We start from the raw sequence: 57,671 nt of genomic DNA on the forward strand, positions 1-57,671 counted from the left end.
TTTTTCACCGCTTTCGACCGAGAAGATCGAACCGTCAAAAGAGCCAAACATCACCGCTCTTTCAACTCCCTCCAGGCCTCGATGAACTGAAGCAAGCCGCTGCCGAAAACTGCGTAACTCATTGAATCTCAAGGAGTTTTCCGTTTCGACTACGCCGGAAGTGGGGCGAATTATAGACCTCCAGAATCTGCCGTCAACCGTTAATTTCAGTTTTCTGTCGAGACACCGAAAAAGCCAGCTATATATAGACGCAATGCCTCCGAATGCGCAGTATATTGCCCAACACCTAAAACAATACTCTGCTCTTACCTTTGGACGATGCCTCGCAATGACTGACCAACCTCGCTCTCTGGCCTCAACGCTGTTCCCGGTTGGCCTCTTATTAATAGCCATGGCATCCATCCAGTCTGGCGCCTCTTTAGCCAAAAGCATGTTCCCGGTAGTCGGCGCTCAAGGGACGACCACTCTGCGCCTGATCTTCGCCAGCGTAATCATGCTGTTATTGCTGCGCCCATGGCGCGCAAGGCTGACAGCTCAGTCGCTGCGGACAGTGATCGTTTACGGAATGGCGCTGGGCGGGATGAACTTCCTCTTCTATATGTCATTGCGCACCGTACCGCTTGGCATTGCAGTCGCGCTTGAGTTCACGGGTCCGCTGGCCGTCGCCATTTACGCCTCTCGCCGCGCTATCGATTTTCTCTGGATTGCCTTGGCGGCCGTCGGCCTGCTGTTGTTGATCCCGACGGGAGCAACAACAGCGGGAATTGATCTGGTCGGCGCCGGTTATGCCTTGGGCGCCGGCGTGTGCTGGGCGTTGTATATTCTGTTCGGCCAAAAAGCCGGTGCAGACAACGGCGTGACGACTGCGGCTCTGGGCGTGATGATCGCCGCACTGTTTGTCGCGCCGATCGGCATCGTGCATGCCGGCACCGCGTTGCTGACCCCGTCGCTTATCCCGATCGCCATCGGCGTCGCCATCCTCTCGACGGCTTTGCCCTATACCCTTGAGATGGTCGCCCTCACCCGCATGCCTGCCCGCACCTTTGGTACCTTGATGAGCATCGAACCGGCCTTCGGCGCATTGTCGGGCCTCCTGTTTCTGCAGGAGTACCTCACGCTGTCACAATGGATGGCGATCCTCTGCATTATTCTGGCCTCCGTCGGGGCAACCATGACCATGGGCAGCACCGCCAAGCCCGCCGTTGCGGCGGATTGAGACAGGATTTGACGAAGGTCTGGCAATTGGCGTTCATTTAGGCCATGTTTAGCCCCCTTGACTCAGTGCCAGACATGGATTTTTCGGACAGGGATATCAAACCGCTTAAAGCGCAGGCGAATACAGGCAGACCCGAGCGCCAGACTCGTGGCTACCATAAGGACGGTAATGAAACGAATTTTGATACTGATCGCTGTATTGGCAGTAGCGGGGTGCGCAGCGACCTCCAAGACCCAGGTGAAGCACGGTAAAAAAGGGCTGCACATCAACTGTTCCGGGCTGTCGTCCTCTTGGGACAAGTGCTACACCAGCGCTGCCAATTCCTGCGCCCCCAAAGGCTACAAGGTCATCGCCAAATCCGGGGACGCCGTGGAAGAGCCAGGCGATTACCCGTTCGGTCTCAATCCGGCTGGCTATACCAGCCGCAGCATGATCGTCATCTGCAAGTGAATCATTCAGGCTGCCCGCCTTTCCGAGCAGCCAGTTGACGCCCGATTTCCTCATGACTGGACTGCAATACCGTCTGTTGAATCTCCGGCGTCACCAGCATCCGCGCCACCACCAGCGCTCCGACGCATTGCGACAGAATCGCCCAGGCCAGGCTGTCGCTTTCCAGAATCTGCGCCCAACTGGCTTGTAGCCGACAAATCCACAACTCTGCCTGCTCGCGAACCTGATCATCTGAACGGGCAATTTCCGCGCCCAGCGTCGGCAAGGCACAGCCCGATTCAGGCTGCTCCACGTGAGCCATGCTGAGGTACTGCTTGAGACAGCGTTCCAGCCGCTCACGGTCCTGCGCCCCCTTCCCCCCCAGCCGCTCCAGGCTCTGACACAGTTCGCGCTCGACGATAGCGGTGAACAGCTCGTTTTTCGACGAGAAGTGGCTATAAAACGCCGCGCCACTCAGGCCGATCGCCTTCATCAAACCATCGACACCGACTGTGGAAAAGCCCGAACGCTTGGCTGACAGTGCACTGCTGTTCAGCAGTTTTTCTCGGGTTTCCAGCTTGTGACCGGCGGAATACCGCATGTGCTTACCCTCTTGATCGACCGCCTTGACGTTGTCCGGATCCTAGCATAACGTTCGTTCACTTAACGATCGTTTACTAAAGGGGTTCACCCATGAATAACAACAAGAAGGTCGTATTAGTCGTTGGTGCCGGCGATGCCACCGGCGGAGCGATTGCCAAGCGCTTTGCCAGGGAAGGATTTGTCGCTTGCGTCACCCGGCGCAGTGCCGACAAATTGCAGCCGCTGGTCGACGCGATTTCGGCCGAGGGCGGAGAAGCCCATGGTTTTGCCTGCGATGCGCGCAAGGAAGAAGACGTCATCGCGTTGATTGAAGAGATCGAAACCTGCCTGGGTCCGATCGAGGCGTTTGTCTTCAACATCGGCGCCAACGTGCCTTGCAGCATTCTCGAAGAAACTGCGCGCAAGTATTTCAAGATCTGGGAAATGGCCTGTTTCTCGGGTTTTCTCAATGCCCGCGAAGTGGCCAAGCGCATGGTCACGCGCCAGCGCGGCACCATTCTGTTCACTGGCGCTACCGCTGGACTGCGTGGTGCTTCCGGATTTGCCGCGTTTGCCGGCGCCAAACACGGTATCCGTGCACTGGCGCAAAGCATGGCGCGTGAGCTGGGGCCGATGAACATCCATGTCGCGCACGTGGTGGTAGATGGCGCCATCGACACCGATTTCATTCGCAACAGTTTCCCGGAGAAGTACGCGACCAAGGATCAGGACGGTATTCTCAATCCCGAACACATCGCCGAAAACTATTGGTATCTGCACAGTCAGCCACGGGACGCCTGGACCTTCGAACTGGATCTGCGCCCGTGGAACGAACGCTGGTAAACCCCACCTCCTCCATAACAATAAATAGAGAGCAGCGAAGATGACGAAAACCGTGGAGTTCTATTTCGATCTCGGCAGCCCTGCCACTTACCTGGCCTATACCCAGTTGCCGAAGATCTGTGCCGAGACCGCGAGCCAGCTGATTTACATCCCGATGCTGCTGGGCGGCGTGTTCAAGGCGACCGGCAACGCATCGCCGGCGATGATTCCGGCAAAGGGCCGCTATATGTTTCAGGATCTGGATCGCTACGCCAAGCGTTACGGCGTGCCGCTGAAATTCAATCCGCATTTTCCGATCAACACACTGATGCTGATGCGTGCCGTCACCGGCATCCAACTGCGCCAACCGGAACGCTTTCAGGCGTTTATCGATTGTCTGTTCAAGGCATTGTGGGTGGAGGGACGCCCGCTTGATGAGCCGGCAACTGTCGCTGCGGTATTGAGCGAGCACGGCTTCGACCCCGATGAAGTTCTGGCCCTGACCAACGATGAGACGGTAAAGGCAGCCCTGAAGGACAACACCGAAACAGCCATTAAACGCGGAGTGTTTGGCGCGCCGAGCATGTTTATCGGCAACCAGATGTTCTTTGGACAGGACCGCCTCGACTTCGTCGAAGAAGCCCTGCGTCAAGATTAGAAACAACACCCGGGCATTGCCGCCAGCGCCCGGGTTTCAGCCATTCAGATCGCCGCGGTGCGCGTGTTCAGCCACTCCAGCGCAGCGCCCTCCAGCAACGGACTCAGACGCTCACGCACTTCAGCGTGGTAGGCGTTGAACCACTGCTTCTCTTCCTGCGTCAGCAAGGACGGTTCCAGGCAGCGCGTGTCGATCGGACACAGGGTCAAGGTTTCAAACTTGAGGAACTCACCGAACTCGCTGCTCCCCGCCTCGCGATTCATCGCCAGGTTCTCGATGCGCACGCCCCAACGGCCCGGACGATAAGTGCCCGGTTCGATCGAGGTGATCATCCCCGCTTGCATCGCCGTTTGCGGTGCCGGTGCTGCCTGATAGGCGATCACCTGCGGGCCTTCGTGAACGTTGAGGAAATAGCCGACCCCATGACCGGTGCCGTGACCGTAATCCACGCTTTCCGCCCAGATCGGTGCGCGGGCGATGGCGTCGAGCAACGGCGACAGAATGCCTTTCGGGAACTGCGCCCGCGAAAGAGCAATCACGCCTTTGAGTACGCGCGTGCAGTCACGCTTCTGCTCAGCCGTTGGCGTCCCCACTGGCACCATTCGGGTGATGTCGGTAGTGCCGCCCAGGTACTGGCCGCCCGAGTCGATCAGCAGCAAGCCGTCACCCTCGATCACTGCGTGTTCTTCTTCGGTGGCGTGGTAGTGCGGCATTGCGCCGTTGGCGTTAAACGCGGCAATCGTATTGAAGCTCAGCGACACGTAATCCGGACGACGCTCACGGGCAGCAGTGAGTTTCTCGTCGATGGTCAGTTCGGTGATGCGTTCACGACCCAAGGCCGATTCCAGCCAGGCGAAAAATTCGCACAACGCCGCGCCGTCCTGCTCCATGGCCTTGCGGATGTGCTGCGCATCAGCCTCACTCTTTTGCGATTTGGCGAGCGTGGTCGGGTTCAGGCCTTCGACCAGTTTCACGCCTTTGTCCAGATTATCCAGCAAACCGCTGGTCACCCGCGCCGGATCCACCAGCAGGCTCGCGCCGCCTGGGACAGCGCGCAAGGCGTCGGCGACTTCGCGGTAATCGCGCAAAGTCACGCCATCCTGCTCCAGCACTGCACGCAACTCGGCATCGACTTTGCTCAAGGCCACAAACAGGGTCGCTTGCTGTTGATTGATCAACGCGAACGACACAAACACCGGATTGAACGAGACATCGCCGCCGCGCAGGTTGAACAGCCAGGCAATGTCGTCGAGGGTGGCGATGAAGTGCCAGTCGGCGCCACGTTCCCGCAAGGTCTCACGCAGTTTGGCGAGTTTTTCGCCACGGCTGACCGTCGCTTGCGGTGGCAGATGTTGATAGATCGGCGCGTTCGGCAGGCTCGGGCGGTCCGCCCAGACTTCATTCAGCAAATCGATGTCGGTACGCAGACGCGCGCCGCGGGCTTCAAGCTTGCTGCTCAACGTGCGGGCCGAGGCAACGGCCATCACCGCACCGTCGACCGCGACCACGCCACCTTCGGGTGTCTGCTCGGCGAGCCAGTCCAGCGGACTCGGCTGACCCGGTTGCAGCTTGACCAGTTCGATGCCGCTGCCCTTGAGTTCCTTGGTCGCCTGCTCCCAATAGCGACTGTCAGCCCAGACCCCGGCGAAATCGGCAGTCACGATCAACGTGCCGACCGAGCCATGAAAGCCCGACAGCCATTGGCGCCCTTGCCAGTAACCCGGCAGGTATTCCGAGAGGTGCGGGTCCGCCGATGGCACCAGCAACGCATGAATGCCTTCGCGGCGCATCAATTCACGGGTGTGCGCCAGGCGCTGGGGAACCGTTCCTTCGGTCAAAGTCTGGGTACTCATCATGTCTCCTGCCAATCACTTCATCGTTATTGTTCGTAGCCGTGAAAACCGGCTGGTTAAAGCCCTGTCGCCCAGAATGCCGGGGCACTGGCGCAGGCGCTTTTGATCAGTTCTGCCGCCTGATCGATATCGTCGGCAGTGGTGAAACGGCCGAGGCTCAGGCGAATGGTGCGACCGGCCAGCCGGGCATCGTGTCCCAGGGCCAACAGCACGTGAGAGGGCGTGTTGCTCGCCGAGTTACAGGCCGAGGTCGCGGAAAAGGCGATCGACTGGCTCAAGGCTGCACCGTTGAACTCACCTTCGCTGAACGTCAGGCTCAGGGTATGCGGGATGCGCTGGCTAGCGCTGCCGTTGAGACGCACGCCAGGCAGGCTCGACAACTGTTCGAGCAAGCGCTCACGCAGCGCCACGATGGATGTTTTCTCCTCATCGAACGCCACAGCGGCCAAGGCGAATGCCGCGCCCATGCCGGCGATCTGATGCGTCGCCAGCGTCCCGGAACGCAGCCCGCCTTCGTGGCCGCCGCCATGAATCTGCGCCTGCAAACGCTGCTGCGCGCGCGGGCCGACATACAACGCGCCGATCCCCTTGGGGCCGTAGAGTTTGTGCGCCGAAAACGACATCAAGTCCACCGGCCACTGCTGCAGATCGATCGCCACTTTGCCCGCACCCTGCGCGGCATCGACGTGGAACAGCGCGCCACGGCCGCGCACGACTTCACCAATGGCCGGGATATCGTTGAGGGTACCGAGTTCGTTGTTGACCAGCATCAGCGACACCAGAAAGGTATCGTCGCGCATGGCTTCGCTGACCGCTTGCGGGGTGATCAGGCCTTCGGCATCCGGCACCAGATAGCTCACCGCAACACCGGCGTCCTGCAATTGCCGGGCGGTATCAAGAATGGCTTTGTGTTCGATCTGGCTGGTAATGATGTGGCCACCGGCAACGCCGCGCGCCTGGGCTACGCCCTTGAGGGCGAGGTTGTTGGATTCGGTGGCGCCGGAGGTCCAGACGATCTGCGCGGCTTCGGCGCCCACCAGTTCGGCGACTTGTCGACGGGCCTGCTCGACCGTTTGCCGGGCCTGCTGGCCAAAGGCATGGGAACTGGACGCCGGGTTGCCGAAGTTACCGTGAAAACCCAGACAGTCGATCATCACCTGGATGACTCGCTCGTCCACCGGGGTGGTGGCGGCGTAATCGAAATACAGCGGACGTTTATTCATAAAAGACTCGCAGAGCGTGTTCCGGGATCAGGAGGCTCGTGTCTGCAAACGGCACAACGCAGCCTTGTGAGCTGCGCGTCGGTTCGAGAGCGTCATCAATACCTGATCGGATGCCGTTAAAGAAGAACAACTTCATTTAAAAGTGCGTAGGAACGCTCCTGAAGCCGAGCTTAACAGGCATCGGGCCGGCGGTTGAAGCAATGCGTCAGTGAAAGCTTTCGAGAAGTAACGGGTACAGCGAAATCACCAACAGCGCCGCCATGCCCCAGTTGAACACGCGCAACCAGCGCGGGTCCTTCAGCACGTTGCGCAACAGCGTGCCACACGCCGCCCAGACGCCGACACTGGGCAGGTTGATGATGGCAAACACGGCGGCAATCACCACCACGTTGGTGAAATAACCCTGCATCGGCGTGTAGGTGCTGATGGCGCCGATGGCCATGATCCAGGCCTTGGGATTGACCCACTGGAACGCCGCCGCGCCGAGATAGCTGATCGGCCGGGCCTCGCCTTCGACGCCCTCGCCCACCGGCCCCGAGTGGGCGATTTTCCACGCCAGGTACAACAGATACGCGGCGCCGACATAGCGCAGCACCGTGTACAGAATCGGGTATGTCTGGAATACCGCGCCCAGGCCAAAGCCCACCGCGACCACCAATACGAAGAAACCGCAGGTGATGCCGAGCATGTGAGGAATGGTGCGGTTGAAGCCGAAGTTCACCCCCGACGCCAGCAACATGGTGTTGTTCGGCCCCGGTGTAATCGAGGTGACAAGGGCAAACAGGGCAAAGCCCAACAGCAGATCAAGCGAAAGGGTCATGGAGGGCAATCCGTCGGGGGTCATTCAGGTGTTGACCCTATCGCACGGCAGCCCGCAAACCCACGGACAGTTACGCGAAAATTCGAGCAGTACAGTTTTCGATTAACTTGGACGACCATGCAGCTGTATGGCTCGCCCGGCGCTCATTTCAGCTTTCTTGTCGAATTGCGATTCGCCCAGCAGTGCGGCTTTCTTCGCGTGATATTCGTCGAAGGACAAGCCGCTGCGATTCAGCGCTTCCATCGCCAGTTCGCGGGTTTCTTCGGCGGTGTAAGGCCGTTGTTCGGGGGAAACGTGGGTCGCGCAACCGGCGAGTACGGAGACAGCGAGCAACAGCGAAACAGTCAGTAAATGATTCATGGGGAGCGTCCTGGCGGGGCGGTGGTAGTCGATGGACAAAGGCTACGCCCGCGCCCGTCCGGGCAAAAATCAACGCGTTCAATAGTGGCTATCAGGATTTCAGCTGTATCGTCGCTATATCTCCAAATGATCTATAAATATCGATTAACGTTCTTTTACGGAATAAACAGCAGTCGCTATAAATCCCTGCACACGGCGAACAACTGTTGCTCCAGCAACTGTTGCCCAGGCAACAGCAGATCAACAAACCCGCCTGATATCCGCACAACCGACTTACGCCAGAGCGCTCAGGCCCAATAAAACCGGGCCTCTCAGGAATTGGTACAGCGCTTGCTCAAGCCTTGGCACTGACTCACTGCTCGCTGAGCAACTGTTGAAAAAAAGGAACTGATCATGTCGCGTCCCCTGAAAGTCGTCGCCCTCTCCGGCGGCACCTGGCGTCCATCGCGCACGCTGGTACTGACCCAAGCGCTGTTGGCCGAACTGGCCGGACACTTGCCGGTCGAGAGTCATCTGATCGAACTCGGTGACATCGCCCGGCCGTTGGGTAGTGCCCTGTCGCGTCAGGAGCTGAACACCGAGGTCGAGGCCGAACTGCAAGCCATCGAACAGGCGGAGCTGCTGATCGTCGCCGCGCCGGTGTATCGCGGTTCCTACCCGGGCCTGCTCAAGCATCTGTTTGACCTGATCGACCTCAACGCGCTGATCGACACCCCGGTACTGCTCGCTGCCACCGGGGGCAGTGAGCGCCATGCGCTGGTGCTGGATCACCAGTTGCGGCCGCTGTTCAGTTTCTTCCAGGCCGTGACCCTGCCCATCGGGGTCTATGCCACCGAGGCCGATTTCGCCGACTACCAGATCAACAGCGAACCGCTGAAAGCGCGCATTCGCCTGGCCGCCGAACGCGCCGCGCCGCTGTTCGGCACGCAAATCAAACCGTTGCTGAAAATCGCTTAAGGAGCTGTTCATGGATGTTTTCTGGTTCCTGCCGACCCACGGCGACGGGCATTACCTGGGCACCACCCAAGGCGCGCGCCCGGTCACCCTGAATTACCTGAAACAAGTGGCGCAAGCCGCCGACAGCCTCGGCTACCACGGCGTGCTGATTCCCACCGGGCGCTCCTGCGAAGACTCGTGGGTGATCGCTTCGGCGCTGGTGCCTTTGACCGAGCGCCTGCGTTATCTGGTAGCGATCCGTCCGGGGATCATTTCGCCCACCGTTTCGGCGCGCATGGCGGCGACGCTCGATCGACTGTCCAACGGCCGCCTGCTGATCAACGTGGTGACCGGCGGCGACCCCGACGAAAACCGTGGCGACGGCAGCTTCCTCAGCCACAGCGAACGCTACGAAGTCACCGACGAATTCCTCAAGATCTGGCGCCGGGTGTTGCAAGGCGAATCGGTGGATTTCGAAGGCAAACACCTGAAAGTACAGAACGCCAAGGCCCTTTATCCGCCAGTGCAGAAGCCCTATCCGCCGCTGTATTTCGGTGGCTCGTCCGACGCGGCACATGACCTCGCTGCCGAGCAAGTCGACGTGTATCTGACCTGGGGCGAACCGCCCGCCGCCGTTGCCGAAAAACTCGCCGATGTGCGTGAACGCGCCGCGCGGCATGGGCGCAAGGTGAAGTTCGGGATTCGTCTGCACGTCATCGTTCGCGAGACTGCCGAAGAAGCGTGGAAGGCTGCGGACAAACTGATCGAGTACATCAGCGACGAGACCATCGAGGCCGCGCAGAAATCCTTCTCGCGCTTCGACTCCGAAGGCCAGCGACGCATGGCAGCGTTGCACGACGGGCGTCGCGACAACCTGGAAATCGCCCCCAACCTGTGGGCCGGCGTCGGTCTGGTACGCGGCGGTGCCGGTACCGCGCTGGTGGGCGATCCGCAGCAAGTGGCCGCGCGGATCAAGGAGTACGCCGACCTCGGTATCGAGAGCTTCATCTTCTCCGGTTATCCACATCTGGAAGAGGCTTACCGCTTTGCTGAACTGGTGTTCCCGTTGCTGCCCGAGCCGTACGCAAGCCTGGCCGGACGCGGCGTGACCAACCTCACCGGGCCGTTTGGCGAAATGATTGCCAACGATGTGTTGCCCACCCAGGCAAAGGCCTAAAACGTCCACTGTAGGAGCTGCCGAAGGCTGCGATCTGTTGATCTTGCTTGTAAAAATCAAATCAACAGATCGCAGCCTTCGGCAGCTCCTACACGGAAGTTGTAGAACATAGGAGTTTTGGTGTGACCGCCAAACCACAAAGCACCCTGCTCTCCCCGCTGCAGACCGCGCGTCAACTGGCCGCCGAATTCGCCCTGACCGCCGTCGAGCGTGACGAGCGCGGCGGTACGCCGAAGGCCGAACGCGATGCCCTGCGCGACAGCGGCCTGCTGGCGCTGAGCATTCCCACCCGTTACGGCGGCCTCGGCGCGACATGGAGCGAAACCCTGCAAGTCGTGCGCGAGTTCGCCAAGGTCGACAGTTCCGTCGCCCACGTCTTCGGCTTTCATCACCTGATGCTTGCCACCGTGCGCCTGTTCTCGCGGCCCGAACAATGGCAGCCATGGTTCGAACAGACCGCGCGGCAGAACTGGTTCTGGGGTAACGCCCTCAACCCGCTCGACACCCGCACTGTGGTCAAGGACTTCGGCGGCTGGCGCGAGTTTTCCGGGAAGAAAAGCTTCTGCTCCGGCGCCAGCGATTCGCAGATGTTGATCGCTTCCGCCGTCGACGAAAGTGCAGGCGGCAAGTTGCTGATTGCGGCGATCCCCAGCGGTCGCAGCGGCATCACTCTGCACGACGACTGGAACAACATCGGCCAGCGCCAGACCGACAGCGGCAGCGCCACGTTCGAACGGGTGCGGGTCGAAGAATCCGAGCTGCTGCTTGATCCCGGCCCGTTGAGCACGCCGTTCGCCTGCCTGCGTCCGCTGATCGCGCAACTGACCTTCACCCACCTGTTTCTCGGCATCGCCGAAGGTGCCTTTGCAGAAGCCCGGCAATACACCCTGAGCGAAACCCGGCTCTGGCACAAATCCGCCGCCCGCGACGTGCGCGAAGACCCATACGTGCTCGCGCATTACGGCGAGTTCTGGGTCGCACTGGAAGGCATTCGTCTGCTGGTCGAGCGGGCCGCCGCGCTGCTCGACGAGGCCTGGGCCAAAGGCCCGAACCTGACCGCAGAAGAACGTGGACATCTGGCCACGGCGATTGCCACCGCCAAGGTCGCCGCCAGTCGTCAGGGACTGGACATCTGCAGCCGTTTGTTCGAAGTCACCGGCGCGCGTTCAACCCACGCCTCGCTGCGTCTCGACCGACACTGGCGCAACCTGCGCACGCAGACTCTGCACGACCCGCTCGATTACAAACTCCACGAGCTGGGCGACTGGGCGCTGAACCAGGCGCTGCCGGTGCCGACGTTCTATTCCTGATCTTGCCTTTAATGGAGCGAGTCCCATGCAACTGCTGACCCTTCCGCCCTCACCCGCTCTGGCGACGTCGATCCGCGCCACCGCGCAGGTCTTCGAAGACCCGAAATCCCAGGCCTTGCTGGCGCATCTGCAACAGGTCGCGCCGAGCGAAGCCAGCGTGCTGATCATCGGCGAGACCGGCACCGGCAAGGAGCTGGTGGCGCGGCATATTCACAACCTGAGCCACCGCCGGCATCGGCCGTTTGTCGCAGTCAACTGCGGCGCCTTCTCCGAATCACTGGTGGAAGCCGAGCTGTTCGGCCATGAAAAAGGCGCTTTCACCGGCGCGCTCAGCGCCAAGGCCGGCTGGTTCGAAGAGGCGGACGGCGGCACTTTGTTCCTCGACGAAATCGGCGATTTGCCGATGGCGATTCAGGTCAAGTTGCTGCGGGTGTTGCAGGAACGCGAAGTGGTGCGCCTCGGTTCGCGCAAAAGCATTCCGATCGATGTGCGGGTGCTGGCCGCGACCAACGTGCAACTGGAGAAAGCGATCAATGCCGGCAACTTCCGCGAAGACCTGTTCTACCGGTTGAACGTGGTCAATCTGGAACTCAGTCCGCTGCGCGAACGGCCCGGCGACATCCTGCCGCTGACCCGGCATTTCATCGAGGCCTACAGCCAGCGCCTGGGTTACGGACGGGTCAGTATCAGCCCCGGTGCCGAACAGAAACTGCGCAGCTACAGTTGGCCGGGGAACATCCGCGAACTGGAAAACGTCATCCATCACACCCTGTTGATCTGCCGCAACGGTGTGATCGAGCGCGACGATCTGCGCCTGTCGAACCTGCGCATCGAGCGCGCGGACGATCAGCAGTCGAGCGCCGACGATTCACCGGAAGCGTTGCTGGAGCGAGCCTTCCAGAAGCTCTTCGAGCAACAGGCCGGCGCCCTCCACGAAAAGGTCGAAGACGCCTTGCTGCGCGCCGCCTATCGCTTCTGCCATTACAACCAGGTGCACACCGCCGCGCTGCTCGGTCTGAGCCGCAACGTCACGCGCACACGGCTGATAAAGATCGGCGAACTGGCGGTGAACAAGCGGCGGCTCACGGAGAACCTGCGCGGTGAACGCCTGATCCAGTTGTCGATCTAGCCGACCAGGTTGCAGTGCAGCGCATCGTCATGGCTGCGGGCGATGCTGCTCAACACCTGAAACGAATTGAAGGTCACGGTTTTCGCCTGATGGGCGCGGATCAGCTGCCAGAAATCCTGCTCGCCGCTTTCATAGCGACAGAACGCCGCCTCCCCGGCTTCGCGGCTTTGCCATTGCAGCAAGCTCAGCACCCGCCGACCGTCGTCGCTGACCTGGACACTGGCGCTGACAAAGCCTGCGTAGCGCTGCGCCAGATGTTCGCTCTGCTGCGACAGCGCCGAAACCAATGCCGGCTGCTGACGCGGCTCGATCTCGAATTCGATCAATTGGGTAAAACTGCGATTTTTCGCTGAGGTTTGCATGAGAAGTCCCCACTGATTAAGCCGAGTCTTGCGACTCGAAGACCTGCAGGGTAAAACCTCTAGTTAAGTCAAGGTCAAGAGTGCTTTGCAAAATGATCACCCCGGAAAACCTGCACAAACAACTCACGGTCGGCGAAGTCGCCGCGCGCAGCGGTGTCGCGGTCACTGCCCTGCACTTTTATGAAGCCAAAGGCCTGATCAAGAGCCAGCGCAATGCCGGCAATCAGCGCCGTTATCCACGGGCGGTCTTGCGCCGAGTAGCGTTGATCAAGGTCGCGCAACGCCTGGGTATTCCGCTGGCGGAGATTGGCGAGGCGCTGAAGAGACTCCCCGACGACCGCGCACCAACCGCAGCGGACTGGAAAATCCTCTCCGAGCAATGGCGCCGCGAGCTGGATGAACGGATTAATCAGCTGACCCTGTTGCGTGACCGGCTTACCGGCTGCATCGGCTGCGGCTGTCTGTCGATGGAAGCTTGCCCGTTGCGCAACCAGGGCGATGTGCTCGGTGAGAAAGGGCCGGGGGCGCACTTTCTCGGCTGACGGCTCGTCGGGGAAAAATTCTGCCCGCGCAGACAGTTCTATAGTGAATTTTCCACAAATCCGGTGGAGCCCTACCTCGCAAAACAAAGAACAGGGAGAACGTCATGAGCGTCAAACCCATTCCCGAGGGGTATCACAGCATTACCCCGTACCTCGGCATCCTCAAGGCTGCCGATGCCATCGAATTCTATAAAAAAGCCTTCGGCGCCACGGTGGTCATGCGCCTGGACATGCCGGACGGCCGTATCGGCCACGCCGAGCTGCGCATTGGCGACAGCGCGATCATGCTCGGCACACCGTGCGATCAAGGGCCATTGAGCGGCCCGGACCATGCCGTGTCGGTCGGTCTGCATCTGTATGTCACCGATGTCGACAAATCCTTTCAGCGGGCACTGGAGGCCGGGGCGCAAGCGGTGTCCGAGGTCAAGGATCAGTTTTATGGTGATCGCAGCGGGACGCTGAAAGATCCTTATGGGCATCTGTGGTTTCTGGCGACGCGCAAGGAGGATCTGACCGAGGAGCAGATCAGGCAGCGGGCGATGGAGATGTTTCAGCAGGGTTGAGATTTTCAGGGGCTGGGCTGGCCTCTTCGCGGGCAAGCCCGCTCCCACAGAGATCTTTGGTGTTTACACGATTGGTGTCACACAGAAAAACACTGTGGGAGCGGGCTTGCCCGCGAAGGGGCCAGCCCTGGCGACACACATCACACTTCATGAACCACCACACCACGCTTCAACCCTTGCCCCGCATGCCGAACACTTTCAGGATGCATCCCACCCGCACCTGAACAAGGATCAGCCCGATGTTTGCCGGATTCAGCAAAGACCAGCGCCACATCAACGGTGTCGACATCGCCTACCGCCTCGGCGGCAACGGCCCGGGCCTGTTGCTGTTGCACGGACACCCGCAGACCCATGTGATCTGGCACAAGATTGCCGAGCAGTTGGCGGAGCATTTCACCGTGGTCGCCGCCGACCTGCGCGGGTACGGCGACAGCGCCCGGCCGGCTGCCGATGAACAGCATCGTCATTACTCAAAACGCGAAATGGCCAGGGACAACCTCGAGTTGATGCAGGCGCTGGGCTTCGAACAGTTTTCGGTGCTGGCCCACGACCGTGGCGCGCGGGTCGCCCATCGCCTGGCCCTCAACCACCGCGCTGCGGTGCAACGGATGATGCTGCTGGACATCGCTCCGACCCTGGCAATGTACACGCAGACCAACGAGGCCTTTGCCCGCGCCTATTGGCACTGGTTCTTTTTGATCCGCCCGGCGCCGTTGCCGGAAACCCTGATCGAAGCCGATCCCGAAGGCTATCTGCGCAGCGTCATGGGCAGCCGCAGCGCCGGGCTCACGCCGTTTACCGGGCCAGCGTTCAGCGAATACCTGCGTTGTCTGCAACGTCCCGGCAGCGCCCGCGGCATTTGCGAGGACTACCGCGCCAGCGCCAGCATCGACCTGGAACATGACCGGGCCGACCTCGCTGCCGGCCATCATCTTGACCTGCCGCTGCGGGTGCTGTGGGGCGCGCAAGGCACGGTCGGGCGCTGCTTCGACCCGCTCAAGGAATGGCAGCACGTGGCAACCAACGTCAGTGGCAAGGCGCTGCCGTCCGGGCATTATCTGGCTGAAGAAGTGCCCGAACTGTTGCTCGCCGAAGCGCTGGATTTCCTGCGCTGAATCGAGCGTTCCCCACCGATGCTATGCTGGCAGCTTGTACCGCCAGTGCCCGCCCCCACATGTCCCGGAACCAAGACCCCGTGCCCCTGCCCGAAGACCTGCGGGTGCTGCTGACCGTGATCCGCAAGAACGGCTTCGCAGCCGCCGCCGATGAGCTGGGCCTGAGCCCGGCCTACGTCAGCAAACGCATCCAGATTCTCGAATCGACCCTCGGCACCCGCCTGCTGCACCGCACCAGTCGCCGCGTGTCGCTGACCGAGGACGGCGAGCGGGTGCAGCGCTGGGCTTTGCGCATCCTCGATGATTTCCAGCAACTGCACGACGATCTCGCCGACGCCCACGACTGCCCACGCGGACGCCTGCACATCTGCAGCAGTTTCGGTTTCGGCCGCAACCATGTGGCGCCTGCGGTTTCGCTGCTGGCGGAACGGCACCCGCAATTGCAGATTCGCCTGGACCTGTTCGACCGCGCGGTGGACATCGTCAATGAAGGTTTCGATCTGGAAATCCGCGTCGGCGACGACCTGCCCGGTCAGCACATCGGCCGGCAACTGGTGAGCAACCGCCGGGTGCTGTGCGCTGCGCCCGGATACCTTGAACGCCGAGGTACACCGCAGACCCTGGACGATCTGCAACAACACGATTGTCTGGTGATCAAGGAGCGCGACAACGCGTTCGGCATCTGGCATCTGGATCGTGACGGCACGCAGGAAAGCGTGCGCGTCAGTGGGCCGCTGTCGTCCAACAACGGCGAGATCGTCCTGCAATGGGCGCTCGACGGACGCGGGGTGTTGCTGCGCTCATTGTGGGATGTGAAACCGTTGCTGGAACAGGGCCGACTGCTGCCGGTGCTGGCCGATTACAGCCAGAGCGCCAATGTCTGGGCGGTGTACCCGACGCGGCTGGCCAACTCCGGAAAGCTGCGGGCGTGTGTGGAATTTTTGCAGGGGCATTTCAAGGATCTTTCTCTGTAGCCGGAACACCACAAAACCCTGTGGGAGCTGGCTTGCCAGCGAAAGCGTCAGCTCAGCCAATATAAATGTTGGATGTGCTGGCCTCATCGCTGGCAAGCCAGCTCCCACAGGGTCAAGGGTATGTCAGGCCAGCCATGGGTTGGCGGCCAGGTGTTCGCGCTCGAACGCCTCGATCTGCGCTCGTCGCTGCAAGGTACTGCCAATCGCATCCAGCCCCAGCAACAGCGCGGTCTTGCGCAAGCCGTCAATCTGGAAATCGATGACTTCACCGTCCGCCAGACGAATCTGCTGCGTCTCCAGATCCACACTGATCTGCGCCGTTTCAGGCTGACTCACCAACCGGCCAATGCGCTGCACCTGCGCCTCATCCAGCGTGATCAGCAACACCCCGTTGCGCTGGCAGTTGTCGAAGAAGATCCCGGCGAAACGGCTGCCGATCAGCGCGCGAATGCCCATTTGCTGCAACCCCCACACCGCGTGTTCGCGGCTGGAACCGCAGCCGAAATTCGCCCCGACCACCAGAAAACTCGCGCCCTGCCAGGCTGGCTGGTTCAACACGAATTCCGGGTTGGGCGTACCGTCGGCGAGAAAGCGCAGATCGAAAAACAGCCCACGATCCAGTCCCTGACGGTCGATGCCCTTGAGGAATTGCTTGGGCATGATCACGTCGGTGTCGACGTTGGCCGCGAGCAGCGGCGCGGCCTGGCCGCTGACTTGCGTGAAGGGTTGCAGACTCATGGGCGCTCTCCAAGGTGGCGGATGTCGGTGAGGTGGCCACTGATCGCGGCGGCGGCGACCATCGCCGGGCTCATCAGGTGCGTACGCGCCCCGGCACCCTGGCGGCCTTCGAAATTGCGGTTGGTGCTGGAGGCGCAACGGTCGCCGGGCGCGAGTACGTCATCGTTCATCGCCAGGCACATCGAGCAACCGGACTGACGCCATTCAAACCCGGCGTCGATAAAGATCTGCGCCAGCCCTTCAGCCTCGGCCTGAGCGCGCACTTCGCTGGAACCGGGCACGATCATCGCCCGCACATGCCCGGCCACCCGCCGCCCGCGCACGACGCTGGCGGCGTCACGCAGATCCTCGATCCGCGCGTTGGTGCAGGAGCCGATAAACGCGTGACTGATGACAATATCGCGCAGCGCCATGCCCGCCTCCAGGCCCATGTAATGCAGGGCGCGGCGCATGTCCTGACGCAGGATCGGATCGTCGATGCTTTGCGGGTCCGGCACCTGCGCGCCGATCGGCGCCGCCTGATCCGGGCTGGTGCCCCAGGTGACCATCGGTTCCAGCAGAGTGGCGTCGAGGTGGATTTCGCGGTCGAACACCGCACCGGGATCGCTGCGCAGTTCACGCCATTTTTCCACGCCGCGCGCCCAGCGTTCGCCTTGCGGTGCGCGGGGTTTGCCGTTGAGATAAGCAAAGACTTTTTCGTCCGGCGCCATGAACGCACCGCGTGCACCGGCTTCGACCGCCATGTTGCAAATGGTCATCCGCGCTTCGACGCTCAGCGCATCAATGGTCGAACCGCAGAATTCAATGGCATAACCCGTGGCACCCGACGCACCGATGCGGCCGATCAGCGCCATGATCACATCCTTCGACGTCAGCCCCGGTGCCAGCTCGCCCTCCACCGTCACGCGCAGGCTTTTCAGGCGTTTGTAGACCAGCGTTTGCGACGCCAGCAGGTGCTCGATTTCCGAGGTGCCAATGCCAAACCCGAACGCTCCCAGCGCACCGTAGGTGGTGGTGTGGCTGTCGCCCGCAGCGATGACCATGCCTGGCAGAATGAAGCCCTGCTCCGGGGCGATCACATGCTCGATGCCCTGACGTTTGTCGAGGATATCCAGCAGTTCGATGCCGAAGTCCCGGCAGTTTTCCGCCAGATACGCCACCTGCCGCGCACCGCCGGCATCGGGCATCGCCGCCACCCGTTGCGGCGTGGTCGGATTGACGTGATCGACCACCGCCAACGCCGTGCCCGGCCGCCAGACCTTGCGTCCGGCAGCACGCAGACCGCTGAACGCCTGAGGGCTGGTGTATTCGTTGATCACCTGACGATCGATATACAGCAGCACATGGCCCTGATCGTCGAGGCGGCACACGGTGTGCGAATCGATGTGTTTGTCGTAGAGGGTTCTGGGGTTCATCAGGGTGCTCACTCGGGAAATCCAGTGCTTTCCATCATAAGGAGCGCGAACCGGCCATCAATTGCCCGACAGTGAGAGCGCCATTCATGAATCGTGTTTGATCGCCTGCCCGCAAAAATCCTGTAGGAGCTGTCGAGTGCAACGAGGCTGCGATCTTTGGATCTGTTGTTTAAAGATCAAGATCAAAAGATCGCAGCGTGCCGCAGCTCCTACAGGGGATGTCGTCACCCCCTGCGAAGTGCGAAACATTTACTTTCATATCACCTTTCGGGATTTGTCCGGCTCATCCGTCCTATAGAGATGCAGGCCGTTCGCACAGGCAACCGCCACGACCGCGCCTTTTTGCGGACACCCGCGCTGCGAAGCCCGTAGCCGCGTGCCCTTTCATCGAAATCAAGACGCGCAATCATGTCGAAGAAATCCCGTTCCAAACTGTGGTTCCTGGTGCATAGCTGGCTCGCGTTGCCGATCTGGTTTTTTGTCCTGATCGTCTGTGTCACCGGCACGCTGGCGGTGGTCAGCCAGGAAATCGTCTGGCTGGCCAACCCGCAGATGCGCGCCAGCCAACCGTCGGACGATGCGCCGCGGCTCAGTTACGATCAGGTGCTGGCCGCGATCAAACAGGCCGAACCGCAGACGCTGGTGGAAAGCATCAGCCGTCCCGACGAGTCGCACTTCGCCCTCGATGTCGAGGTCAGCTACCCCGACGGCCGCACCCAGACGGTCTACGTCAACCCGTACACAGGGGTGATTCAAGGCCCGGCGCCGGACTTCAACTTCAAGGCGTTCACCCGGGCCCTGCACGGCTGGTGGCTGGTGCCGTTCACCAACGGTTTCAGTTGGGGCTGGTACCTCGTGTCATTCCTCGGCCTGCCGATGCTGGCCTCGCTGGTCACCGGGTTGGTGGTCTACAAACGATTCTGGAAAGGCTTCTTCAAGCCCACCCTGCGATTTCGCCACGGCGCGCGGATCTTCTGGGGCGATTTCCATCGACTGAGCGGCATCTGGTCAATCTGGTTCATCGCGGTGATCTCGATCACCGGCACCTGGTTTCTGATTCAGGCCATTCTGGCCGACAACCAGGTGTCCATCAGCAGCGAGCCGATCATTCCCGCCATGTCCCGGGAGAGCGTACCGATGTCGAACGACGCCAGTCCTCCCCCGCGAATCAGCCTTGATCGCGCGGTACAGATCGCCGAACAGCACATCCCCGGGCTGGACGTCAGCTTCGTCAGCTTGCCGGGCAATGCCTACAGTCACTTGAGCGTTGGCGGTCGCGGCTGGTATCCACTGATGTTCCAGACCGCCACGCTCAACCCGTACAACGGTGACATGGCCGCCACCCGACTGCTGACTGACCGCTCTTCGCTGGAGTTCGTCACCGAGTCGATGCGCCCGCTGCACACCGGTGATTTCGGCGGTCTGTGGATCAAACTGATCTGGTTCTTCTTCGGCCTGCTGCTGAGCATGATGGTCCTCAGCGGCCTGTTGATCTGGACCAAGCGCACCGCGCTGGCCACCGCCAACGCCCTCAAGCGCGAGAATAAAAAGGCCCGCAGCCCCCGCGTCAGCCGTGAACCGGCGGAGGTCAGCCTGTGAGCCCGTCCAATCGCACTGCCCAACCGTCCGCCCTGCGCCGCTTCTGGCACAAATGGCGCTTTCACCTGAACGCCTTGTTGCTGCTGATTCCGCTGGGGTTCATGCCCAAGTACTTCGCCGATGCCGCGCTGTTTCGCGGTGACGTCGGCCTCGGTGAACATGAGGTCGGCGAAATCCAGGTCGGCCCGTGGAGCCTGCGCCTGGCCGAACTGCGTAACGAAGCACCGCGCCTGAGCGGCCCCGCCGGCTACATGAAGGACTTCAATGCCGCCCTCTGCGACGCCTGCGTCGAACAGGTCAAGGCCACCTACCTGCGCATCGGCAAACCGCGCAGCCTGCGCGCCGCCGGGGTGATTTTCTTCGGCACGCCGTATCGCATGGGCGCGCAACTGCCGGTGGCGGAAAAGACCAAGGCCGATGCCGAACTGTGGATCACCATGGAAGGCTGGGACGGCAGCCTGCACCAAGCCTCGATTCCCCTGAGCCAGGCCTCTCCCGCGACCCTCGCCTGGCTGACCAAACAAGGAGCCAAACCATGAACCGCGTTCAACGCCCTTCCCGCCTGCGGTTGCGCGCCGCGTTGCTGATGCTCTGCGCAGGTTTCAGCACCGGCGCCCTGGCCCATAACCCGATGTGCGAATGCAAAGCCGTTGATGCCGAGCAGATCAAATGCACCGGCGGCTTCTCCGACGGCAGCGGCGCCCCAGGGGTGACCCTCGATGTGATCGGTTACGACGAAACCATTCTGCTGCCGGGCAAGCTCGGCGCCGACTCGACCGTGACGTTCAAGAAACCGGCAGCCGAGTTTTACGTGCTGTTCGACGCAGGCCCCGGCCACGTCGTGGAAATCGACCAAGCCGACATCGAGGCCCCATGAGCACGCCCACCTCGCAAGTCGTCCGCCCGGCCGGCGCCGGGCATGAAACCCTTAACGTTCTGCTGTTGTGTTTGCTGATCCTTGCCGTCGCCGGCTCGGTGGTGGCATGGCGCGGGGTGTCCCATGAACCGGAACCGGTTGCCAGCCATCAGCTCGATGCGCGGCGTGACCTGAGTGCCGCCGAGCAAGGCATCTACGCCGACCTGCGAGTGACCCTCGACGAAATCCGCCTGCTGCGTGCAGAACAGCAAAGCCTGCCGACGCCACAGACCCTGGCTGAAGAAGGTTTCGCCCCGTTCGCCCAGGACGCCAGTTCGGTCAGCCGTGGCGGACATGCCTGGCAATTGCTGGCAGACACCGCTTATTTCGGCCACAGCCAGGCGCCCGCCGTCGCCGGTTCGTTCGTGATGCGGCTGAGCGCCGACGCCACTGCCGCGCCGGACATCTGGCTCAACCGCGCCGCCGAGCTGCAGACGCCCGCCGACCTGACCGACGCCGCGCTGTCCGCCGCTGGCTGGAAACAGATCGTCGCGCAGTTCGATGCCGGTGTGACCCGCGAGCATCGCCACTGAACCTTCGCCTTCACCCGAGAGAAGACCGCTTGCCCATGCTTATTTCCCTGCCTCGCCGTCCCCTCCTGCGCACCCTGCTGTTAGGCCTGTGCGCGTGCCTGCTGAGCCCGCTGGCCAGCGCCGATCCGGGCAAACGCCTGCGCATCGGCATCACCCTGCACCCGTATTACAGCTATGTGGCGAATATCGTCGGCGACAAGGCCGAGGTGGTGCCGCTGATTCCCGCCGGCTTCAACCCGCACGCCTACGAGCCACGCGCCGAAGACATCAAGCGCATCAGCGGGCTGGACGTGATTGTGCTCAACGGGGTCGGCCATGACGACTTCGCCGACCGGATGATCGCCGCCAGCGAAACACCGAACATCAAGACCATCGAAGCCAACGAAAACGTGCCGCTGCTGGCCGCCACCGGTACCGCGGCGCGCGGCGCCGGCAAAGTGGTCAACCCGCACACCTTCCTGTCGATCAGCGCCTCGATTGCTCAGGTCAACAATATTGCCCGCGAGCTGGGCAAGCTCGATCCGGACAACGCCAAGACCTATACCCAGAACGCCCGCGCCTACGGCAAACGCTTGCGGCAGATGCGCGCCGATGCGCTGGCCAAACTGACTCAGGCACCGAACGCCGAACTGCGCGTGGCCACGGTGCATGCGGCTTATGACTATCTGCTGCGCGAATTCGGCCTGGAAGTGACGGCCGTGGTCGAGCCGGCCCACGGCATCGAACCGAGCCCGAGCCAGTTGAAAAAGACCATCGACCAACTGCGCGAACTCGACGTGAAGGTGATCTTCTCCGAGATGGATTTCCCCTCCACCTATGTCGAAACCATCCAGCGTGAGTCCGGGGTGAAGCTGTACCCGCTGTCGCACATTTCCTACGGCGAATACAGCGCCGACAAGTACGAAAAGGAAATGACCGGCAACCTCGACACCGTGGTGCGGGCGATTCAGGAGTCAGGGGCATGACAGCAAAAGAATTCCTTTCTGACACCCCGCCATCCCCTGTGGGAGCGAGCTTGCTCGCGAAGGCGCCGGGTCAGCCAACATCTTTGTCGAATGACACACCGCATTCGCGAGCAAGCTCGCTCCCACAGGGATTGGGGCCGACTCTGGATTTTGCGCAAGTCTCTCTGACGCTCGGGCGCACGACAATCCTCGACAACGTCACCTTTCAAGTGCAACCCGGCCACGTGCACGCACTGGTCGGTCCCAACGGCGGCGGCAAGAGTTCGCTGATCAAGACCCTGCTCGGGCAAATGCCGCATCAGGGTCAACTGAGCCTGCACTGGCCCGGCCAACCCGGCACCATCGGCTACGTGCCGCAGGCGCTGGAGTTCGATCGTGGCCTGCCGATGACCGTCGACGACTTCATGGCCGCCATGTGCCAGCGGCGTCCGGCCTTTCTCGGTTTGAGCAGACACTACGCCAACGCCATCGGCGAGGCGCTGGAACGGGTCGGCATGCAGGACAAACGCAAGCGGCGCATGGGTGCGCTGTCCGGTGGCGAACGCCAGCGTGTGTTGCTCGCCCAAGGCTTGATCCCGGCCCCGCAACTGCTGGTGCTGGATGAGCCAATGTCGGCGCTCGACGAAGCCGGGATCCAGGTCTTCGAACGCCTGCTCGGCGACTGGCGCGCCGCCGGCATCACCGTGCTGTGGATCGAGCACGATCTGGAAGCGGTCAAGCGCCTGGCCGACCGGGTGACTGGTCTCAACCGCCGCGTGCTGTTCGACGCCGCGCCGCAACAGGCGCTGACCCCGGAACGTCTGCTCAGTCTGTTTTCCACCCATCCTCGGAGCGCGGTCTGATGAGTTACGAAGCCTTTCGTTTGATGGTTCAGGGCTGGGCGTCGTCCGGTTACCTGCCGGAAGCGCTGGCCTACGGATTTGTGGTCAACGCGCTGCTCGCCGGGCTGCTGATCGGCCCGGTGCTCGGTGGCCTCGGCACGCTGGTGGTGGTCAAGCGCTTTGCGTTTTTCTCCGAAGCGGTCGGCCATGCGGCGCTGACCGGCGTGGCCATCGGCATTCTGCTCGGCGAACCCTACACCGGGCCGTACGGCAGCCTGTTCGGCTACTGCCTGTTGTTCGGCATCCTGCTCAATTACCTGCGCAACCGCACCGGTCTGGCGCCGGACACCCTGATCGGTGTGTTCCTCTCGGTGTCGCTGGCCTTGGGTGCAAGCCTGCTGCTGATTCTGGCCGGCAAGATCAACGTGCACATTCTGGAGAACGTGCTGTTCGGTTCGGTGCTGACGGTCAACGGCAACGACCTGCTGGTGCTGGCGATTGTCGGCTCGCTGGTCATGGCCCTGGCGTTGCCGCTGTACAACCGGATCATGCTCGCCAGTTTCAACCCGCAACTGGCGGCGGTGCGCGGCGTCGCGGTGAAGACTCTGGATTACCTGTTCGTGATTTTGGTGACGCTGATCACCGTCGCGGCGGTGAAGGTCATCGGCGCGATTCTGGTCGGCGCGTTGCTGGTGATTCCCGCGGCGGCAGCACGCTTGCTCAGCCAGTCGCTCAAGGGCTTCTTCTGGTGCTCGGTGCTGATTGCCACCGTCAGCACCCTGTGCGGAATTCTCGCGCCGATTGTCTTCGATCTGCCGATCCCGTCCGGCGCCGCGATCATTCTGGTCGCCGGCATCGCCTTTGCCCTCGCCGCCATTGCGCGCGGGGTTGTTCCGAGTCTGAAAGGGAACCTTGGATAAATGACTTTCTCCCTGCGAAAACTGACCCTGGCCATGACCCTGTGCGGCGTGGTCGGCAGCCCGTTGCTGGCGGCTGAAAACCCTCAACCGCTACGCGTACTGGCCTCGCTGCCCATCACCTACGGCCTCGGCGAAGTGCTGCTCAAAGGCACCGACGTCAGCCTGGAACGCGCGGCCCCGGCCAATCTGCCGGGCAGCCGTCAGACTGCGTACTTCACCGGTCGCGGCGCACCGGCGCTGGGCAAACTGGCAGGCGATGCCGATGCGGTGATCGGCGTGCGCTCGCTGTGGGCGGATGATCCGCTGTACCCGATAGCACGGCGCAGCAACATTCGCATTGTCGAGGTCGACGCAGCACGTCCGGTGGACGGCGCCCTGCCGGGGATCGCTGTGCAGCCGGGGCTGAAGGTCGATGGTTTGAACAGTCAGCCATGGCTGGCGAGCAACAACATGGGGCGCATGGCCGACGTGATCGCGGCGGATCTGGTGCGCCTGGCGCCGTCGGCCAAACCGAAGATCGAGGCCAATCTGGCGGCGCTGAAACAGCGCCTGCTCAAGCTCAGCGCCGACAGCGAAGCGCGTCTGGCCGAGGTCGACAACTTGAGTGTGGTGAGCCTCAGCGATCACTTCGGTTACCTGATCGGCAGCCTGAATCTGGAGCTGATTGGTCAGGACGCGCGAGCAGATGCCGAGTGGACAGCCGAAGATCTGAAGAAGCTCACGGCGACGCTGAAGGACAACGACGTGGCGCTGGTGCTGCATCATCGTCAGCCGTCGGAGGCAGTGAAAGCAGCAATTGCCGCCTCGGGCAGTCATCTGCTGGTGTTGAGTACCGATGCAGCGGATCCGGTGGCGGAGCTGGAGGGGAATGTGGATTTGTTGCTCAAGGGGTTGAGCGGCGGGCCTTCGGCCTAAGATCAAAAGATCGCAGCCTGCGGCAGCTCCTACACGGGAATATTTACACCCTGTAGGAGCTGCCGCAGGCTGCGATCTTTTGAAGCCCATAAAAAACCCGCTGACTTTCACCAGTCCAGCGGGTTTGTTTTTACCTGTCAGATTACTGAGCAGCCGCCTGCCCTTCCATCTTCTGGCGCAGGCTCAGCGGACGCATGTCGGTCCAGACTTCTTCGATGTAGGCCAGGCATTCCTTCTTCAGGCCGCTCTTGCCCACGGTGCGCCAGCCTTGCGGCACGGCTTTGTAATCCGGCCAGATCGAGTATTGCTCTTCGTGGTTGACCACGACCTGAAAGAGGATGTCCTCGCGGTCGAATACTGACGTCATGCTGGTTCTCCATCGTTGTGAGGGTGGGCTGCAGCCGAGTGCAGCCGGTTATGTAGAAAGAACGTCCGGCGCTGCGAAAAATTTACTCAGCGGCAGTGGCAGCGGCCAAGGCCCGGCCAAATATCTCGGCGACACGGTCGATTTCGGCGGCGGTGATCACCAGCGGCGGCAGGAAGCGCACCACCGCGCCATGCCGGCCGCCCAATTCGAGAATCAGTCCGCGCTTGAGGCATTCGCGCTGCACCAGCGGTGCCAGACGTGCGAACGCGGGTGGATGACCGAGCGCATCCGGTGCGCCGTTCGGGTCAACCAGCTCGACGCCGAGCATCAAGCCACGACCACGAATGTCGCCCAGTTGCGGAAAGTCGCGTTGCAGAATGCGCAGGTGTTCGCCCAGGCGTTCGCCCATGGCGGCAGCGTGTTCGCAGACCTTGTGTTCGAGCAGATAACGCATCACCGCGGAGCCGGCGGCCATCGCCATCTGATTGCCACGGAAGGTGCCAGCGTGGGCGCCCGGCTGCCAGGTGTCGAGCCAGTCGCGATAGACCACCACCGCCAATGGCAGGCTGCCGCCGATGGCTTTGGACAACACCACTACGTCGGGGACGATACCGGCGTGTTCGAAGGCAAACATTTTGCCGGTACGGGCGAAACCGCTCTGGATCTCATCGACGATCAGCGCCACGCCAGCCTTCTCGGTAATCCGGCGCAAACCGCGCAGCCACTCGACGTCAGCCGGAATCACCCCGCCTTCGCCCTGCACCGCCTCGACGATCACCGCTGCTGGCAACTGCACGCCGGCTTCAGGATCGTTGAGCAGGTTTTCCAGATAACTCAGGTTGGCTTTGACCCCGGCTGCGCCGCCGAGACCGAACGGGCAACGGTAGTCGTACGGAAACGGCATGAATTGCACACCGTTGCTGAGCAAGGCGCCCAGCGGTTTTTTCGGCCCCAGGCTGCCCATCAGGCTCAAGGCGCCCTGGCTCATGCCGTGATAACCGCCGGAGAACGACAGCACCGTGCTGCGCCCGGTGGCGGTGCGTACCAGTTTCAGCGCGGCTTCCACCGCATCGGTGCCGGTCGGCCCGCAGAACTGGATTTTCGCCTCGGCCGCGAGTGCCGGCGGCAGCAAACCGAACAGGTCCTGGACGAATTGATCCTTCACTGGTGTGGTCAGGTCGAGGGTGTGCAGCGGTAATTCATCCGCCAATACTTGCTGGATCGCCTCGATCACCACCGGGTGGTTATGCCCCAAGGCCAGCGTGCCAGCGCCGGCGAGACAATCGATGAACGTACGCCCTTCGACATCCTCGACGTACAGGCCCTTGGCGCGTTTGAGGGCCAGCGGAATGCGTCGCGGGTAGCTGCGGGCATTGGACTCCTGCTGGCTCTGCCGGGCCAACAGTGGCGATTCGTTGAACTGGTACAGGGTTTCCGCCGGCGTGGTGGTGATCCGCCCCGACGACTCTTCGATAAGGCTGGTGGCGACTGACATCTCTCGACCCCTCAATACGCTATGGATAGTGACCAAAACAGCACACCGCACAGGTGCGCGTTCCGGTCGCGGGGCGCACATGCAGGTTTTCCTGTTCTGGAAACGCTTAAGCGGGGCGAGGATTTAGACCCTTGATCAAGTTGTCAGCCAGGCAATGCCAACGGCTTGTACAGCGTCACGCGGTGCAAGCCCTGATCGCTGGCGGGTGGCGCCGAATCGCAATAGCCCATATGTCGATAAAAAGCCGCGCCACTGCGGGTGCTGGCGATGCACGCCTGCGGCACGCCACGAATCCGCAGCCAGCCCTCCAGGTCGCTCATCAGCGCACGTCCTGCGCCACGGCGAAACCATTCCGGCTGCACATGGCAAAAGCCGATATCACCGCTGGCCGTGGCCATGCCGACACCCACCGGTTTGTCCTGCAACAAGGCGATATTCAGGTAGCAACGCGCGTCGGCAAGGTGCGCGCTGATGACGTCGGCAGATTGTCGGCCGATCCAGCGGCTGACCAGTTGCGGATCGTTGCGGTGTTCCAGCGCACAACCGACGCGAATCGAACGCTCGATGATGCGACTGATGAGGCCGGCGTCGGCAGGTTTCGCTGGACGAATGCAGATCGGTGCTTGCATGGCGCGTTCCCTCAATCCATTGAGTCAGAGCATCCCCGACCTTAGCGTCGAGATTGCCAAATCACCAACGCACAGACGTTACATTTGATGTGCCACACCACAAATCCCCTGTAGGAGCTGCCGCAGGCTGCGATCTTTTGATTTTGATTTTTTCAAGATCAAAAGATCGCAGCCTGCGGCAGCTCCTACAGGGCGGAAATGTTTTCAGAGGGACTGTAGCGGCATGGTCAGCTCAACGCGCAGCCCATCCGCGCGACTGTCGAAATGCAGGGTGCAGGCGCAGCGCTGGACAATGGCCTGGACGATGGCCAGGCCGAGGCCGCAGCCGGTGCTCTGGCCGTTGCGCCAGAAGCGTTGGGTCAAATGCTGCAGATCTTCCGCCGCAATCCCCGGGCCGTGGTCGCGCACCACAAAACGGGCGCGTTGGCCGACGGTTTCCAGGCTCAGCTCGACCTCAGCGTCCGCCGGGGTATGGCGCAGAGCGTTGTCGAGCAAATTGCGCAACGCGGCAATCGACAGCACCGCCGGCATTTGCACCGGCGCACTGGAGAGCTGCTTGGGCAAGTGCAGTTTGATGCGCTGACGCTCACCGCCCGCTGCATCCTGCATCGCCAGTTTCGCCACCTGTTCGGCGCTGCACTGCACGCCATCATCGAACGACAGACTGCCCTCGACCCGCGCCAGCAACAGCAGTTGCTCCAGCGTGCGGTGCATGCGGTCGGCGCCCTCCTCGGCCCGCGCCAGCGACTGGTCGCGGGCACTGCCTTCGGTCATGCGGGCCACTTGCAGGTGGGTCTTGATGGCGGTCAGCGGGCTGCGCAATTCATGCGCGGCATCACCGGTCAGGCGACGCTCGCGTTCGATGGTCTTGCCGATGCGCTGAAACAGCTGATTCTGGGTATCGAGCAACGGTTTCAGTTCGCTGGGAAACGACTGCAACTGCAACGGTTCCAGCGAGTCGGCGTTACGCCGCATCAAGGCTTCGCGCAGGCGATTGAGCGGCGCCAGGCCCTGGCCGATGCCCAGCCACAACAGGCACAGACAACCGAGCAACGCCACGCCGACCGGCACCGAGGCCGCCAGCAGGATCGACATGTTCAGCGCTTCGCGTTCGATCTGCCGATCAGCCGTAGTGATCCGCACGTCGCCTCGCGCGAGGGTAAAACTGCGCCACGGCGCGCCATCGATCATCTGGTCATGGAAGCCCATTTTTTCTGCTTCCAGGGTTTGCTCGGGACTGCTGTGACTACGCGCGAGAATCTCCCCGCGCAACGAACTGACCTGACAGGCCATGCCGCCGGGAATGTTCAATTGCTCGGCGCTGAAATGGGTGCCCTCGCCCTTGCTCGGCAGCGCCGGCAGTTGCTCCAGCAGCCCGGCGACCATGCGCGCCGAAGCCACCAATCGCTGATCGAGGGAAAACATCATCTGATTGCGCAAGTCGCTGAGCATCCAGGCCGCGGCCAGGGCCCAGATCAGGGCAAACGCGGCGCCGAGGGTCAGGCTCAGGCGCAGACGCAGGCTCATCACTTCTGTTGTTCTCCACCATCGGCCGGCCCAAGGCGATAACCCAGACCGCGCACGGTTTCGACGATGCCCTTGCCGAGTTTGCTGCGCAGGTGGTGGATATGCACGTTGAGGGCGTTGCTCTCCAGTTCGTCATTGAAGCCGTAGACGCTGTCCTTCAACTGCTCGGTGGACAACACCCGGCCACGGTTGTGCAACAACGCCTGCAACAGCGATTGCTCACGGCGCGACAAATCCACCGGTTGCCCGGCCAGAGTGGTTTCGCGGCTGCTTGGATCGTAGGTCAGCGCACCGTGCTCAATCAGGTTGACGCTGCGCCCGGCGACCCGGCGCAGCAGGGTTTGCAGGCGCGCGAACAATTCACGCAGATCGAAGGGTTTGAGCAGGTAATCGTCAGCCCCGGCTTGCAGGCCGTCGACCCGGTCGGTCACCGAGTCGCGCGCAGTCAGGATCAGCACCGGAATTTCGAGGCCCTGCTGACGCAGTTGTTGCAGCAACTTGAGGCCATCTTCGTCGGGCAGGCCGAGATCGAGCACCATCACGTCAAATTCGGCGACCTTGAGCATCGCCCGTGCTTTGGAGGCGGTGTTGACGTGCTCGACCGTCAAGCCTTGGGCTGTCAGGCCGGCGACGATGCCACTGGCGATCAACTCGTCGTCTTCGCAAACCAGTACGTGCATGGTGGTTCCCTGAAATAAAAGGCAAGTCGAACAGAACAGGATTAAGCCGCAATTATGGCAGGGCGACAACCAACACGGCAGCGACTCGCTTGTTCGCCAGGTCCGGACTCAAAACTGCCAACAAACCGCTTGCGCAAAAACAAGGCTCAATCAACATGAAAACAAACTAGCCGACATGAAATTCAACACCTTCAAACTATACAGACCCACAACTAAAAACTAACCTCGCTATCGCAAGCTACATACAACTAATCAAAACTTTAAAACACAAATCAACCTATTAAAGGAACCATGAATGAGCATTACAAAAAACTTCGTAGCCGTTGACTGGCGCACCGGCCCCGACCGCATTTATTTCTTCTTCCCGGAGAAAAACAGTTATTCCCGTTTCGACTTCGAGGATAACAAAGTACTTTCCGGCTTCCCCAAGCCGGTGGATGGCAAATGGGAAGGCTTCGACAGGACTGCTGCAGACTTGCGCTTTGGCTTTACCACGACGACCACCCACTGGAACGGTGGCGTCGACACGCTCTGGCTGTTCTATGACGAAGGAACAACACCCTCCGTTTGTGAGTACAGCCAACAAACCGACAAGGCAATCTCGAAAACCCCCATCGCCAAATCAAAGTGGGAAAAAATATTGCCCTACTACGAAAAAATCGTTGGCGTCATGTGGGCTGAAAGCACTGCACAAAGAGAGAGTTACTGGTTCTTGTTGAATGACGGAAATTATCTGATCTACGAAATATACTCAAAAACCCTGGAAGTACTACCTCTAAATGGCTCGTCCTGGGCACCACTGGAAGAATATAAAAGCCAAATGATGACAGCCGTCACCAATGACTACCCGACCTTCGACACTTACTTTTATGTTTTCCTGAACGACAACCGCTACCTGCGTTATGAACAGAACGCGAAAAAAGTATTTGGCCCGTATACAATCTCCGATTCAACCTGGCCCGGACTGCTGAAGGACTGAGCCACTCGCAGGCACCAGTGAATCGGCGTCGGGTCGCCCATCCGACATCGTGCGGGGCGGTTAATCATCGGTTAATCGCCACCCGCCACTGTGCACCAGACTTGCACAGGGACAAGGCTCCTCCATGCGTCATTTTTTTCTTTTGTTTGCACTGCTGATCTCCAGCCTGGCCCAGGCCGGGAACAATCCATTCGAGACCAAACCGGAGTTTCTGCCGGTCGACAAAGCCTTCGTGCTGACCTCCGAACGCCTGGAATCCGGGGAAACCCAGCTGTTCTGGCAGATCACCGACGGCTATTACCTGTACCAGAAACGCCTGAAATTCGACGGTTTGTCGGCAGAGCAGCAGCCGACGTTGCCCGAGGGCGAGTCGCACAGTGACGAATTCTTCGGTGAACAACCGGTGTATCGCCAAGGGCTGGAGGTGAAAGTCCCGGCCTCGGCCAGCGGTCAGATCAAGGTCAGCTATCAGGGCTGCGCCGATGCCGGCCTGTGTTATCCGCCGCAGACCCGGGTCATTGACCTTGGCGGCAATGCAACACCAACGGCCAGTGCTGAAGCGCCGGATCAGGCCCTGGCCAGCAGCCTGCAACAACGGGCGCTGGGCTGGAGCCTGCTGGTGTTCTTCGGCCTCGGCCTGCTGCTGGCGTTTACCCCGTGTTCATTGCCGATGCTGCCGATTCTGGCGGGCATGATTGTCGGCAGCGGCGCCACCCCGCGTCGTGGTTTCGCCCTGGCCAGCAGCTATGTGATCTGCATGGCGCTGGTGTATGCCGCGATGGGTGTGATCGCCTCGTTGCTCGGCGCCAACCTGCAGGCGTGGCTGCAAAATCCGTGGCTGCTGGGTGCCTTTGCGGCGATTTTTGTGGTGTTGGCGCTGCCGATGTTCGGCTTCTTCGAATTGCAATTGCCGGTGGCTTTGCGTGATCGCCTCGAACACGCTTCGCGCAGCCGCAACGGCGGCAGCCTGATCGGCGCCGGAGTGCTCGGCGCGTTGTCCGGTCTGCTGGTCGGCCCGTGCATGACTGCGCCGCTGGCCGGCGCCTTGTTGTACATCGCGCAGAGCGGTAATGCGCTGCACGGTGGCTTGATTCTGTTCGCGCTGGGCATCGGTATCGGGGTGCCGCTGTTGCTGTTGGTGACCGTCGGCAATCGCTTCCTGCCCAAACCCGGGGCGTGGATGAACCTGCTCAAGGGCATCTTCGGTTTCCTGTTCCTCGCGACCGCGCTGCTGATGTTGCGCCCGGTGCTGGACTCGTCGCTGTGGCTGGGCCTGTGCGGCGCGCTGCTGCTGATCGCGGCGTTCTGCGCCTGGAAGCAATCGGAAGGCTTCAGCCGCGTCGCCCAGGTGTTCGGCGCCAGTTCGTTGCTGCTCGGTCTGTGGGGCAGCCTGCTGTTGATCGGTGCCGCTGGCGGCAGTGACGACCCGTATCAACCGTTGCAGGTGTACAGCGCTGGCCGGGTCGCCAGCACCACGCCGAGCGGGCATGACGCGTTCACCACGATCAAGGATCCGGCAGCCCTGCAGCGCGAACTGGATAGCGCCAAGGCGCAGGGCCAATGGGTGCTGCTCGATTACTACGCCGACTGGTGCGTGTCGTGCAAAGTCATGGAGAAACAGGTGTTCGGCAAGGACAAGGTCCTGCAGGCGCTGAGCGATGTGCGCCTGCTGCGCCTCGACGTCACTGCCGACAATGCCGCCAGCCGCGAGCTGCTCGGCCGCTACAAAGTCCCGGGGCCACCGAGCTTTGTCTGGATCGGCACCGACGGCGAAGAGCGGCGCAGCCAGCGCATTACCGGCGAAGTCGATGCCGAGACGTTCCTGCAACGCTGGACCACCACCCGAGACGCCAATTAAATGCTGACGTTCACCCTCGGCACCTTTGCCATCGCGCTCAACCACCTGTTGCTGATCAGTGCCTTGGCGCTGGCGACCTTTGTCGGCTGGCGGGTGGCCAAGCGTGGTGGCGATAACCCCGAGTCGGCGCTGTTCAGCCTGTTCCTGTTGGGCATGCTCGCGGCGCGCGTGGCCTTTGTGGCCCTGTACTGGGGCCACTATCGCAACGATCCGTGGCAGATCATCGACCTGCGCGACGGCGGTTTCCTCGCCTGGCCGGGGGTGATCGTGCTGCTGCTCGCCGCTCTCTATCGCGGCTGGCGTCGCCCGGGGCTGCGTCGGCCACTGGGTTTTGGCGTGGCCAGTGGCGTAGTGTTCTGGCTGTTGGCGACCCTGTCACTGAATATCTACGAACAAGGCACGCGCCTGCCGGACATCACCCTGCGCAACGCCGCCGGCGAGACCATCCAGCTCAGCGACTATCAGGGCGGCCCGCTGGTGATCAACCTGTGGGCAACCTGGTGCCCGCCGTGCCGGCGCGAGATGCCAGTGCTGGAAAATGCGCAACAACAACGCCCGGACCTGACCTTTCTGTTCGTCAATCAGGCCGAAAGCATGCAAAGCGTTGCGACTTTTCTTGAAACCCAGGGCCTGAGCCTGAACAACGTGCTGTTCGACCGCAGCGGTCGACTCGGCCAGGCCGTGGGTTCCATGGCACTGCCAACTACGCTGTTCTATAGCCCTGACGGTCGCTTGCTGAGCAGCCATCTGGGCGAACTGTCGAACGCCAGTCTGGCCCGCGCCCTGGAAAACTTCGACACCCCGAATCCAACCGCCGCACCGGCCACCTCTGCAAGGAAACTGCCATGCCCCGCCTCCGCCACCTGCTGACGCTGACCCTGGGCACTGCCCTGCTGCACCTGCCGTCGGTACAGGCTGCCGAAGAATTGCCCGCCGCGATCAAGCAGATCGAAGCCAAGGGCGCAAAAATCGTCGGCCAGTTCGACGCCCCGGACGGCTTGCGCGGCTATGCGGCGCAGTACCAGAACCGTGGCATGGCGCTGTACCTGACGCCGGACGGCCAGCATGTGTTGCTCGGCAATCTGTACGACGCCGACGGCAAGGACTTGAGCAGCGAACCGCTGCAAAAACTGGTCTACGCGCCGATGGCCAAGGAAATCTGGGGCAAGTTCGAAGCCAGCAACTGGATTCAGGACGGCAACAAGGATGCGCCGCGTACCGTGTACCTGTTCAGCGATCCGAACTGCCCGTACTGCAACATGTTCTGGGAACAGGCGCGGCCATGGGTCAAGGCCGGCAAGGTGCAGCTGCGGCATATCATGGTCGGGATCATCCGCGAAGACAGCCCGGCCAAATCCGCCGCCCTGCTGGCTGCGAAAGATCCGGCCAAAGCCCTGGAAGACCATGAGAAAGCCGGCAAGGCCAGCACCCTCAAGCCTTTGAAAGACATTCCAAAAGCGGTGCAGACCAAACTGGCGGCCAACATGCAGTTGATGGAAGACCTGGAACTGCAGGCGACGCCGGCGATTTTCTATATGGATGACAAGGGTGAGCTGCAACAGCAGCAAGGCGCGCCTTCGCCGGACAAGTTGGCGAAGATTCTCGGACCGAAATAAGCCAGATCAAAAGATCGCAGCCTGCGGCAGCTCCTACATGGGAACGCGTTTTCTGTAGGAGCTGCCGCAGGCTGCGATCATTTTCAATGACGCTCAGCCAAAAAGCCGAGCAACGCCTCGGTGACAAATTCGGGATTCTCCAGACTGGAGATATGCCCCGCCTCCGGCACCAGCACACACGGGCAACCAATCAGCTGCGCCATCTCCTTGGCCTCTGACGGCGGTCGCGGTTTGTCCTGATCGCCGCACAGCACCAGCGTGGTCGCGGCATTCAATTCGCCCAGACGCGGTAGCAGGTCATCCCGACTGAAGGTGATACGCCCCATGGGCACGATGCTTTCGCGCAGGCGGTCCGCAGTGTACGCCGCCAGTTTCGCGCGGAAGTCCTGATACAGCGCCGACTGCGGATCAATGCCCGGGCGGAAGAAGATCGGTACCACGATGTCGAGCAATGGTTCGGAGATCTCGCCGCTGTCCTCGATCTGCTTGAACAGCGAAAAGTAGTACTGGCGGGTGGGTTCCGGCTCCACGCCCACGTACGTATCCATCAGCACCAGGCCATTGAGCCGCTGCGGTGCCGACAAGGCCAGACGTACGCCCCACATACCGCCGACAGACAGTCCGATCAACGTGACCCGGTCGATACCCAGGTGATCGAGCAAGGCCTCGATTTGCCGCGCGATGTCATCCAGCGACGTGGTGCCTGAAGGTAAACGCCCGGACTTACCGTGGCCCCACAAATCCAGCGCAATCACCCGGTAGTGCGGTGACAGTGCAGCGATCTGCGGCGCCCACATGGCCGTGTCCCACAGATAACTGCCCGCCAGCAACACGGCCGGGCCGGTGCCTTGATCAATGTAGTGCAGCGCTTGTCCGTCAACCGTGAAGAAAGGCATCGACCACCCCCGCGATGAAAAAGAGAACCGGCAGACTGAGCTGCCGGTTGTTGATCGTCAACCCTGGATATGTACGTGAATATGCCGGTTTATCGGTGTTGAATGCACTGACGCCATCGCTGGCAAGCCAGCTCCCACAGTGATCGAATGTGTACACAAATCATGTGTTCACCATGAAACTTGTGGGAGCTGGCTTGCCAGCGATGGGGCCGGAACAGGCGCTGAAGATTTACAAGCCTTCCAGCTCCGCCATCAGATCATTCAAGCGATCCACCTTGTCCTCGGTCATGTCACCGGCCGCCAGACCCTCGATGTACTCGGCCAACGCCTGCACCGTGCTGCACTCGAACATCGCCCGCAGCGGCACATCGCGTTGCAGGGTTTTCTGCACACGCGAGGCGATCTGTGTGGCCAGCAATGAATGACCGCCCAGCTCGAAGAAGTTGTCGCGCACCCCGACCTTGTCGACCTTGAGCACTTCGCCCCAGATATTGGCCAAGGTCTGCTCCAGCTCGTTGCGCGGGGACAGGTAATGCTGGCTTTGCAACTGGCCGATCTCCAGCGCCGGCAAGGCCTTGCGGTCGAGTTTGCCGTTGGCGTTGTGCGGCAGCTGATCTAGCCACAACCAGTGCAGCGGCACCATGTACTCCGGCAATTCGCTGCGCAGGCGCTGCTTGATCCGCTCCAGACGTTCGCCCGAATTCAGCGCGCTATCAGCCGCCACCAGATAACCCACCAGGTGCTTGCCGTTCGGCCCCTCCTGCACGCCGACCGCTGCATCGCGGACTTCCGGTTGTTCGTGCAGCCGCGCCTCGATCTCGCCCAGTTCGATGCGGTAACCGCGAATCTTCACCTGATGGTCAACCCGGCCGACGTACTCCAGCACCCCGTCACTGCGCCGCCGCGCGAGGTCACCAGTGCGATACAGACGTTCGCCCGGCGCGCCGAACGGGTTCGGCACAAACACCGGCGCGGTGCGCAGCGGATCGCTGACATAACCGCGACCGACACCGGTCCCGGCCACGCACAACTCACCCACCGCGCCCAGCGGCACCAGTTCCAGCGCGCCATCGACCAGGTACAGCAAGTTGTTGTCGGTCGGCGTACCGATCGGCAAATAGCTGCCGCGAGTCGAGGCCAGGTCGACGCGGAAGAACGCCACGTCATCGGAGCATTCCGCCGGGCCGTAAGCATTGACCAGACCGATGTCCGGATAACGCAGCAGCCACTGATGCGCCAGTTCCGGCGGCATCGCTTCACCGGTCGGCAGCATCCAGCGCAGGCCGTCGAGGCTCAGGCGATCGGAGGCGAGCATGCCCTGAATCAGCGAAGGAACGCTCTCCAGCACGGTAATGCCCTGCGTCTGCACATGCACCAGCAGACCCTGCGGATCGTGGGCGATGCTGTTCGGCACGATGTCCACCCGCGCGCCAAACAACGGCGCAGCGAGGAACTGCCAGACCGAAATGTCGAAGCTTTGCGAGGCGGTCTGCGCGATCACGTCGGCGTCCGTCAGTTGCAGGTACGGCACCTTGCTCAGTTGATTGTTGAGCATGCCGCGCTGCTCGACCATCACGCCTTTTGGCAACCCGGTCGAACCCGAGGTGTAGATCACGTAGGCCAGGTTATCCGGGCCACTGTAGATCCCCGGGTTGTGCAGTGATGTCGCCAGCGCCTGCACGTCTTCCCAGACCAACAGCCGTGGTCGATTGGCGCAGCTGAATTCATCGAGCAAGGTCTGCGCCTGTTCGCGGCAGGCTTCGCTGCACACCAGCACGGGCGTGCGGCTCAGTTCGATGATGCGTTGCAGACGCTGGCTCGGCAGGCCCGGATCCAGCGGCAGGTAACCGGCACCGGCCTTGAAGCTGCCGATGATCATCCCCAGCAGATCCAGATTGCGCTCGCCCAGCAGCGCCACCGGTTGATCCATCTGCACCCCGGCCGCGACCAGTGCATGGCCGAGGCGGTTGGCGTTCTGGTTCAGCTCGGCATAGCTCAGTTGCTGATCGAGGCAACTGGCGGCAATGCGTTGCGGATGTTGCGCGACCTGCGCTTCGAACAGCGCCACGTAGCTGTGCTCCAGCGGATAGTCGTGCGCGCTCTGATTGCAGCCGTGCAGCAGGAAGTCCTGTTCCTCGGCACCCAGCAGCGGCAGTTCGGCCATGTCGCCATGGAAACCATCGACCAGTGCCAGCAACAGACGCTTGAACTCGCCGAGCATGCGTTCGATGGTCGACTCGTCGAAGTAACGCTGGTCGTAAGACAGGTGCAGACCGAGGTCATCGCCCGGGTAGCACACCGCCGTCAGCGGGAAGTTGGTGTGGGTCCGACCGGAGTCCGACGTCGCGTTGAGGCTCTGTGCACGGTCCAGCACCGAGACTTCCACCGGGGCGTTCTCGAACACGAACAGGCTGTCGAACAGCGGCTGGCCTTTCGGCAGTTCGCTCTGTTCCTGAATGTTCACCAGCGGCAGGTATTCGTACTCGCGCAGCTGCATGTTGCTGTCGAGCAGTCCGCTCAACCACTGACGCACACTGGCGCGTTGATCGTCCGCCGGGATCTGCACTCGCAGCGCAATGCTGTTGATGAACAGGCCGACGGTGCGTTGCATCTCCGGCAACTCCACCGGGCGCCCGGCCACGGTCACGCCGAACAGCACGTCGCGATCACCGCTCAGGCGGCGCAGCACCAAGGCCCATGCCGCCTGGGCGAAGGTGTTGATGGTCAGTTGATAGGTCTGGGCCAGCTCGCGCAGACGGACGCCATCTTCAACGTTGAGACGGGTATAGCAGTCACCAACAATCATGCCGCCGCTTTCGCCTGCGTGTTCGCGCAGGAAAGGCCGGTCGCTCGGGATCGGCGTGGTGCGTTCGAAACCTTGCAGGTTCTGCTGCCACCACTGACGTGCCTCGGCCAGGCTCTGGCGTTGCAGCCAGCCGATGTAGTCGCGGTAACGCGGCGGCAGCGACAACTGCGCTTCACGACCTTCACCGAGGGCGGTGTAGATCTCGAAGAAATCGTTCATCAGCAGCGAACGGCACCAGGCATCGATCAGGATGTGGTGGTTGCTCATCATGAACCAGTAGCGCGCCGCGCCAACCTTGATCAGGCGCAGGTGGAACGGTGCCTGATTGAGCAGATCGAACCCGGCCTCGCGCTCGCTTTTGAGCAGCGCTTGCAGCTTCGGTTCTTGCTCGTCCTCGGCAATGTCACACCAGTCCAGGTACTCGATCGGCGTGCGCCCCGGGGTGTGGATCACTTGCAACATGTCCTCGCCGACGTTCCAGCAGAACGAAGCACGCAGCGCTTCGTGACGAGCGACCACCGCTTGCCAGGCCTGGGCGAAACGCTCGGAATCAAGCTCACTGTTGATGCGGTAGCGATCCTGCATGTAGTACAGACCGGTACCCGGTTCGAGCAAGGTGTGCAGCAACATGCCTTCCTGCATCGGCGTCAGCGGGTAGACATCTTCGATGTGCGCCGCTGGCACCGGCAGGGCATCGAGTTGCGCCTGGGTCAGTTTCGCCAGCGGGAAGTCCGACGGTGTCAGGCCGCCGGCCTCCTCCTGCAGGCAATGTTCGATCAGGCTTTGCAGCTCGCCGAGGTAAGCGTCGGCCAGGTCATTGATGGTCTGCGCGTCATAACGCTCGGCACTGAAGGTCCAGCGCAGCAACAGTTCACCGCCATACACCTGACTGTCGATGCTCAGCTCGTTGGGCAGCGGCGCCTGCGGATCGTGGGCTGCACCGACCGGCTCATCCAGCGGACGGAACAGCGCATCGCTGGCGAAACTCTGGTCGAACTGGCCGAGGTAGTTGAAGGTTACCCGTGCGTTCGGCAGCGCCGCCATACTGCGCTGGCTGAGGTCATCGGCCAGATAACGCAGCACGCCATAACCGAGGCCTTTGTGCGGCACCGCGCGCAGTTGCTCCTTGATCGCCTTGATCGAAGCGCCCTGCCCGGCCGCTTCTTCGATGTTGTGCGGAGTCAGGCGCACTGGATAGGCGCTGGTGAACCAACCGACGGTGCGGGTCAGGTCGATCTCGTCAAACAGGGTTTCGCGGCCGTGGCCTTCCAGTTGAATCAATGCCGACGGCTGCCCGCTCCAGCGGCACAGCACGCGGGCCAGCGCGGTCAGCAGCAGATCGTTGACTTGCGTGCGGTAGGCGCGCGGCGTCTGCTGCAGCAATTGTCGGGTACGCTCGGCATCCAGGCGTACGCTGACGGTTTGCGCGTGATGATTCTGCTGTCCGCCCTGCGGGTTTTCGCACGGCAGCTCGGCGTTCAGGCCGGCCAGTTGGGTTTGCCACCAGTTCAATTCTTCACGCAACGATTCGCTGCCGGCATAGGCCTGCAAACGTGCGGCCCAATCCTTGAAGGCACTGGTTTTCGCCGGCAGTTGTACTGACTGTTCGGCGTCGAGCTGGCGATACACGGTTTGCAGGTCGTCAAGCAGCACGCGCCACGAGACACCGTCGACCACCAGGTGATGAATCGCAATGAACAGGCGTTGCTGACCTTCGGGCCCGTCCACCAGCAAGGCGCGCAGCAGCGGGCCATTTTGCAGATCGAGACTGCGCTGGGCATCGGCAAACAAGGCTGCGCACTTGTCCATCGCCGCCACCCGCACCTGCCACAACACCTCGGCGTCGGACACCGGTTGATGCGTGGCCTGCCATTGATCGTTGACCTGGGTGAAACGCAGACGCAGGGCGTCGTGCTGCTCGATCACCGCCAGCAGCGCCTGTTCCAGACGATGCGGTTCCAGTGCCACGCTCGGCTCCAGCAGCAGCGCCTGGTTCCAGTGCTGACGCTCAGGAATTTCAGTGTCGAAGAACCAGTGCTGAATCGGCGTCATGGCCGACTCACCGAGCACCAGTCCCTGCTCGGCAGTGACTTGCTCGCTGCGGCTGGCGACGGCGGCCAGGGTCTGCACCGTCTGATGCTGGAACAGATCCCGCGGGCTGAAATGAATGCCTTGCTGGCGCGCCCGGCTGACCACTTGAATCGACAGGATCGAGTCGCCACCGAGTTCGAAGAAGTTGTCGTTGAGACCGACCTGCTCGACGTTGAGCACCTCGCACCAGATCTGTACCAGGGTTTGCTCCAGCTCATTGCTCGGGGCGACATAGTGCTGACGATTCAACTCCGGATCCGGCGCCGGCAAGGCGCGACGGTCGAGTTTGCCATTGGCGGTCAGCGGCATGCTCGCCAGCAGGATCAGGTGCGTCGGCACCATGTAATCCGGCAGTTGCGCCTTGAGGTGTGACTTCAGTGCTTCGCGCAACTCGGCCTGGTGGGTTTCGCTTTGTTCGGCGACATCGGTGACGAGGTAGCCCACCAGTTGCTTGCCGCTCGGCGCATCCAGCGCCAGCACTACCGCTTCGCGGATCGAAGCGTGATCGAGCAGCCGGGTTTCGATCTCGCCCAGCTCGATGCGGAAACCACGGATTTTCACCTGATGGTCGATCCGCCCCAGATATTCCACCAGCCCGTCGGCACGCTGGCGCACCAGGTCGCCGGTGCGGTACATACGCCCGCCATCGGCGGCAAACGGATCAGCCACGAAACGCTCGGCACTGATGCCCGGACGGTCGTGATACCCCTGGGCCAAACCGGCACCGCCGACCAACAATTCACCGGTCGCGCCTTGCGGGACCAACGCCAGATCGGCGTCGAGAATGTACGCCACGCGATCACCGATCACGCTGCCGATCGGCACGCTGCCGGCGCCCTCTTCCAGCACTTCCGGTGCCAGACTGGCGAGTGGCATGACCACCGTTTCGGTCGGGCCATAGGCGTTGAAGAACAGGCTCGGCTTGAACGCAGCGCGAATCCGTTGCAGGTGTTCGCCGGTCAGCGCCTCGCCGCCGGTGATGATCATCCGCACCGGCAGAATTTCCTTCTGCGTGGCGAGGAACTGCGCCAGCTGACTGCCGTAGCTCGGGGTGCAGCCGAGCACATTGATCCGGTGGGTGCGGATCAACCCGCAGATTTCTTCCGCATCCCACTGCCCTTGCGCCCGCAACACCACCTGCGCGCCACTGAGCAACGGCACCAGCAAGCGCTCAGTGGCGGCGTCGAAGTTGATCGAATAGAAGTGCAGTTCGCAGTCGTCCGGACGCATGCCGAAACGCTCGATCACCGCCTGGCAATGCATGGCGATTTCACCGTGCGACACCACCACGCCTTTCGGCTGGCCGGTCGAACCCGAGGTGTAAATCAGATAAGCCTGATGCTGCGGCAGGCTGATGAATGGCAGCTCGCTGGCCGGGTAATCCGCCAGCGCCGCGCTGTCATCCTCCAGGCACCAGCGCGCCACGCTCGACGGCAAATCGCCAAGGGCGTTGAACATCGCCCGGTCGCTGAGCAGCAGACCGATGCGGCTGTCCTCGATCATGTAGCGCAGACGGTCGAGCGGGTATTCCGGGTCCAGCGGCACATAAGCGCCACCGGCCTTGAGAATCGCCAGCAGGCCGACGACCATTTCCAGCGAGCGCTCCAGCGCCAGACCGACCCGCACCTGCGGACCGACCCCACGCTCGCGCAGGGCCCAGGCCAGACGATTGGCGCGGGCATCGAGTTCGGCGTAGCTCAACGTCTGCCCGGCGAACGTCAGCGCCGGCGCGTCTTTGCGCGCCAGCGCCTGCTCGGCGAACAGGTGATGGATGCATTGATCGAGACGCCGTTCGCCCGGTTCGACACCGAGGCTGTCGAGCAGGTGTTGCTGCTCAGCCGGGTCGAGCAGCGGCAACTGGCTCAGACGCTGTTGCGGATCGGCGATCAACGCTTCCAGCAGATTGCGCCAATGCCGCGCCATGCGCGCGATGGTCGGTTCGTCGAACAGGTCGGTGCTGTAGGTCAGGCAGCAACCGAGGCGATGATCAAGGTCGGTGACCTCCAGGTTGAGGTCGAACTTGGTCGCCCGCGCATCGTTGGCCAGGTACTCGACAGTCATCCCGGCGAGCATCCGGCTCTGCTGGAACTCCCAGCGCTGCACGTTGCACATCACCTGGAACAGCGGGTTGTACGCCGCACTGCGTGGCGGTTGCAGCGCTTCGACCAGATGATCGAACGGCAGGTCCTGATGCGACTGGCCTTCGATCACGGTGTGGCGCACTTGCTCGAACAACTCACCCACCGACATCTGCCCGTCGAGCTGGCAACGCAGCACCTGGGTGTTGAGGAATGCGCCGATCAGCCCTTCGCTTTCCGGGCGGATCCGGTTGGCCACCGGCGCACCGATGCGCAGGTCGGTCTGGCCGCTGTAGCGGTAGAGCAAGGTGGCGAGCGCAGCGGTCATGGTCATGAACAGGGTCAGACCGTTTTGCGCATTGAACGCACGGACGCGGGCGGCGAGGTCATCACTGAGATCAAAACGGAACAACTCGCCCTGATGGCTTTGCACCGGCGGACGCGGACGGTCTCCCGGCAGTTCGAGGAGCGGATGTTCGCGACCGAGTTGCGCGGTCCAGTAGTCGAGCTGGCGCTGACGCTCACCGGACTCCAGCCAGTTGCGCTGCCACACGCTGTAATCGAGGTATTGCACCGGCAACGGTTCAAGCGGCGAATCGCGCTCATCGACGAACGCTTCGTACAGCGCGCTGAGTTCGCGGGCAAAAATGTCCATCGCCCAGCCTTCAGTGACGATGTGGTGCAGGGTCAGGACAAAGTAATGCTCGTGCTCGGCGGTCTTGACCAGGCAGGCGCGCAGCAGCGGGCCGCTTTCCAGGTCGAACGGCAGATGCGCTTCTTCGTCGGCCAATTGCTGGACTTTCTGTTCGCGCTGGTCAGCCGGCAATTTCGAGAAATCCTGCCAGCCCATGCGCACGCCGGTCTCGGCATGCACCTGCTGACGGGCCACGCCATCGACACTCGGGAACGTGGTGCGCAGGGTTTCGTGGCGCAGGATCAACGCCTGCAACGCCGCCTCGAAATGCTCGACGTGCAACACGCCGCGCAGGCGCGCCATGCCGCCGACGTTGTACGCCGGGCTGTCCGGCTCCATCTGCCAGAGGAACCACATGCGTTGTTGCGAATAGGACAGCGGCACCGCTTGGCGGCGGTCGACTTTGGCAATCGGCGGCTGTTGGTTGGTCTGGCCGCTGGCCTGGATCAGGCGGATCTGTTCGGCGAAATCACCGAGTTCGCTGTGTTCGAACAAGGCGCGCAGCGGCAACTCGACGTCACAGGCCTGACGGCTGCGCGAGATGATTTGTGTGGCCAGCAACGAGTGCCCGCCGAGGGCGAAGAAATCGTCGCGCAGACCGATCCGTGGAAGACCCAGCACTTCACGCCAGATCGCGGCGATCTGTTGCTCCAGCTCAGTGACCGGTTCGACGTGTTCACGCACTTGCCACTGCGGCTCAGGCAAGGCGCGACGGTCGAGCTTGCCGCTCGGGCTCAGGGGCATTGCGTCCAGACGCAGCAGTTGCGCCGGGACCATGTATTCCGGTAGTTCGGCGGCCAGCGCGGTTTTCAGGCGGGCGATCTGCACGTGCTGATCTTCGCTCGCATCGACAGCGGTGAAGTAGCCTATCAGTTGCGCGCCGGCCACGGTTTCGCGCACCAGCACCACGGCCTGGGCGACGCCGTTTTGAGCCAGCAGGCGCGCTTCGATTTCTTCCGGCTCGACGCGGAAACCACGCAGTTTGACCTGCTGATCGAGACGGCCGAGGTATTCGATCACGCCATCAGCAGTCCAGCGTGCACGGTCACCGGTGCGATACAGACGTGCGCCCTGCTCGCCCAGTGGATCGATCACAAAGCGCTCGGCCGTCAGCGCCGGACGACCGAGGTAACCACGGGCCAGACCGATGCCGCTGATGCACAGTTCACCCGGCACGCCGGCTGGCACAGGATTGAGCTCGGCGTCGAGCACGCGACAGGTCACGTTGCCCAGCGGCCGGCCAATCGGCGAGCGTTCGCCATCGGCACTGGTGCAGTGCCAATGGGTGACGTTGATCGCGGTTTCGGTCGGGCCATAACGGTTGTGCAATTGCACCGCCGGCAGTTGCGCCAGTACGCGGTTGCGCAGTTCCGCCGGCAACGCTTCACCGCCGGAGAATACCCGACGCAGGCTGGTGCATTCGGCGCTCAGCGGCTCGTCGATGAACATCGAAAGCAGCGGCGGTACGAAGTGCAGCGTGGTCACGCCATATTCTTGAACAAGCTGCGCGATGCGATGCGGATCGCGGTGTTCACCGGGGGCGGCGATCAGCAGGCGCGCACCAGTGATCAGCGGCCAGAAGCATTCCCACACCGACACGTCGAAACTGATCGGCGCCTTTTGCATCAGCACGTCGCTGTCGTTCAGGCGATAGGTGTTCTGCATCCATTGCAGACGTTCGGCCAGCGCCGCGTGAGTGTTGCCCACGCCTTTCGGCTGGCCGGTGGAGCCGGAGGTGTAAATCACATAGGCGAGGTTGTCGCCGTGCAGGTGCAGACCGGGCGCCTGGCTCGGCCAGTTTTCCAGGTGCAACGCGTCCATGGCGATCACGCTGACACCGTCACTGGCCGGTATACGCTCGAGCAAAGCAGTCTGGGTCAGCAGCAGTTCGACGCCGCTGTCGCTGAGCATATAGGCCAGACGTTCGGCCGGATAATCCGGATCCAGCGGCACGTAAGCGCCACCGGCCTTGATGATCGCCAGCAGGCCGATCAGCAGTTGCGGCGAACGCTCGGCAGCGATTGCCACGCACACATCCGGGCCCACACCTTTGTCGCGCAGGTAGTGCGCGAGACGGTTGGCCCGGGCGTGCAATTCGGCGAAATCGAGACTGCCACCGTCCCACACCAAAGCAGTGCGTTCCGGGGTCTGCCGCGCCTGTTCGCTGAGCAGCTCCGGCAGCCATTGTTGCGCCGGGGCACACGGGGCGACGCTCCACGCTTGTTGCTGTTCCTGCTCGCTCGGAGTCAGCAATGACAGGTCGCCGATCGCCTGCTGCGGTTGCTCGCAGACGGCGCGCAGTAGATTGCTGAAGTGTTCGGCCAGACGCTCGATGGTCGCCGCGTCGAACAGTTCATCGGCGTAGTCGAAGGACAAGGTCAGGCGTCCGTTGCGATCTTCTTCGCTGTGCAGTTGCAGGTCGAACTTGGCTTCGCGGCTGTGCCACGGCAGCTCTTCGGCGAGCAGACCCGGCAGACGCTTGAGCGCACTCAGGTCGCGTTGCTGGTGGTTGAACATGACCTGAAACAGTCCCTGTTCGCGAGCCTGCGGGAACGCTTCGAGCAGTTGTTCGAACGGCAGATCCTGATGGGCCTGAGCCCCCAGCGCAGCCTCGCGGGTCTGCGCCAGCAACTCGATAAACGACTGCCGCGAATCAACCTCGGCACGCAGTACCTGGGTGTTGATGAAGAAGCCGATCAGGCCTTGGGTTTCCAGGCGCGGGCGGTTGGCATTGGGGATGCCGATGCGGATATCGTGTTGACCGCTGTAGCGATGCAGCAGGCTCTGGAACGCCGAGAGCAACAGCATGAATGGCGTCGATTGATGCGCCTGCGCGGTCTGCTTGATCGCATCGCTGAGGCTAACACCGAGGCGCACGCTGTGGCGCGCGGCGCTGTGCAATTGTCTGGCCGAGCGCGGGTGATCGGTGGCCAGTTCCAGCACCGGATGGTCGTTGCCCAGTTGGGCTTTCCAGTACGCCAGTTGCCGCTCGCCCTCGCCTTGCGCCAGCCATTGGCGCTGCCAGCTGCCGTAGTCGGCGTATTGGGTGGGCAGCGGCGCAAGTTCGGCGCGCTGGCCTTGAGATGCCGCAGCGTACAGGCGCGAGAATTCATCGATCAGCACGTTCAGCGACCAGCCGTCGGCGATGATGTGGTGCAGCGTCACCAGCAACTGGTGATCTTCGTCGTCGAGGCGCACCAGCGTCACCCACAGCAGCGGGCCTTTTTCCAGATCGAACTGAGTGCGCGCTTCGTCTTCGCGGATCTGTTGCGCGCGGGCTTCACGCTCGTGCACTGGCAAGTCGCTGAGGTCAATCAGTTGCAGATTGAATTCAGGCGCCGCCTCGACCTGTTGCAGCGCCACACCGTCACGTTCGAAAAAGCGCGTGCGCAGCGATTCGTGGCGTTCGATCAATTGCTGGAAGCTGGCGCGCAACGCCTCTTCGTCCAGCTCGCCACGCAGACGCAGGGCGCCGGGAATGTTGTAGGCGCTGCTGTGCGGATCGAGTTGCCAGGTGATCCACAGACGGTTTTGCGCCAGCGATTGCGGCAGTGCTTCGTTGCGCGACAACGGGGTGATTGCGCCTTGAGCACTGCCGCCATCCTGTTGCTGTTGCGCCACGGCAGCGGCGAACGCGGACAGGGTCGGCGCCTCGAACAGCAGACGCAGGTTCAGCTCCAGGCCCAGTTCTTCGCGCACCTTGGCGATCACTTGAGTTGCTGCAATCGAGTTGCCGCCGAGCAGGAAAAAGTGGTCGTCGGCGTTGACCTGTTTGAGATTGAGTTGCTCGGCCCAGAGCTTGCCGATCAAGGCTTCCAGCTCGGAGGTGGACGCGGTCGACTCGCGGGTTTCAGCGCTGGCCGGCGGGAACCTCGCGTAGCTGTCGAGGCTGCCATCGGCCAGACGCGTGCGGCACGCCGAGCGTTGCAGCTTGCCGCTGGACGTCTTCGGCAGCGCGCCCGGGTTGAGCAGCACCACCACGCTCGGCGCTTCCTGACAGGCCTCGGCCACCGCTTGGCGAATGGCTTTGATCAGCGCTTCGGGCGGCAGGATTTTTTGCACGCTGCGGCTGATTTCCGCCGCGATGCCAATGCCTTCTTCACCGCCCTGAGTGACCGCGAATGCCGCGACGCGACCTTTGCGCACCACTTCCACTTCACGCTCGACGGTTTGCTCGATGTCTTGCGGATAAAGGTTGTGACCGCGCACGATCAGCATGTCTTTCAGGCGCCCGGTGATGAACAGTTCACCGTCGCGGATGAAGCCCAGATCGCCAGTGCGCAGCCAGGTGCGACCGGCGTGCTGGACGAAGGTCCTGGCGCTGGCCTCGGGGTTGCGCCAGTAGCCGTGAGCGATGCTCGGCCCGGCGGCCCAGACTTCACCGACAAAGTTGTCAGCTCGTTCTTTGAGCGTGACCGGGTCGGCAATCAGCACCGCGTGATCAGGCTGGCTGATGCCACAACTCATGATCGCGCTGCCGTCGCCCGGCTCGGCACGATTTTGCGCCAGCGCTTGATCGTCCACGCGTAAAGCAGGAATACCGGTGCCACGCGGTGTGCCGGCAACGAACAGGGTCGCTTCGGCCAAACCATACGACGCCATGAAGCTGTCTTCGCTGAAGCCGCACGGGGTGAACTTCTCGGCGAAGCGCTCGAGGGTGTCGAGACGGATCGGTTCGGAACCGGAATAGGCCACGCGCCAGCGGCTCAGGTCGAGTCGTTCCAGTGCCGATTCGCTGACCCGCTCGCTGCACAAACGATAGGCGAAATCCGGCCCGCCGCTGATGGTGCCGCCATATTGGCTGATCGCTTCAAGCCAGCGCAACGGACGACCGAGGAAGTACGCCGGCGACATCAGGATGCACGGCACGCCGCTGAAAATCGGCTGCAGTAATCCGCCGATCAGGCCCATGTCGTGGTACAGCGGCAGCCAGCTGACGATCACGTCGTCGGGGTTCACGTCGATGCCGAAACCGTGGCGAATCAGCAGCTCGTTGGCCACCAGATTGCCGTGGCTGACCTGCACGCCTTTGGGCAACGCGGTGGAGCCGGAGGTGTATTGCAGGAAGGCGATGTGGTCCTGCGGCAGGGTCGGCTCAATCCAGTTCTCGGCCAGCGTGTTGTCAAGCGTATCGACGCACAGCAACGGCGGCGCCCCTTCGATGTGTTGCAAGGCATCGCGCAGGTCGGCGCTGGTCAGCAGCAAACGCGGTTCGGCATCGGCAATGATCGACAGCAGGCGTTCCTGATGATGACGACGGGCGGACTCCGGCGGATAAGCCGGCACCGCGATCACCCCGGCGTACAGGCAACCGAAAAACGCCGCGACGTAATCCGCGCCGCTGGGGAACAGCAGCACCGCGCGATCACCGAACTCAGCCTGGGCCTGCAATGCGGCAGCAATGGTGCGCGCGCGTTGATCCAGTTCGCGGTAACTGAGCACCACGCCCTGCTCCTCGGTTTCGGCGAGAAAGCGCAGGGCCAGGCGCTCCGGCGTGTGTGCCGCACGGCGCTGGAGGGCTTGGACCAGAGTGCTGGGGAGTTCGAACGCGTCGGTCATGAGGTTTCCTGCCTGAATTCGGCTTGCTAGTGGAATCGGGTTGCTGCGTCACGCCAGTCGTGGGCGTGCAGGGCGTGGTCTGTGCCGACCGCGCAAGGCTTGGGGAATGCTGTCTGGCCGGGGCTGTACCCCCGAAGCCATTCACCAATGAGAACGGATGGCGTCTGCAAATAATTAGTCAGCGGGCAGGATCGCCAACGGGGGCCGGGGTGTGGCGGTGTGTCGCAGTTCTCGATTCGCACCTTTACGGAGCATTAGTTCTCTTTCTCAATTGACAATCATTATCATTCAACATAATTTGTCGCTCGATGTGTAGGACGGCCTCGTCCCCCGGCGTCCCACTAACCTATTGGCAGCAAGGTGATTTCCATGACGGAACAAGTATCCACAAGCAGGTGCGATTCACCGCTACTTCAGGCCTTCGTCGACAATCGACTGATTCTGGTGAAGATCGCAGCGCGCATTACCGGCTGCCGTTCGCGCGCCGAAGACGTTGTGCAGGATGCGTTCTTCCGCTTGCAATCGGCGCCGCCGATCACCTCGTCGATCAAGGCGCAATTGAGTTACCTGTTCCAGATCGTGCGCAACCTCGCCATCGATCACTACCGCAAACAGGCGCTGGAACAAAAGTACTCGGGCCCCGAAGAGGAAGGGTTGAACGTGGTCATTCAGGGCGCTTCGCCGGAAACCTCGCACATCAATTTCTCGACCCTGGAGCACATCGCCGACGCGCTGACCGAACTGCCCAGCCGCACCCGTTACGCCTTCGAGATGTACCGCCTGCACGGCGTGCCGCAAAAGGACATCGCCAAGGAACTCGGCGTCTCGCCGACCCTGGTCAACTTCATGATTCGCGATGCACTGGTGCACTGCCGCAAGGTGTCGGGCAGCCGTGGGGATGCGGCCTCGATGGGTCGGCGCTAAGCCCGGTTCATCGCAGAAAAAGATCGCAGCCTTCAGCAGTTCCTACAGAGGAATACCTTTCATGTAGGAGCTGCCGAAGGCTGCGATCTTTTGCTTTTACGCCAGCTTGCACCGATCAAAAAACCGCTCACGCCCCAGAATCATCAAGGCCGCGCGCTTGTGCGGAAAGTCGAACTCCTTCTCGCAGTGGAAGCACTGGTTGTGCATGTGGCCGATCATCTTCGCGTTATCGGCACGCGGTTCGGCGACCACGTGCTGGGTCCGCGGATCATCCAGAAACAGGTAGTGCACCAGCGCCGACAACCAGCTCGCGACCTTGTGCGGGCCACGGTGGTTTTCCTCTCCCACCAGCATGTGAATGCCACGGTCGTAATTGTCGGCGTCGTAGAACGGCGCGATACGGTCTTCCTTGGCCCAGTAGGCCTCGAAATAGGCAAACGGTTGATCGTCGAAACAGCCGATCAGCGTCAGGGTGTGCGGATCGGCGTCGAGCTTGCTCAGGTATTCGCGATGCTGGTCGAGGCTGCCCTCCTCCTGCCAGAAACTGGCGACTCGCGGGCTGTTCTGCCAGCGATTGAAACGCGCCAGATCCTGCTCGATCTCCAGCGTACGCAGGGAAATCCACGCACCGAGACGCGCATCGAAACGCCGATAGACCTCACCGCGCGGCTTCGCCGGGCGCAGCGGATGGCGCTTGCCGTGACTGATCACCATTTGTTGCGGGTAGCTGCCGGTCAGCGACGTGCCCAGCCAGGGTTGCGGCAACTGCCAGAACAGGGTGCGTTCGCAACGGTATTCACCAGCCACTTCGGTGCTGACCAGCAAACCGCTGAGCAACGCTTCAGTGGGTGGTTGATCGAGTTGCCAGAGCAGTTGCTGACAGTCCGGATCGCGTGCGAACAACCAGTAACAGGCCGCCCACAGCGCCTGCCCCACGGGCAGTGCGTAACGCTCGTCGAGCTGGATAGGGCCTTTGCCCAGGCGATCGAGGCGCAGGCGAATCAGCGGTTGCCCGTCCAGGCTCAGGCTCAGACGGCTTTCAGTGGCATCGGCTACCAGTTGGCTGCCCGAAGGCAGGGCCAGGGCAGTCAGGTCATTCAGATTGGACATGGGTCGGGCTCACGATAATCGTCGACAGTTCAACGATGGGACGTGAGCCGAGAGGAGAAATTTAGCCGCCCGGATGAAAATCGGTCAGCGATGAGCCACCGGCACCACGGCAATCTTGTAAGGATCGAAGATCTTCAGCATCTGGCCATTGTCGCGCAAACCCTGCAGCAACTTGCCGAACGCCTCGCCAGTGATCGGTGCCGTCGGACGCAGAATGGCGTAATGGTGGTAGACCTGATCGATGCGTTGCGACACCAGCAATTCGTCACGCACTTTCTCGTTGCGCAGCAGATAATCGAACAGGTACGAGCGCGTGACCAGAGCGATATCGGCGCGCCCGCGCAGCACCATCAGCAGATTGCTGTCGTGGGAATAGGTCAGCGTCGCGTTGAAGGTATCGGCGAGGTATTTGGGATCGGCGTTGAAGTTGGCGAACTCATAGTGATAACCGCTGTACAGCGCCAGACGTTTGCCCTTGAGGTCGGCGAAATAGTTCTGCTGGCGACCGTCTTCACGTTGCGCGACGAAAATCTCGGCATCTTCCAGGCCCATATCGACGTCGGTATGAGGAATCTCCTTCCAGCCCCAATCGGGGTTCTCGAAGATCGCCATGTCGATCCGGCCCTGCTTGAAATCACCGAAGCGCCGAGGAATCGAAGTCGGTACAAGTACGAACTGATAGTCCGCCTGCAGTGCATTGAGCGCCTCGACCAGTTGCGGCAGCAGGCCAGTGTCGGCACCACTTTCCGGACGCACGGTGTAAGGCGGAAAATGCGCCGCGCCCACCCGAACCAGTTGCGCTGCCTGTGCGGGTAGCACCCAAAATACCGCCAGCGCTACGAGCAAAAGCCCTGCGGTCGTCCGAATTGGCGAAGACTTCAAAACACCCCACTCCCCGAAAAAATGGCAATCAATGCATTCAAGCTAGGCGGTTTCGCCCAGTTAGCCAGTTTCCCGGCCTGTTAGAAAGTGGACTGGCGCTCTTCGAGCACCAGAATCAGCGCTTCATCGGCCAACTGATCAAGGCTCAGGCTGCCGCCGGCACGGAACCAGGTGGTGGTCCAGGACAGTGCGCCGGTGAGGAAACGTCGGGTAATGAAAACATCGCCACGGATAAACCCGGCCTCCTTGGCTTCGCCCAGCACTTGCAACCAGATCTCTTCATAGACATCACGCAGGGCCAGCACCCGGGCCTGCCCCTCCTCGGACAACGAACGCCACTCGTAGACCAGCACCGCCATTGCTTCGCCGCTGCCGCCCATGATCGACTGCAACTCGCAACGAATCAGCGCCAGCACCCGCTCGCGTACATTGGCGGCTTCGGCCAGCGCGGCGCGCATCAACGCAGTGTTGTAGACGATGGTCTCCTCCATCACCGCACGAAGGATTTCATCCTTGCTTTTGAAGTGATGAAAAATGCTCCCGGACTGAATCCCCACCGCCCCGGCCAGATCGCGCACGGTGGTGCGTTCATAGCCTTTGTTGCGGAACAGGTGGGCGGCCACTTGCAGTAGTTTGCCGCGTGCGCTGTCAGGGTCTGTCAGTTGGCCTTGGTCGACCAGTTCGCGCATGACCCTCAGGGCTTTTTGCTCGTCCACCCGTTCTCTCCTACAGTCGATCAGTCTGTTGCCCCCTGAACACGCAGGGTTGCGCGCAATTTAAGCCGCAGGCGGCAACCAAGCAAGCGCTTGGGCAGAAGATATTTCAGCTGTTTACAAACCAAGCGCTTGCTTGGTAGCCTCCAGACACTTCTGTCGCAGGTTCCTGAGTCGGAGATCACCATGCCCACGACCGTTCGCATCGGATGCGCCAGCGCATTCTGGGGTGACACCAGTACCGCCGCCGCCCAGCTCGTGGCAGGCGGGCGCCTGGATTATCTGGTGTTCGATTACCTGGCCGAGATCACGATGTCGATCATGGCCGGCGCCCGTATGAAGGACCCACAAGCCGGGTTCGCCGGGGATTTTGTCGAAGTGCTCGCGCCGCTGCTGCCGCAACTGGTCGAACAGAAGATTCGCGTGATCAGCAACGCTGGCGGAATCAATCCGAAAGCCTGTGCCGCCGCCCTGCAGGCCGCCTGCGACAAGGCCGGTGTCAGTCTGAAAATCGCCGTGCTGCTCGGCGACGACCTGCAGCCGCAATTCAAGCAACTCGCCACTCAAGGCATCCACGAAATGTTCAACGGCGCGCCGCTGCCGCCGATGTGCGTATCGACCAACGCCTACCTCGGCGCGCCGGGCATCGTCGAAGCCCTGCGCCTGGGCGCCGACATCGTCATCACCGGGCGCGTGGTCGACAGCGCGGTGGTCAGCGCGGCGCTGGTGCATGAGTTCGGCTGGGCCTGGCACGACTACGACAAACTCGCTCAGGCGGCGCTGGCCGGGCACATCATCGAGTGCGGCGCACAATGTACCGGGGGCAATTTTACCGACTGGCGCGATGTGCCGGATTACGAACACATCGGTTTTCCCATCGTCGACGTCAGCGCCGACGGCCAGTTCATCGTCAGCAAACCCGAGGGCTCCGGCGGGTTAGTGACGCCACTGACGGTTGGCGAGCAGATGCTCTATGAAATCGGTGATCCACAGGCGTATCTGTTGCCAGACGTAGTCTGCGATTTCACTCAAGTGAAACTGCAGCAACAGGGCAAAAACACCGTGCATGTGCACGGTGCCAAAGGCTTGCCACCCAGCGATAAATACAAAGTCAGCGCTACTTACCCGGACGGCTTTCGCTGCACCGCCAGTTGCCTGATCGCCGGCATCGATGCGGTGGACAAGGCCCGGCGCGTGAGCCAGGCGATCATCGACAAAACCTCGGAAATGTTCAGCCAGCGCGGCTGGCCGCCCTATAGCGAAGTCAACATCGAACTGCTCGGCAGTGAAGCCACTTACGGCCCTCACGGTCAGCGCCGTGACAGCCGCGAGGTGGTGATTAAACTCGCGGTGCGCCATCCACTGAAACCGGCGCTGATCCTGTTCTCCCGGGAAATTGCCCAGGCCGCGACCGGCATGGCGCCGGGACTGACCGGCATCGTCGGCGGACGGCCGACGGTCTATCCGCTGATCCGCCTGTTCTCGTTCCTGATCGACAAAAACGCCTGCACCCTGCAAATCGACATGGCCGGTGAGCAATACCCCTGCGCCCTGCCCGCGCAAACACCACTCGACAGCCACGCTCTGCCAACTCCCGAACAGCCACCCAAACCCCAAGGCCGCGCCGACGCCAGCGTGCCGCTGGTCAAACTGGCGGTGGCGCGCTCCGGCGACAAGGGCAACCACAGCAACATCGGCGTCTTGCCGCGTCGGCCGGAATACCTGCCGTGGATCGCCGAAGCGCTGACGCCGGCGGTCATCGTCGACTGGATGCGCCACGTGCTCGACCCGATCCATGGCCGGGTCGAACGCTGGTACCTGCCCGGCACCCACAGCCTGAATTTCCTGCTGGAAAACGCCCTCGGTGGCGGTGGCGTGGCAAGTCTGCGCATCGATCCACAGGGCAAGGCCTTCGCCCAGCAGTTGCTGGAAATCCAGATCCCGGTGCCGCAGAGCATCGCCGAACAACTCGACTAGAGGTTGGGCTTCATGGCTTACGCATCGATTTTCAAAGCCGATCTGTTCAGCGGCCAGACCCTCATCGTCACCGGTGGCGGCAGTGGCATCGGCCGTTGCACCGCCCATGAACTGGCAGCGCTCGGCGCCAGGGTGCTGCTGGTCGGGCGCAAGCCGGAAAAACTGCAAAAAGTCGCCGCCGAAATCGCCGAAGACGGTGGCCGCGCGCACTGGCACGCCTGCGACATCCGTGACGAAGACGCGGTAAAACAACTGGTCACTGAGTTGATCGCCGAGCACGGGCCGATCCACGGCCTGGTCAACAATGCCGGCGGTCAATACCCGTCGCCACTGGCCTCGATCAATCAGAAAGGCTTTGAAACCGTGCTGCGCACCAATCTGGTCGGCGGCTTCCTGATGGCCCGGGAAGTGTTCAACCAGTCGATGAGCAAACACGGCGGCAGCATCGTCAACATGCTCGCCGACATGTGGGGCGGCATGCCCGGCATGGGCCATTCCGGCGCGGCACGTTCGGGGATGGACAACTTCACCAAGACCGCCGCATTCGAGTGGGGTTACGCCGGGGTGCGGGTCAATGCGGTGGCGCCGGGGTGGATCGCGTCCAGCGGCATGGACACTTATGAGGGCGCGTTCAAAGCGGTGATCCCGACCTTGCGCGAACACGTACCGCTCAAGCGCATCGGCACCGAATCGGAAGTCAGTGCGGCGATTGTTTTTTTGCTCAGTCCGGCGGCGGCGTTCATCAGCGGCAGCACCTTGAAAATCGATGGTGCGGCCAGCCTCGGCAGCCGTGCATGGCCGCTGCACAAGGCGAGCCACAGCGAGTCGTTCAACGGGTTCCATCGGGCGTACCTGCCCGACGTCCTCAAGGACAAGGAGTAAGTCATGCCGCAGATCCAGTCCGAACTTGATCCGCACAGCGAAGCCTTCGCCCGCAACCGCGCGGCGATGCTCACGGCCATCGAGCACGTCCAGCAACTGGAACAGAACCTGCTGAACAAGGCTGCCGAAGCCAAGACCAAATTCGACAAGCGCGGGCAACTGCTGCCCCGCGAACGCCTGAACCTGTTGCTCGACCCCGGTGCACCGTTCCTCGAACTGGCGAGCCTGGCCGGCTACAAACTGCACGACGACAAGGATGGCAGCGCCGCCGGCGGTGGCTTGATCGCCGGCATCGGTTATGTGTCCGGCATTCGGGCGATGGTGGTGGCCAACAACAGCGCAATCAAGGGCGGCACCATTTCCCCCACCGGCCTGAAGAAATCCCTGCGTCTGCAACAGATCGCCCAAGAGAACAAACTGCCGGTGATCACCCTCGCCGAAAGCGGCGGCGCCAACCTCAATTATGCGGCGGAGATATTCGTCGAGGGCGCACGCAGTTTTGCCAATCAGGCGCGAATGTCGGCCATGGGGCTGCCGCAGATCACCGTAGTGCATGGCTCGGCCACGGCCGGTGGCGCCTATCAACCGGGACTGTCGGATTACGTGGTGGTGGTGCGCGGCAAGGCCAAGCTGTTTCTTGCCGGGCCGCCGCTGCTCAAAGCCGCGACGGGCGAGGTCGCCACCGATGAAGAGCTGGGTGGCGCAGAAATGCACGCGCAGGTTGCCGGCACCGCCGAATACCTGGCCGAGAACGATGCCGATGGCGTGCGTCTGGTGCGCGAGATCCTGCGCCTGCTACCGTGGAACGAACAACTGCCGTGGTTACCGGAACCGCAATACAAGGACCCGCTGTACCCGATCGACGAGTTGCTCGGGCTGATTCCCGACGACCCGAAGAAGCCCTACGACGTGCGCGAAATCATTGCGCGGATAGCCGATGAATCGGAGTTTCTAGAATTCAAAGGCGAGTTCGATCAGCAGACCATCTGCGGCCAGTTGAAAATCCAGGGCCGTGCCTGCGGCCTGATCGGCAACAACGGCCCGATCACCCCCGCCGGAGCGAGCAAGGCCGCGCAGTTCATTCAACTGTGCGATCAGAGCCAGACGCCGCTGCTGTTCTTCCACAACACCACCGGGTTCATGGTCGGCACCGAGTCCGAGCAGCAAGGCGTGATCAAACACGGCTCGAAACTGATCCAAGCGGTGGCCAATGCCCGAGTGCCTAAACTGACGATTGTCGTCGGTGGCTCCTACGGCGCCGGCAACTACGCAATGTGCGGGCGCGGTCTCGATCCACGCTTCATTTTTGCCTGGCCCAACAGCCGCACGGCGGTGATGGGCGGCGCACAGGCCGGCAAGGTGCTGCGCATTGTCACCGAGGCCAAACAGCTCAAGGAAGGCTTGGTGCCGGATCCGAAAATGCTCGACATGCTCGAACAGGTCACCGCGCAGAAACTCGACAGCCAGTCCACCGCACTCTACGGCAGCGCCAACCTGTGGGACGACGGCCTGATCGACCCGCGCGATACGCGCACCCTGCTCGGTTACCTGCTGGATATCTGCCACGAAGCCGACATCCGTACGTTGCAACCCAACAGCTTCGGCGTCAGCCGCTTCTGACCGCCACGGATCCCAAGGAGAACAATAAAAATGATCTTCACCCCGGAACACGAAGCACTGCGCCGCACCGTCCGCCAATTCGTCGAACACGAGATCAATCCACACGTTGATGAATGGGAAAAGGCCGGGCGCTTTCCGATCCACGAGATTTTCCGCAAGGCCGGCGACCTTGGTCTGCTGGGGATTTCCAAACCGGAAAAATTCGGCGGCATGGGCCTCGACTACAGCTATTCGATTGTCGCCGCCGAAGAGTTCGGCACCATTCATTGCGGCGGCATTCCGATGTCGATCGGCGTGCAGACCGACATGTGCACCCCGGCGCTGGCCCGCTTCGGCTCCGATGAATTGCGCGACGAATTCCTCCGCCCCGCGATTACCGGCGAGCAGGTCGGTTGCATCGGCGTCTCGGAAGTCGGTGCCGGTTCCGATGTCGCGGGTCTCAAGACCAGCGCGCGCAAGGATGGCGACGATTACGTGATCAATGGCAGCAAAATGTGGATCACCAATTCACCGAGTGCCGATTTCATCTGCCTGCTGGCCAACACCTCGGACGACAAGCCACACATCAACAAGTCGCTGATCATGGTGCCGATGAACACCCCGGGCATCAGCCTCAGCTCGCACCTGGACAAGCTCGGCATGCGCAGTTCGGAGACCGCCCAGGTGTTTTTCGACAACGTGCGTGTGCCGCAGCGCAACCGCATTGGCCACGAAGGCGCCGGGTTCATGATGCAGATGCTGCAGTTCCAGGAAGAACGTCTGTTCGGCGCGGCCAACATGATCAAGGGCCTGGAATATTGCGTCGACAGCACCATCGAGTACTGCAAGGAGCGCAAGACCTTCGGCAACGCGCTGATCGACAATCAGGTGATCCACTTCCGCCTCGCCGAATTGCAGACCGAAATCGAATGCCTGCGGGCGCTGGTCTATCAGGCCACCGAGCAATATGTGAAGGGTCAGGACGTCACGCGTCTGGCCTCGATGGCCAAGCTCAAGGCCGGGCGCCTCGGTCGTGAAGTCAGCGACAGTTGCCTGCAATATTGGGGCGGCATGGGCTTCATGTGGGACAACCCGGTGGCCCGCGCCTATCGCGATGTGCGGCTGGTGTCGATTGGCGGTGGCGCCGACGAAATCATGCTGGGGATCATCTGCAAACTGATGGGCATTCTGCCGGGGAAAAAGAAATGAGCCCCCTGCCCGATTGCCAGACACTGCTGCTGGAGCTGCATGGCGGCGTATTGCACATCACCCTCAATCGCCCGGAAAGCCGCAATGCGATGAGCCTGCACATGGTCGCCGAACTGCGTTCGGTACTGGCGACGGTACGCGATGAGCGCAGTGTCCGCGCCCTGGTGCTCAGTGGCGCGGGCGGGCACTTCTGCGCTGGCGGCGACA

Annotated in this window: 48 protein-coding genes (1 of these 48 running past the window's edge); 30 read left to right on the plus strand and 18 right to left on the minus strand. The window is 61.9% G+C overall.

The annotated features are described in order from the left end of the window. Positions 1 to 328: 328 nt before the first annotated feature. Positions 329 to 1,216, plus strand: coding sequence for a threonine/homoserine exporter RhtA (gene rhtA / locus HXW87_RS22310; protein ID WP_239777777.1), 888 nt, complete (start codon positions 329 to 331; stop codon positions 1,214 to 1,216). A 168-nt stretch (positions 1,217 to 1,384) separates the two neighbouring features. Further along, the gene (locus HXW87_RS22315) at positions 1,385 to 1,666 is read left to right on the plus strand and encodes a hypothetical protein (protein WP_041069802.1); all 282 of its coding nucleotides are present in this window, start codon (positions 1,385 to 1,387) and stop codon (positions 1,664 to 1,666) included. Position 1,667: 1 nt separating this feature from the next. Here HXW87_RS22315 and HXW87_RS22320 read toward each other — a convergent pair whose 3' ends face one another. Beyond that, positions 1,668 to 2,246, minus strand: coding sequence for a TetR/AcrR family transcriptional regulator (locus tag HXW87_RS22320; protein WP_047295317.1), 579 nt, complete (start codon positions 2,244 to 2,246; stop codon positions 1,668 to 1,670). Positions 2,247 to 2,338: 92 nt separating this feature from the next. On the opposite strand from HXW87_RS22320, the gene HXW87_RS22325 reads away from it, so the two are divergent. Both HXW87_RS22325 and HXW87_RS22330 read left to right on the plus strand, forming a co-directional pair. Next, positions 2,339 to 3,070: an SDR family oxidoreductase gene (locus HXW87_RS22325; RefSeq protein ID WP_047295320.1), complete on the plus strand. Its 732-nt coding sequence runs from the start codon at positions 2,339 to 2,341 to the stop codon at positions 3,068 to 3,070. Between the two features lie 40 nt (positions 3,071 to 3,110). Continuing rightward, positions 3,111 to 3,707, plus strand: coding sequence for a 2-hydroxychromene-2-carboxylate isomerase (locus tag HXW87_RS22330; RefSeq protein ID WP_182401875.1), 597 nt, complete (start codon positions 3,111 to 3,113; stop codon positions 3,705 to 3,707). Positions 3,708 to 3,751: 44 nt separating this feature from the next. Here HXW87_RS22330 and HXW87_RS22335 read toward each other — a convergent pair whose 3' ends face one another. From HXW87_RS22335 to HXW87_RS22350, 4 genes are all read right to left on the minus strand, one after another. Beyond that, positions 3,752 to 5,560 (minus strand): aminopeptidase P family protein, encoded by a 1,809-nt coding sequence (locus HXW87_RS22335; protein WP_239777778.1) that lies wholly within the window; start codon positions 5,558 to 5,560, stop codon positions 3,752 to 3,754. A gap of 56 nt (positions 5,561 to 5,616) precedes the next feature. Then, positions 5,617 to 6,783: an aminotransferase class V-fold PLP-dependent enzyme gene (locus tag HXW87_RS22340; protein WP_182401876.1), complete on the minus strand. Its 1,167-nt coding sequence runs from the start codon at positions 6,781 to 6,783 to the stop codon at positions 5,617 to 5,619. 205 nt (positions 6,784 to 6,988) lie between these two features. Beyond that, positions 6,989 to 7,603 (minus strand): LysE family translocator, encoded by a 615-nt coding sequence (locus HXW87_RS22345; RefSeq protein ID WP_041069783.1) that lies wholly within the window; start codon positions 7,601 to 7,603, stop codon positions 6,989 to 6,991. 102 nt (positions 7,604 to 7,705) lie between these two features. Continuing rightward, complete coding sequence (locus HXW87_RS22350; RefSeq protein ID WP_047295328.1) at positions 7,706 to 7,963, minus strand: hypothetical protein; 258 nt, start codon at positions 7,961 to 7,963, stop codon at positions 7,706 to 7,708. 393 nt (positions 7,964 to 8,356) lie between these two features. Here HXW87_RS22350 and msuE point away from each other — a divergent pair, with 393 nt between their 5' ends. From msuE to HXW87_RS22370, 4 genes are all read left to right on the plus strand, one after another. Further along, positions 8,357 to 8,920 (plus strand): FMN reductase, encoded by a 564-nt coding sequence (msuE, locus tag HXW87_RS22355; protein ID WP_239777779.1) that lies wholly within the window; start codon positions 8,357 to 8,359, stop codon positions 8,918 to 8,920. A gap of 10 nt (positions 8,921 to 8,930) precedes the next feature. Continuing rightward, positions 8,931 to 10,076, plus strand: coding sequence for an FMNH2-dependent alkanesulfonate monooxygenase (ssuD, locus tag HXW87_RS22360; protein ID WP_239777780.1), 1,146 nt, complete (start codon positions 8,931 to 8,933; stop codon positions 10,074 to 10,076). 122 nt (positions 10,077 to 10,198) lie between these two features. Beyond that, positions 10,199 to 11,386 (plus strand): acyl-CoA dehydrogenase family protein, encoded by a 1,188-nt coding sequence (locus HXW87_RS22365; protein WP_239777781.1) that lies wholly within the window; start codon positions 10,199 to 10,201, stop codon positions 11,384 to 11,386. A 25-nt stretch (positions 11,387 to 11,411) separates the two neighbouring features. Further along, complete coding sequence (locus HXW87_RS22370; protein ID WP_095668704.1) at positions 11,412 to 12,515, plus strand: sigma-54 dependent transcriptional regulator; 1,104 nt, start codon at positions 11,412 to 11,414, stop codon at positions 12,513 to 12,515. Here HXW87_RS22370 and HXW87_RS22375 read toward each other — a convergent pair. Beyond that, entirely contained in the window at positions 12,512 to 12,877 is a 366-nt protein-coding gene (locus HXW87_RS22375; RefSeq protein ID WP_003226650.1) for an antibiotic biosynthesis monooxygenase, read from the minus strand. The genes HXW87_RS22370 and HXW87_RS22375 overlap by 4 nt on opposite strands. A 92-nt stretch (positions 12,878 to 12,969) precedes the next feature. On the opposite strand from HXW87_RS22375, the gene soxR reads away from it, so the two are divergent. From soxR to HXW87_RS22395, 4 genes are all read left to right on the plus strand, one after another. Further along, the gene (gene soxR / locus HXW87_RS22380) at positions 12,970 to 13,419 is read left to right on the plus strand and encodes a redox-sensitive transcriptional activator SoxR (protein ID WP_047295338.1); all 450 of its coding nucleotides are present in this window, start codon (positions 12,970 to 12,972) and stop codon (positions 13,417 to 13,419) included. A gap of 104 nt (positions 13,420 to 13,523) precedes the next feature. Continuing rightward, positions 13,524 to 13,982, plus strand: a complete 459-nt coding sequence (locus HXW87_RS22385) for a VOC family protein (protein ID WP_095668703.1) — start codon at positions 13,524 to 13,526, stop codon at positions 13,980 to 13,982. Between the two features lie 239 nt (positions 13,983 to 14,221). Beyond that, positions 14,222 to 15,097: an alpha/beta hydrolase gene (locus tag HXW87_RS22390; RefSeq protein ID WP_239777782.1), complete on the plus strand. Its 876-nt coding sequence runs from the start codon at positions 14,222 to 14,224 to the stop codon at positions 15,095 to 15,097. Between the two features lie 23 nt (positions 15,098 to 15,120). Beyond that, positions 15,121 to 16,071, plus strand: a complete 951-nt coding sequence (locus tag HXW87_RS22395; protein ID WP_239777783.1) for a LysR substrate-binding domain-containing protein — start codon at positions 15,121 to 15,123, stop codon at positions 16,069 to 16,071. A 123-nt stretch (positions 16,072 to 16,194) separates the two neighbouring features. On the opposite strand, the gene leuD is transcribed toward HXW87_RS22395, so the two are convergent. Beyond that, on the minus strand, positions 16,195 to 16,809 hold the full coding sequence (gene leuD / locus HXW87_RS22400) for a 3-isopropylmalate dehydratase small subunit (protein WP_047295346.1): 615 nt from the start codon (positions 16,807 to 16,809) through the stop codon (positions 16,195 to 16,197). Beyond that, on the minus strand, positions 16,806 to 18,224 hold the full coding sequence (leuC, locus tag HXW87_RS22405; RefSeq protein ID WP_239777784.1) for a 3-isopropylmalate dehydratase large subunit: 1,419 nt from the start codon (positions 18,222 to 18,224) through the stop codon (positions 16,806 to 16,808). Before leuC ends, leuD begins: the two co-directional genes overlap by 4 nt. Positions 18,225 to 18,632: 408 nt before the next feature. Between leuC and HXW87_RS22410 the strand changes: the two genes are divergently transcribed. Genes HXW87_RS22410 through HXW87_RS22445 form a run of 8 tightly spaced genes read left to right on the plus strand, consistent with a single transcriptional unit; the run spans position 18,633 to position 24,893 of the window. Next, the gene (locus HXW87_RS22410; RefSeq protein WP_121186451.1) at positions 18,633 to 19,823 is read left to right on the plus strand and encodes a PepSY domain-containing protein; all 1,191 of its coding nucleotides are present in this window, start codon (positions 18,633 to 18,635) and stop codon (positions 19,821 to 19,823) included. Next, on the plus strand, positions 19,820 to 20,362 hold the full coding sequence (locus tag HXW87_RS22415; RefSeq protein WP_041069742.1) for a hypothetical protein: 543 nt from the start codon (positions 19,820 to 19,822) through the stop codon (positions 20,360 to 20,362). Before HXW87_RS22410 ends, HXW87_RS22415 begins: the two co-directional genes overlap by 4 nt. Then, on the plus strand, positions 20,359 to 20,700 hold the full coding sequence (locus HXW87_RS22420; protein ID WP_239777785.1) for a hypothetical protein: 342 nt from the start codon (positions 20,359 to 20,361) through the stop codon (positions 20,698 to 20,700). The genes HXW87_RS22415 and HXW87_RS22420 overlap by 4 nt, the downstream gene beginning before the upstream one ends. After that, entirely contained in the window at positions 20,697 to 21,272 is a 576-nt protein-coding gene (locus tag HXW87_RS22425; protein ID WP_239777786.1) for a DUF6162 family protein, read from the plus strand. The genes HXW87_RS22420 and HXW87_RS22425 overlap by 4 nt, the downstream gene beginning before the upstream one ends. Positions 21,273 to 21,307: 35 nt before the next feature. Further along, positions 21,308 to 22,237, plus strand: a complete 930-nt coding sequence (locus tag HXW87_RS22430) for a metal ABC transporter substrate-binding protein (RefSeq protein ID WP_095668696.1) — start codon at positions 21,308 to 21,310, stop codon at positions 22,235 to 22,237. Further along, on the plus strand, positions 22,234 to 23,079 hold the full coding sequence (locus HXW87_RS22435) for a metal ABC transporter ATP-binding protein (protein WP_239777787.1): 846 nt from the start codon (positions 22,234 to 22,236) through the stop codon (positions 23,077 to 23,079). The genes HXW87_RS22430 and HXW87_RS22435 overlap by 4 nt, the downstream gene beginning before the upstream one ends. Then, positions 23,079 to 23,978 carry a metal ABC transporter permease gene (locus tag HXW87_RS22440; protein ID WP_003226663.1) on the plus strand — a complete coding sequence of 300 codons (900 nt, stop codon included), beginning with the start codon at positions 23,079 to 23,081 and terminating at the stop codon, positions 23,976 to 23,978. The genes HXW87_RS22435 and HXW87_RS22440 overlap by 1 nt, the downstream gene beginning before the upstream one ends. Continuing rightward, positions 23,979 to 24,893: a zinc ABC transporter substrate-binding protein gene (locus HXW87_RS22445; protein WP_239777788.1), complete on the plus strand. Its 915-nt coding sequence runs from the start codon at positions 23,979 to 23,981 to the stop codon at positions 24,891 to 24,893. Positions 24,894 to 25,035: 142 nt separating this feature from the next. On the opposite strand, the gene HXW87_RS22450 is transcribed toward HXW87_RS22445, so the two are convergent. The 5 genes from HXW87_RS22450 to HXW87_RS22470 all read right to left on the minus strand — a co-directional run bounded on the left by HXW87_RS22450 (position 25,036) and on the right by HXW87_RS22470 (position 29,591). Further along, on the minus strand, positions 25,036 to 25,260 hold the full coding sequence (locus tag HXW87_RS22450; protein ID WP_016985437.1) for an MbtH family protein: 225 nt from the start codon (positions 25,258 to 25,260) through the stop codon (positions 25,036 to 25,038). A gap of 82 nt (positions 25,261 to 25,342) precedes the next feature. After that, positions 25,343 to 26,755: an aspartate aminotransferase family protein gene (locus HXW87_RS22455; protein ID WP_121186462.1), complete on the minus strand. Its 1,413-nt coding sequence runs from the start codon at positions 26,753 to 26,755 to the stop codon at positions 25,343 to 25,345. 143 nt (positions 26,756 to 26,898) lie between these two features. Further along, positions 26,899 to 27,384 carry a GNAT family N-acetyltransferase gene (locus tag HXW87_RS22460; protein ID WP_239777789.1) on the minus strand — a complete coding sequence of 162 codons (486 nt, stop codon included), beginning with the start codon at positions 27,382 to 27,384 and terminating at the stop codon, positions 26,899 to 26,901. A gap of 204 nt (positions 27,385 to 27,588) precedes the next feature. Continuing rightward, positions 27,589 to 28,911 carry an ATP-binding protein gene (locus tag HXW87_RS22465; protein ID WP_145594046.1) on the minus strand — a complete coding sequence of 441 codons (1,323 nt, stop codon included), beginning with the start codon at positions 28,909 to 28,911 and terminating at the stop codon, positions 27,589 to 27,591. Next, a complete protein-coding gene (locus tag HXW87_RS22470; protein WP_007969056.1) occupies positions 28,911 to 29,591 on the minus strand; it encodes a response regulator in 681 nt (226 codons plus the stop codon). Before HXW87_RS22470 ends, HXW87_RS22465 begins: the two co-directional genes overlap by 1 nt. A gap of 295 nt (positions 29,592 to 29,886) precedes the next feature. Here HXW87_RS22470 and HXW87_RS22475 point away from each other — a divergent pair, with 295 nt between their 5' ends. The 4 genes from HXW87_RS22475 to dsbG all read left to right on the plus strand — a co-directional run bounded on the left by HXW87_RS22475 (position 29,887) and on the right by dsbG (position 34,044). Further along, positions 29,887 to 30,570, plus strand: a complete 684-nt coding sequence (locus HXW87_RS22475; RefSeq protein ID WP_239777790.1) for a hypothetical protein — start codon at positions 29,887 to 29,889, stop codon at positions 30,568 to 30,570. Positions 30,571 to 30,694: 124 nt separating this feature from the next. Continuing rightward, on the plus strand, positions 30,695 to 32,428 hold the full coding sequence (gene dsbD / locus HXW87_RS22480; protein WP_239777791.1) for a protein-disulfide reductase DsbD: 1,734 nt from the start codon (positions 30,695 to 30,697) through the stop codon (positions 32,426 to 32,428). Beyond that, positions 32,429 to 33,298 (plus strand): TlpA disulfide reductase family protein, encoded by an 870-nt coding sequence (locus HXW87_RS22485; RefSeq protein WP_095668688.1) that lies wholly within the window; start codon positions 32,429 to 32,431, stop codon positions 33,296 to 33,298. After that, positions 33,274 to 34,044: a thiol:disulfide interchange protein DsbG gene (gene dsbG, locus HXW87_RS22490; RefSeq protein WP_095668687.1), complete on the plus strand. Its 771-nt coding sequence runs from the start codon at positions 33,274 to 33,276 to the stop codon at positions 34,042 to 34,044. Before HXW87_RS22485 ends, dsbG begins: the two co-directional genes overlap by 25 nt. An 83-nt stretch (positions 34,045 to 34,127) precedes the next feature. On the opposite strand, the gene HXW87_RS22495 is transcribed toward dsbG, so the two are convergent. Both HXW87_RS22495 and HXW87_RS22500 read right to left on the minus strand, forming a co-directional pair. Beyond that, entirely contained in the window at positions 34,128 to 34,940 is an 813-nt protein-coding gene (locus HXW87_RS22495; RefSeq protein WP_239777792.1) for an alpha/beta fold hydrolase, read from the minus strand. Between the two features lie 229 nt (positions 34,941 to 35,169). Beyond that, a complete protein-coding gene (locus HXW87_RS22500; protein WP_239777793.1) occupies positions 35,170 to 48,168 on the minus strand; it encodes a non-ribosomal peptide synthetase in 12,999 nt (4,332 codons plus the stop codon). Between the two features lie 369 nt (positions 48,169 to 48,537). On the opposite strand from HXW87_RS22500, the gene HXW87_RS22505 reads away from it, so the two are divergent. Next, the gene (locus HXW87_RS22505) at positions 48,538 to 49,092 is read left to right on the plus strand and encodes an RNA polymerase factor sigma-70 (RefSeq protein WP_027613402.1); all 555 of its coding nucleotides are present in this window, start codon (positions 48,538 to 48,540) and stop codon (positions 49,090 to 49,092) included. Positions 49,093 to 49,188: 96 nt separating this feature from the next. On the opposite strand, the gene HXW87_RS22510 is transcribed toward HXW87_RS22505, so the two are convergent. The 3 genes from HXW87_RS22510 to HXW87_RS22520 all read right to left on the minus strand — a co-directional run bounded on the left by HXW87_RS22510 (position 49,189) and on the right by HXW87_RS22520 (position 51,800). Continuing rightward, on the minus strand, positions 49,189 to 50,202 hold the full coding sequence (locus tag HXW87_RS22510) for a GNAT family N-acetyltransferase (protein ID WP_239777794.1): 1,014 nt from the start codon (positions 50,200 to 50,202) through the stop codon (positions 49,189 to 49,191). A gap of 84 nt (positions 50,203 to 50,286) precedes the next feature. Then, positions 50,287 to 51,084 (minus strand): transporter substrate-binding domain-containing protein, encoded by a 798-nt coding sequence (locus HXW87_RS22515; protein ID WP_131671627.1) that lies wholly within the window; start codon positions 51,082 to 51,084, stop codon positions 50,287 to 50,289. Between the two features lie 80 nt (positions 51,085 to 51,164). Further along, positions 51,165 to 51,800: a TetR/AcrR family transcriptional regulator gene (locus HXW87_RS22520; RefSeq protein ID WP_047295384.1), complete on the minus strand. Its 636-nt coding sequence runs from the start codon at positions 51,798 to 51,800 to the stop codon at positions 51,165 to 51,167. Positions 51,801 to 51,983: 183 nt separating this feature from the next. Here HXW87_RS22520 and HXW87_RS22525 point away from each other — a divergent pair, with 183 nt between their 5' ends. The 5 genes in view from HXW87_RS22525 to HXW87_RS22545 are tightly spaced (at most 30 nt apart) and all read left to right on the plus strand, a layout consistent with a single transcriptional unit that may run on beyond the window. Beyond that, complete coding sequence (locus tag HXW87_RS22525) at positions 51,984 to 53,774, plus strand: acyclic terpene utilization AtuA family protein (RefSeq protein ID WP_239777795.1); 1,791 nt, start codon at positions 51,984 to 51,986, stop codon at positions 53,772 to 53,774. Positions 53,775 to 53,786: 12 nt separating this feature from the next. Continuing rightward, positions 53,787 to 54,656, plus strand: coding sequence for an SDR family oxidoreductase (locus HXW87_RS22530; protein ID WP_095668681.1), 870 nt, complete (start codon positions 53,787 to 53,789; stop codon positions 54,654 to 54,656). Positions 54,657 to 54,659: 3 nt separating this feature from the next. Next, a complete protein-coding gene (gene atuC / locus HXW87_RS22535; protein WP_047295391.1) occupies positions 54,660 to 56,276 on the plus strand; it encodes a geranyl-CoA carboxylase subunit beta in 1,617 nt (538 codons plus the stop codon). Positions 56,277 to 56,306: 30 nt separating this feature from the next. Continuing rightward, the gene (gene atuD / locus HXW87_RS22540) at positions 56,307 to 57,464 is read left to right on the plus strand and encodes a citronellyl-CoA dehydrogenase (protein ID WP_027613409.1); all 1,158 of its coding nucleotides are present in this window, start codon (positions 56,307 to 56,309) and stop codon (positions 57,462 to 57,464) included. Continuing rightward, positions 57,461 to 57,671 carry the 5' portion of an enoyl-CoA hydratase-related protein gene (locus tag HXW87_RS22545; RefSeq protein ID WP_239777796.1) on the plus strand. It continues 587 nt past the right edge of the window, so the window shows 211 of its 798 coding nt (coding positions 1-211); the start codon lies at positions 57,461 to 57,463; the stop codon falls past the right edge of the window. Before atuD ends, HXW87_RS22545 begins: the two co-directional genes overlap by 4 nt.

It is taken from the genome of Pseudomonas sp. Y5-11 (genome assembly GCF_022368695.1).
GTDB classification, from domain to species: domain Bacteria; phylum Pseudomonadota; class Gammaproteobacteria; order Pseudomonadales; family Pseudomonadaceae; genus Aquipseudomonas; species Aquipseudomonas parakoreensis.

Excerpts from the sequence above, each read along its gene's own strand:
- rhtA (WP_239777777.1), top strand. The coding sequence starts at position 329 with ATGACTGACCAACCTCGCTCTCTGGCCTCAACGCTGTTCCCGGTTGGC.
- HXW87_RS22315 (WP_041069802.1), top strand. The coding sequence starts at position 1,385 with ATGAAACGAATTTTGATACTGATCGCTGTATTGGCAGTAGCGGGGTGC.
- HXW87_RS22320 (WP_047295317.1), bottom strand. The coding sequence starts at position 2,246 with ATGCGGTATTCCGCCGGTCACAAGCTGGAAACCCGAGAAAAACTGCTG.
- HXW87_RS22325 (WP_047295320.1), top strand. The coding sequence starts at position 2,339 with ATGAATAACAACAAGAAGGTCGTATTAGTCGTTGGTGCCGGCGATGCC.
- HXW87_RS22330 (WP_182401875.1), top strand. The coding sequence starts at position 3,111 with ATGACGAAAACCGTGGAGTTCTATTTCGATCTCGGCAGCCCTGCCACT.
- HXW87_RS22335 (WP_239777778.1), bottom strand. The coding sequence starts at position 5,560 with ATGAGTACCCAGACTTTGACCGAAGGAACGGTTCCCCAGCGCCTGGCG.
- HXW87_RS22340 (WP_182401876.1), bottom strand. The coding sequence starts at position 6,783 with ATGAATAAACGTCCGCTGTATTTCGATTACGCCGCCACCACCCCGGTG.
- HXW87_RS22345 (WP_041069783.1), bottom strand. The coding sequence starts at position 7,603 with ATGACCCTTTCGCTTGATCTGCTGTTGGGCTTTGCCCTGTTTGCCCTT.
- HXW87_RS22350 (WP_047295328.1), bottom strand. The coding sequence starts at position 7,963 with ATGAATCATTTACTGACTGTTTCGCTGTTGCTCGCTGTCTCCGTACTC.
- msuE (WP_239777779.1), top strand. The coding sequence starts at position 8,357 with ATGTCGCGTCCCCTGAAAGTCGTCGCCCTCTCCGGCGGCACCTGGCGT.
- ssuD (WP_239777780.1), top strand. The coding sequence starts at position 8,931 with ATGGATGTTTTCTGGTTCCTGCCGACCCACGGCGACGGGCATTACCTG.
- HXW87_RS22370 (WP_095668704.1), top strand. The coding sequence starts at position 11,412 with ATGCAACTGCTGACCCTTCCGCCCTCACCCGCTCTGGCGACGTCGATC.
- HXW87_RS22375 (WP_003226650.1), bottom strand. The coding sequence starts at position 12,877 with ATGCAAACCTCAGCGAAAAATCGCAGTTTTACCCAATTGATCGAATTC.
- soxR (WP_047295338.1), top strand. The coding sequence starts at position 12,970 with ATGATCACCCCGGAAAACCTGCACAAACAACTCACGGTCGGCGAAGTC.
- HXW87_RS22385 (WP_095668703.1), top strand. The coding sequence starts at position 13,524 with ATGAGCGTCAAACCCATTCCCGAGGGGTATCACAGCATTACCCCGTAC.
- HXW87_RS22390 (WP_239777782.1), top strand. The coding sequence starts at position 14,222 with ATGTTTGCCGGATTCAGCAAAGACCAGCGCCACATCAACGGTGTCGAC.
- HXW87_RS22395 (WP_239777783.1), top strand. The coding sequence starts at position 15,121 with ATGCTGGCAGCTTGTACCGCCAGTGCCCGCCCCCACATGTCCCGGAAC.
- leuD (WP_047295346.1), bottom strand. The coding sequence starts at position 16,809 with ATGAGTCTGCAACCCTTCACGCAAGTCAGCGGCCAGGCCGCGCCGCTG.
- leuC (WP_239777784.1), bottom strand. The coding sequence starts at position 18,224 with ATGAACCCCAGAACCCTCTACGACAAACACATCGATTCGCACACCGTG.
- HXW87_RS22410 (WP_121186451.1), top strand. The coding sequence starts at position 18,633 with ATGTCGAAGAAATCCCGTTCCAAACTGTGGTTCCTGGTGCATAGCTGG.
- HXW87_RS22420 (WP_239777785.1), top strand. The coding sequence starts at position 20,359 with ATGAACCGCGTTCAACGCCCTTCCCGCCTGCGGTTGCGCGCCGCGTTG.
- HXW87_RS22425 (WP_239777786.1), top strand. The coding sequence starts at position 20,697 with ATGAGCACGCCCACCTCGCAAGTCGTCCGCCCGGCCGGCGCCGGGCAT.
- HXW87_RS22430 (WP_095668696.1), top strand. The coding sequence starts at position 21,308 with ATGCTTATTTCCCTGCCTCGCCGTCCCCTCCTGCGCACCCTGCTGTTA.
- HXW87_RS22435 (WP_239777787.1), top strand. The coding sequence starts at position 22,234 with ATGACAGCAAAAGAATTCCTTTCTGACACCCCGCCATCCCCTGTGGGA.
- HXW87_RS22440 (WP_003226663.1), top strand. The coding sequence starts at position 23,079 with ATGAGTTACGAAGCCTTTCGTTTGATGGTTCAGGGCTGGGCGTCGTCC.
- HXW87_RS22445 (WP_239777788.1), top strand. The coding sequence starts at position 23,979 with ATGACTTTCTCCCTGCGAAAACTGACCCTGGCCATGACCCTGTGCGGC.
- HXW87_RS22450 (WP_016985437.1), bottom strand. The coding sequence starts at position 25,260 with ATGACGTCAGTATTCGACCGCGAGGACATCCTCTTTCAGGTCGTGGTC.
- HXW87_RS22455 (WP_121186462.1), bottom strand. The coding sequence starts at position 26,755 with ATGTCAGTCGCCACCAGCCTTATCGAAGAGTCGTCGGGGCGGATCACC.
- HXW87_RS22460 (WP_239777789.1), bottom strand. The coding sequence starts at position 27,384 with ATGCAAGCACCGATCTGCATTCGTCCAGCGAAACCTGCCGACGCCGGC.
- HXW87_RS22465 (WP_145594046.1), bottom strand. The coding sequence starts at position 28,911 with ATGAGCCTGCGTCTGCGCCTGAGCCTGACCCTCGGCGCCGCGTTTGCC.
- HXW87_RS22470 (WP_007969056.1), bottom strand. The coding sequence starts at position 29,591 with ATGCACGTACTGGTTTGCGAAGACGACGAGTTGATCGCCAGTGGCATC.
- HXW87_RS22475 (WP_239777790.1), top strand. The coding sequence starts at position 29,887 with ATGAGCATTACAAAAAACTTCGTAGCCGTTGACTGGCGCACCGGCCCC.
- dsbD (WP_239777791.1), top strand. The coding sequence starts at position 30,695 with ATGCGTCATTTTTTTCTTTTGTTTGCACTGCTGATCTCCAGCCTGGCC.
- HXW87_RS22485 (WP_095668688.1), top strand. The coding sequence starts at position 32,429 with ATGCTGACGTTCACCCTCGGCACCTTTGCCATCGCGCTCAACCACCTG.
- dsbG (WP_095668687.1), top strand. The coding sequence starts at position 33,274 with ATGCCCCGCCTCCGCCACCTGCTGACGCTGACCCTGGGCACTGCCCTG.
- HXW87_RS22495 (WP_239777792.1), bottom strand. The coding sequence starts at position 34,940 with ATGCCTTTCTTCACGGTTGACGGACAAGCGCTGCACTACATTGATCAA.
- HXW87_RS22500 (WP_239777793.1), bottom strand. The coding sequence starts at position 48,168 with ATGACCGACGCGTTCGAACTCCCCAGCACTCTGGTCCAAGCCCTCCAG.
- HXW87_RS22505 (WP_027613402.1), top strand. The coding sequence starts at position 48,538 with ATGACGGAACAAGTATCCACAAGCAGGTGCGATTCACCGCTACTTCAG.
- HXW87_RS22510 (WP_239777794.1), bottom strand. The coding sequence starts at position 50,202 with ATGTCCAATCTGAATGACCTGACTGCCCTGGCCCTGCCTTCGGGCAGC.
- HXW87_RS22525 (WP_239777795.1), top strand. The coding sequence starts at position 51,984 with ATGCCCACGACCGTTCGCATCGGATGCGCCAGCGCATTCTGGGGTGAC.
- HXW87_RS22530 (WP_095668681.1), top strand. The coding sequence starts at position 53,787 with ATGGCTTACGCATCGATTTTCAAAGCCGATCTGTTCAGCGGCCAGACC.
- atuC (WP_047295391.1), top strand. The coding sequence starts at position 54,660 with ATGCCGCAGATCCAGTCCGAACTTGATCCGCACAGCGAAGCCTTCGCC.
- atuD (WP_027613409.1), top strand. The coding sequence starts at position 56,307 with ATGATCTTCACCCCGGAACACGAAGCACTGCGCCGCACCGTCCGCCAA.